The 44,211-nt window shown below is 68.5% G+C and carries 39 protein-coding genes; 18 read left to right on the top strand and 21 right to left on the bottom strand.

The genetic code is table 11. The annotated features are described in order from the left end of the window. Positions 1 to 218: ATP-binding protein (locus tag BCL67_RS11520; protein WP_181255987.1), on the top strand; the 218-nt coding region annotated here is incomplete at its 5' end. Positions 219 to 282: 64 nt separating this feature from the next. On the opposite strand, the gene BCL67_RS11515 is transcribed toward BCL67_RS11520, so the two are convergent. The 3 genes from BCL67_RS11515 to BCL67_RS11505 are packed head-to-tail and all read right to left on the bottom strand — an operon-like array spanning position 283 to position 3,997. Continuing rightward, the gene (locus BCL67_RS11515; protein ID WP_106123573.1) at positions 283 to 1,281 is read right to left on the bottom strand and encodes an ATP-binding protein; all 999 of its coding nucleotides are present in this window, start codon (positions 1,279 to 1,281) and stop codon (positions 283 to 285) included. Beyond that, positions 1,281 to 3,263 carry a leucine zipper domain-containing protein gene (locus BCL67_RS11510; protein WP_106123572.1) on the bottom strand — a complete coding sequence of 661 codons (1,983 nt, stop codon included), beginning with the start codon at positions 3,261 to 3,263 and terminating at the stop codon, positions 1,281 to 1,283. The genes BCL67_RS11515 and BCL67_RS11510 overlap by 1 nt, the downstream gene beginning before the upstream one ends. Next, entirely contained in the window at positions 3,263 to 3,997 is a 735-nt protein-coding gene (locus BCL67_RS11505) for a TnsA-like heteromeric transposase endonuclease subunit (RefSeq protein WP_106123571.1), read from the bottom strand. Before BCL67_RS11505 ends, BCL67_RS11510 begins: the two co-directional genes overlap by 1 nt. A 224-nt stretch (positions 3,998 to 4,221) precedes the next feature. On the opposite strand from BCL67_RS11505, the gene clpB reads away from it, so the two are divergent. After that, positions 4,222 to 6,831, top strand: coding sequence for an ATP-dependent chaperone ClpB (gene clpB, locus BCL67_RS11500; protein WP_106123570.1), 2,610 nt, complete (start codon positions 4,222 to 4,224; stop codon positions 6,829 to 6,831). Positions 6,832 to 6,922: 91 nt separating this feature from the next. Here the strand turns inward: clpB and BCL67_RS11495 are convergent, their stop codons facing one another. Further along, positions 6,923 to 7,498: a dihydrofolate reductase family protein gene (locus tag BCL67_RS11495; protein ID WP_106123569.1), complete on the bottom strand. Its 576-nt coding sequence runs from the start codon at positions 7,496 to 7,498 to the stop codon at positions 6,923 to 6,925. A 192-nt stretch (positions 7,499 to 7,690) separates the two neighbouring features. Then, entirely contained in the window at positions 7,691 to 8,296 is a 606-nt protein-coding gene (locus BCL67_RS11490) for a methylated-DNA--[protein]-cysteine S-methyltransferase (RefSeq protein ID WP_106123568.1), read from the bottom strand. A gap of 284 nt (positions 8,297 to 8,580) precedes the next feature. Here BCL67_RS11490 and BCL67_RS11485 point away from each other — a divergent pair, with 284 nt between their 5' ends. From BCL67_RS11485 to BCL67_RS11465, 5 genes are read left to right on the top strand one after another with little or no spacing between them, the layout of a single operon-like run. Continuing rightward, a complete protein-coding gene (locus BCL67_RS11485) occupies positions 8,581 to 8,784 on the top strand; it encodes a DUF3073 domain-containing protein (protein WP_106123583.1) in 204 nt (67 codons plus the stop codon). Positions 8,785 to 8,787: 3 nt separating this feature from the next. Then, positions 8,788 to 9,747: a Sir2 family NAD-dependent protein deacetylase gene (locus BCL67_RS11480; RefSeq protein ID WP_106123567.1), complete on the top strand. Its 960-nt coding sequence runs from the start codon at positions 8,788 to 8,790 to the stop codon at positions 9,745 to 9,747. Positions 9,748 to 9,780: 33 nt separating this feature from the next. Then, on the top strand, positions 9,781 to 11,319 hold the full coding sequence (locus BCL67_RS11475) for an MFS transporter (protein WP_258175003.1): 1,539 nt from the start codon (positions 9,781 to 9,783) through the stop codon (positions 11,317 to 11,319). Positions 11,320 to 11,345: 26 nt separating this feature from the next. Continuing rightward, positions 11,346 to 11,942: a TetR/AcrR family transcriptional regulator gene (locus BCL67_RS11470; RefSeq protein ID WP_106123566.1), complete on the top strand. Its 597-nt coding sequence runs from the start codon at positions 11,346 to 11,348 to the stop codon at positions 11,940 to 11,942. 9 nt (positions 11,943 to 11,951) lie between these two features. Beyond that, positions 11,952 to 12,563: a LysE family translocator gene (locus tag BCL67_RS11465; protein WP_146131143.1), complete on the top strand. Its 612-nt coding sequence runs from the start codon at positions 11,952 to 11,954 to the stop codon at positions 12,561 to 12,563. 40 nt (positions 12,564 to 12,603) lie between these two features. Here the strand turns inward: BCL67_RS11465 and BCL67_RS11460 are convergent, their stop codons facing one another. From BCL67_RS11460 to BCL67_RS11445, 4 genes are read right to left on the bottom strand one after another with little or no spacing between them, the layout of a single operon-like run. Continuing rightward, positions 12,604 to 14,202, bottom strand: coding sequence for an ATP-binding cassette domain-containing protein (locus tag BCL67_RS11460; RefSeq protein WP_106123564.1), 1,599 nt, complete (start codon positions 14,200 to 14,202; stop codon positions 12,604 to 12,606). Further along, positions 14,195 to 14,977, bottom strand: coding sequence for a CbiQ family ECF transporter T component (locus BCL67_RS11455; RefSeq protein WP_106123563.1), 783 nt, complete (start codon positions 14,975 to 14,977; stop codon positions 14,195 to 14,197). The genes BCL67_RS11460 and BCL67_RS11455 overlap by 8 nt, the downstream gene beginning before the upstream one ends. After that, complete coding sequence (locus BCL67_RS11450) at positions 14,955 to 15,899, bottom strand: ECF transporter S component (protein WP_258175001.1); 945 nt, start codon at positions 15,897 to 15,899, stop codon at positions 14,955 to 14,957. Before BCL67_RS11450 ends, BCL67_RS11455 begins: the two co-directional genes overlap by 23 nt. Further along, a complete protein-coding gene (locus BCL67_RS11445) occupies positions 15,886 to 17,058 on the bottom strand; it encodes a nucleoside hydrolase (protein WP_106123562.1) in 1,173 nt (390 codons plus the stop codon). The genes BCL67_RS11450 and BCL67_RS11445 overlap by 14 nt, the downstream gene beginning before the upstream one ends. Before the next feature lie 148 nt (positions 17,059 to 17,206). On the opposite strand from BCL67_RS11445, the gene BCL67_RS11440 reads away from it, so the two are divergent. From BCL67_RS11440 to BCL67_RS11425, 4 genes are all read left to right on the top strand, one after another. Then, positions 17,207 to 18,253, top strand: a complete 1,047-nt coding sequence (locus BCL67_RS11440; RefSeq protein WP_258174999.1) for an iron ABC transporter substrate-binding protein — start codon at positions 17,207 to 17,209, stop codon at positions 18,251 to 18,253. Between the two features lie 69 nt (positions 18,254 to 18,322). Continuing rightward, on the top strand, positions 18,323 to 19,858 hold the full coding sequence (locus BCL67_RS11435; protein ID WP_106123560.1) for an ABC transporter permease: 1,536 nt from the start codon (positions 18,323 to 18,325) through the stop codon (positions 19,856 to 19,858). Then, positions 19,855 to 21,072, top strand: coding sequence for an ABC transporter ATP-binding protein (locus tag BCL67_RS11430; RefSeq protein WP_219886500.1), 1,218 nt, complete (start codon positions 19,855 to 19,857; stop codon positions 21,070 to 21,072). The genes BCL67_RS11435 and BCL67_RS11430 overlap by 4 nt, the downstream gene beginning before the upstream one ends. A gap of 75 nt (positions 21,073 to 21,147) precedes the next feature. Beyond that, positions 21,148 to 23,052 carry a heavy metal translocating P-type ATPase gene (locus BCL67_RS11425; protein WP_106123559.1) on the top strand — a complete coding sequence of 635 codons (1,905 nt, stop codon included), beginning with the start codon at positions 21,148 to 21,150 and terminating at the stop codon, positions 23,050 to 23,052. A 40-nt stretch (positions 23,053 to 23,092) separates the two neighbouring features. On the opposite strand, the gene BCL67_RS11420 is transcribed toward BCL67_RS11425, so the two are convergent. Beyond that, the gene (locus BCL67_RS11420; protein WP_106123580.1) at positions 23,093 to 23,830 is read right to left on the bottom strand and encodes a Crp/Fnr family transcriptional regulator; all 738 of its coding nucleotides are present in this window, start codon (positions 23,828 to 23,830) and stop codon (positions 23,093 to 23,095) included. A 198-nt stretch (positions 23,831 to 24,028) separates the two neighbouring features. Here BCL67_RS11420 and BCL67_RS11415 point away from each other — a divergent pair, with 198 nt between their 5' ends. From BCL67_RS11415 to BCL67_RS11405, 3 genes are all read left to right on the top strand, one after another. Continuing rightward, positions 24,029 to 24,262 (top strand): heavy-metal-associated domain-containing protein, encoded by a 234-nt coding sequence (locus tag BCL67_RS11415; protein ID WP_106123558.1) that lies wholly within the window; start codon positions 24,029 to 24,031, stop codon positions 24,260 to 24,262. Between the two features lie 94 nt (positions 24,263 to 24,356). Beyond that, on the top strand, positions 24,357 to 26,357 hold the full coding sequence (locus BCL67_RS11410; RefSeq protein WP_106123557.1) for a heavy metal translocating P-type ATPase: 2,001 nt from the start codon (positions 24,357 to 24,359) through the stop codon (positions 26,355 to 26,357). Between the two features lie 113 nt (positions 26,358 to 26,470). Beyond that, entirely contained in the window at positions 26,471 to 26,896 is a 426-nt protein-coding gene (locus BCL67_RS11405; protein WP_106123556.1) for a cupin domain-containing protein, read from the top strand. A 28-nt stretch (positions 26,897 to 26,924) separates the two neighbouring features. On the opposite strand, the gene purM is transcribed toward BCL67_RS11405, so the two are convergent. The 7 genes from purM to BCL67_RS11370 all read right to left on the bottom strand — a co-directional run bounded on the left by purM (position 26,925) and on the right by BCL67_RS11370 (position 34,202). After that, positions 26,925 to 28,112, bottom strand: a complete 1,188-nt coding sequence (gene purM / locus BCL67_RS11400) for a phosphoribosylformylglycinamidine cyclo-ligase (protein ID WP_106123555.1) — start codon at positions 28,110 to 28,112, stop codon at positions 26,925 to 26,927. After that, positions 28,109 to 29,671 carry an amidophosphoribosyltransferase gene (gene purF / locus BCL67_RS11395; protein ID WP_106123554.1) on the bottom strand — a complete coding sequence of 521 codons (1,563 nt, stop codon included), beginning with the start codon at positions 29,669 to 29,671 and terminating at the stop codon, positions 28,109 to 28,111. Before purF ends, purM begins: the two co-directional genes overlap by 4 nt. After that, the gene (locus BCL67_RS11390) at positions 29,658 to 29,981 is read right to left on the bottom strand and encodes a hypothetical protein (RefSeq protein WP_106123553.1); all 324 of its coding nucleotides are present in this window, start codon (positions 29,979 to 29,981) and stop codon (positions 29,658 to 29,660) included. Before BCL67_RS11390 ends, purF begins: the two co-directional genes overlap by 14 nt. A gap of 90 nt (positions 29,982 to 30,071) precedes the next feature. Further along, entirely contained in the window at positions 30,072 to 30,428 is a 357-nt protein-coding gene (locus tag BCL67_RS11385) for a sterol carrier family protein (RefSeq protein WP_181255986.1), read from the bottom strand. A gap of 13 nt (positions 30,429 to 30,441) precedes the next feature. Then, complete coding sequence (locus BCL67_RS11380) at positions 30,442 to 31,818, bottom strand: NAD-dependent succinate-semialdehyde dehydrogenase (protein ID WP_106123551.1); 1,377 nt, start codon at positions 31,816 to 31,818, stop codon at positions 30,442 to 30,444. 175 nt (positions 31,819 to 31,993) lie between these two features. Continuing rightward, positions 31,994 to 32,959, bottom strand: a complete 966-nt coding sequence (locus BCL67_RS11375; protein WP_106123550.1) for a DNA topoisomerase IB — start codon at positions 32,957 to 32,959, stop codon at positions 31,994 to 31,996. A 142-nt stretch (positions 32,960 to 33,101) separates the two neighbouring features. After that, positions 33,102 to 34,202 carry an asparaginase gene (locus tag BCL67_RS11370; RefSeq protein ID WP_106123549.1) on the bottom strand — a complete coding sequence of 367 codons (1,101 nt, stop codon included), beginning with the start codon at positions 34,200 to 34,202 and terminating at the stop codon, positions 33,102 to 33,104. 98 nt (positions 34,203 to 34,300) lie between these two features. On the opposite strand from BCL67_RS11370, the gene purD reads away from it, so the two are divergent. After that, a complete protein-coding gene (gene purD, locus BCL67_RS11365) occupies positions 34,301 to 36,559 on the top strand; it encodes a phosphoribosylamine--glycine ligase (RefSeq protein WP_106123548.1) in 2,259 nt (752 codons plus the stop codon). Between the two features lie 102 nt (positions 36,560 to 36,661). Here purD and BCL67_RS11360 read toward each other — a convergent pair whose 3' ends face one another. Then, the gene (locus tag BCL67_RS11360; RefSeq protein WP_106123547.1) at positions 36,662 to 37,837 is read right to left on the bottom strand and encodes a MarP family serine protease; all 1,176 of its coding nucleotides are present in this window, start codon (positions 37,835 to 37,837) and stop codon (positions 36,662 to 36,664) included. Positions 37,838 to 38,067: 230 nt separating this feature from the next. On the opposite strand from BCL67_RS11360, the gene BCL67_RS11355 reads away from it, so the two are divergent. Further along, positions 38,068 to 38,745, top strand: coding sequence for a Crp/Fnr family transcriptional regulator (locus BCL67_RS11355; protein WP_036477681.1), 678 nt, complete (start codon positions 38,068 to 38,070; stop codon positions 38,743 to 38,745). Between the two features lie 138 nt (positions 38,746 to 38,883). Here BCL67_RS11355 and BCL67_RS11350 read toward each other — a convergent pair whose 3' ends face one another. The 3 genes from BCL67_RS11350 to BCL67_RS15515 are packed head-to-tail and all read right to left on the bottom strand — an operon-like array spanning position 38,884 to position 40,856. Continuing rightward, positions 38,884 to 40,215 (bottom strand): carboxylate--amine ligase, encoded by a 1,332-nt coding sequence (locus BCL67_RS11350; protein ID WP_258174997.1) that lies wholly within the window; start codon positions 40,213 to 40,215, stop codon positions 38,884 to 38,886. Continuing rightward, positions 40,205 to 40,678 carry a RidA family protein gene (locus BCL67_RS11345; RefSeq protein ID WP_219886499.1) on the bottom strand — a complete coding sequence of 158 codons (474 nt, stop codon included), beginning with the start codon at positions 40,676 to 40,678 and terminating at the stop codon, positions 40,205 to 40,207. Before BCL67_RS11345 ends, BCL67_RS11350 begins: the two co-directional genes overlap by 11 nt. 10 nt (positions 40,679 to 40,688) lie before the next feature. After that, a complete protein-coding gene (locus tag BCL67_RS15515) occupies positions 40,689 to 40,856 on the bottom strand; it encodes a hypothetical protein (RefSeq protein ID WP_166645872.1) in 168 nt (55 codons plus the stop codon). A 104-nt stretch (positions 40,857 to 40,960) separates the two neighbouring features. Here BCL67_RS15515 and BCL67_RS11340 point away from each other — a divergent pair, with 104 nt between their 5' ends. Further along, positions 40,961 to 43,252, top strand: a complete 2,292-nt coding sequence (locus BCL67_RS11340; RefSeq protein ID WP_258174995.1) for a transglycosylase domain-containing protein — start codon at positions 40,961 to 40,963, stop codon at positions 43,250 to 43,252. A gap of 23 nt (positions 43,253 to 43,275) precedes the next feature. Further along, a complete protein-coding gene (locus tag BCL67_RS11335; RefSeq protein WP_258174993.1) occupies positions 43,276 to 44,208 on the top strand; it encodes a metallophosphoesterase in 933 nt (310 codons plus the stop codon). The last annotated feature ends 3 nt before the right edge of the window (positions 44,209 to 44,211 follow it).

The raw sequence follows: 44,211 nt of genomic DNA, 5'->3' as shown, positions 1-44,211 counted from the left end.
CCGATGAGTCCATGCGCAGCATGTTGTTGGAGCTCTTAGAGCGCCGCTACGACACCGCTTCGACGGTGTTCTGCACCCAGTACGCTAAGAAGGATTGGCACCAGCGACTCGGATCCGGGGTTCATGCTGACGCGATCATGGACCGCATCGTGCACAACACCGTCTGGGTCGATACAGGCAGCCACAACATGCGGGAGCACTCCACCATGAACCAGTAGTGAGCAGATGCCGGTGGGAGCCGGTGGCTTCCACAGCGACGGCCGCTGGCCCCCACCGGCAATATCACTGGCCCCCCGAGGCAATATTGGGTGGCTCCCAAACCTCCGAATACTCAGTCAGTGAGCCGATGTTGCCTTGTGTTCGGATGAAGAGTTCTTTGGCGAGTTGTACCAACATGTGTGGTTTCTTCTTAAGCAGAAGAATGTGGTCCCCAAAAACCCCCAGCAGGTCGCACCAGGCTCTCATCCCATCGGTCGTCAAGTTGGTGAACGGAGACACAGGGACTCGGGTGGCACGACGGGAGGTCTGGGCATACGCGGCATCTTCACCCAGGAGGCCTTCGTCGAAGAATCGTTTGGATCTGAGGTTTACGCCGACGTAGATGAATGTCGCAGGCATCTCATTCGCGAGCCCTTTGAGATGGTTGCTCACTTCTTGCCCTCGCTGGCGCCGGAAGTCGACGAAGTGGAGGTCATCGATCACGATGAGCCTGGTTTGGCAGGTGCGAACACAGTCGACGGCCAAGGCCGCCAGACCAGACGTGGTTGCCTTGTGCACAGCGGGGTGGCCGTAGAAGCTGAGAATTTTTTGGTTGAGGCTCTTCAACGTGACTGATGATTCCAGCGGTATGAACGCGACCGGGATTCTCTGGCTACCGTCAACCGTCTGATTGCCGTACTCCTCGAGATTGTCGAGGTGAAAGTTGCGGGCATAGTGGGTGGCGATGGTCGTTTTTCCCAGGGCGGGGGCGGCATCGATGACTGCTGAACCTCGTAGGCGGTTGCTGTCGCGGTGGTTCGAGGCCATGACTTGGTCCAAGATGTCGAAGGCGTGATTCAGCTGAGCGGTTCTCATCGGAGGTGGGTTGGCGTTCCAGACCGCTCGTACCTTTTCGTAGTCATGGCGTTCCTCCTTGTTGAGCTGTGCATAACTCTCCGCCGTGACAACAGGCGGTGCCGGCCGTGGTCCTGACTTGCAGAAATCGAACCACCCGGCTTTTGAGGCCATGTTGAAGTCTCTAGCGCCGTTGTCGCCGAGCCAGCGTGAGAATTCGTTTCTCATCAGTCGAGCACCTCCGTGGTCCCCTCAGGATTCGCCGCAACGTACTTTGAGAAGACATCATCGAGATCGTCTTCCACTGGTTCTTGTTCCCGCCGACGGTCCAGGTGCGCAAATAGGTCGACGACCTCAGGTGAAGCGTTGGGCTTCGACTTATTGGCCTTCTTCCTTGGGTGGTCGGTTGAGCTGGCAGCGAGGCGACGCGCGAGATTCCGTTCCCGCTTCTCCGTGATGACACCTTTGCTGTGTCGCTGCAACAGCTCTGCGATCGCGCCTCCGGGGTCCACGTGACGATTTGCCTTAACGCTCAATTGGCGAGTGTATTTCGCCGCTTCAGCGCTGAAGGGCGCGTCCAGACCGGGTGCATGTTCCCAATCGAGTCCGTGCCATGTTCGCGTGACGGGGTCCTGGAAGAAGATTTTGCGCACGTCGTCCAGGTCCACCATGAACGGCCAGTGTCCTGGATGTGCGCCCCCGTACGTGGACTTCGTGCCCCGATAGAGGTTCAAGCTCGGCCCGTCGTAGCGCCGCCCATCGATTTCGACACCGTAATGCTGGATGGTCCGCCACGCTACGTCGAGGAACTCCATGCGCAGATCTTGGCTGGCGGGGAGTCTAAGTACACCGGCGTTGGCGACTCCGCGAGCAAACATTTCCGCAGGCGATAGTTGAACCTCAGGGAGGTGGGGATCGCAGAGTCCGCGATGGGCAGTGTGATGGTAGATGCCTACCCATTCTCGAATTATCGTTTCGAGCTCCGATACGTAGTAGAAGGCCCCGTTCTCCACATTCTTCCCTCGTGAGTAGACATCGGGTCCTTTGTAAGCGGGCAGATGTTCCAGGAGTTGCTGGCGGAGGGTTCGGAAGAATCTCTCGACCGTTGGCTTGTCGGTCGGTTTGTGGGGGATTGCTGGTTGGATGTTGATTCCGAGCCGCTGGCATACGCCTTTAGTCCGTGCTGCCAGATAAATTTTGCCGTGGTCGACAACAACTGTGTCGGGCAAGGCGCCGGTGGATTGAGTTATGAGGTTGTCCGGAACCCCTGCGTAAGGTGGTGGCGCGTCGCCGGTCACGGGGCCCCATCGCTGTGGCGTGACGACTTGGTAGAGCACCGACGCAACGTCTTGGGCCGTTGTCGACTCGACGCGCAGCACAAGGCCGAGGATGCATCGGGAGTACAAATCCATCGCCACGGTGAGTTCCGTGTTCAGCCACCGGCCGGTAACCGGCTCCATAGCGAACACGTCCAGTCGGGTTGTATCCAGAACGACGTACTGGCCAGGTCTGTCAGCCCTCAGCCGGCCGAACATGCCCTGAGGTCGCTGCGCCACGGATCGTCGTTGTTTAGCCGCCCCGAAGGTGTAGCGCCCTGCGTCTAATTCCTGAATGCGCCGATATGCTACCGACCGTGAGGGTGCGACTCCCTGAGGGTTCTGGTCACCGAAGAGTGCATTGGTCTTTTCCAGTACTGCCTTCATCGTCGGGTTTGACCGATCGCGATAGCTCTCGAGCACCTCGATGCACGCGGTATCCCATTGCGGGTCGACTGAGTGGCGTCGAGGACGAATTAGTCGAGAGTCAACTAGGCCCACGAGTCCCTCCGCCGCGTATCTCTGGCCACGTCGATAGGCAGTCCGGAGCGAAATTCCAAGCTCGTCCGCCACAGCTCGGTAGAGGTCGTTCGTTGGTGTCTGAGTCGCATCAAAAATGAGCTCGTCAAATACATGTGCCTGTCGTTCGAGCTCTGTGCGCTGGGTTGAGCTCAGAGCACCGAGGATTACGGCGTGTAGCTCTGAGTCGTCGCGCGGGGTCTCGGAATCATCGAGTGGTTCAGCGACATCCACGAGGGAAGTCCCATGAACCCTTTTCAGGTGGTCTCCCGAGCGGAGAGTCACACTGGTTCCGTCGTGCTCGACGACAGTCCAGGCGCTCCCGTCGTGCCAAATCCGGGACCCCACTGAGAGATCGAGGTATTGAGGTTCCATCACGTCGCCTGATGTCTGGGGCTGAGTATTGTCCGGGCGCTGAGGGGGACTCGAAGGTCGGCTTCTACTTCGCCGAACCAAATGCAGCTAAGGACTGCGACGCGCCACATGTTTTCTTCGCAAGACGCAGGTCTGCGCGCTATAGCGTCACCCAGGGCGACGCTACGGCTGAGAAGAGCGACTCGGGCCTCTTGAACGTGTTCTGGGGGTATGCGTTCTCGGTGTCTTCCGATCGCGAGGGCGCGGACGTTGCGGAGTTCAACAGGGTCACCTCCGGTGAACACCTCATAATTCCAACCCTTCGTCCGGCAAAGACTCCGGGTTCGGTCGAACTGCGCTTTGACCGCGGGTTTGCTGATGAAACCCTCTGGCTTCACATCAATGACCGTGACGGTATTGTCCGCTTCGACGAGCATGATGTCGGGTACGTGTTTGAACGCGTCGAGACCATTTCCGCTTTTGACCTCGAAAGGTTGGGTTGCGATCCGCTCAACTGTGGGGTCGAAATCTGCGAGCCATAGGCGGTCGAGCTCAAGCAAGCTCTCGTAGACCAGCATCCGACGATGTGTCGAGGCCCAAAACAGGCCTGGGTAGCTTCGTTGCCGCCGGAAGCTGGGCGGGATGCGAACAGGGAGGCCATCGACGATGTCGTGGGCGCGTGCCAGATCCCAAGTCGTGGTGACCTCGTCACCGGCGACATTGCAATACCGCAAGGAATCCTCGCGAGTGCTCACATGCTAAGTCTGCCCCACTGTCAAATAGATGAGACTACTGACACGCCGCTGTCAAATAGATGACACTACTGCCAACTTAGCGGGATCCTACAGCCGCCCGATTGCTGATGCGCCCCACGCGGCGGAAGGAATACTTCCTCCCAACTCAAAGTTGAGTAATGTACACTCAAGTTTATTCGGCGCCGTCGTGCAACCGGCGTCCTCACGCACTGGGAGGGGCAGACATGGACGTTAAACTCACGACCAAATCGCAGGAGGTCGTCTCCGCGGCCGCAATGAACGCCAACACCGCGAGCAACCCGCAGGTGGAACCGGCGCATATCCTCAAGGCCCTGATGGATCAGCGCGAGTCCATGGCCGTCGCGCTGCTCAAGGCCGCCGGGGCTGATCCCGACGCCGTGAGCACCCGTGCCTCCGCCATCATCAAGTCTCTGCCCGCCACCAGCGGGGATTCCGTCGCGGCCCCGCAGTTCTCGCCCGCCGGGCTCAACGTCATCAAGGGCGCCCAGGCCCAGGCCGAGGACTACGGCGACGACTTCGTCTCCACCGAGCACCTGCTGATCGGCGCCGCCACCGACGGCGGCCCGGTCGGACGTGCACTCGCCGACGCCGGTGCCACCCTGCAGGCGCTCAAGGCTGAGCTGCCCGGGCTGCGCGGGGACCGCAAGGTCACCACCCCGGACCCGGAGAACACCTTCCAAGCCCTGGAGAAGTACGGCACGGACATGACCGAGATCGCCCGGTCCGGCAAGCTCGACCCGGTGATCGGGCGCGACTCCGAGATCCGCCGGGTCGTCCAGGTGCTCTCCCGCCGCACCAAGAACAATCCGGTCCTGATCGGTGAGCCCGGGGTCGGCAAGACCGCCGTCGTCGAAGGCCTGGCCCAGCGCATGGTCGCCGGGGACGTCCCCGAGTCCCTGCGTGAGAAGACGCTGATCTCCCTGGACCTGGGCGCGATGATCGCCGGCGCGAAGTACCGCGGTGAGTTCGAGGAGCGGCTGAAGGCCGTGCTCGAGGAGATCAAGGCCGCCGAGGGCCGGATCGTGACCTTCATCGATGAGATCCACACCGTGGTCGGGGCCGGCGCCTCGCAGGGCTCCATGGACGCGTCCAACATGCTCAAGCCGATGCTCGCCCGCGGGGAGCTGCGCCTGATCGGGGCGACCACCCTGGACGAGTACCGGGAGAACATCGAAGCCGACGCCGCCCTGGAGCGCCGGTTCCAGCAGGTCTACGTCGGTGAGCCCTCGGTGCCGAACGCGATCGCGATCCTGCGCGGCATCAAGGAGCGCTACGAGGCCCACCACAAGGTCGGCATCGCCGACAACGCGCTGGTCGCCGCCGTGACCCTCTCGGATCGCTACATCAGCGGCCGTCAGCTCCCGGACAAGGCCATCGACCTGATCGACGAGGCCGCCTCGAGGCTGCGCATGGAGATCGACTCCGCCCCGGTGGAGATCGACGAGCTGCGCCGCGTGGTGGACCGGATGACCATGGAGGAGCTCGCGCTGCAGAACGAGACCGACGCCGGCTCCGCCGAACGACTCATCACCCTGCGCGAGGACCTCGCCGACCGCAAGGAGGAGCTCGCCGAGCTCACCGCCCGTTGGGAGGCCGAGAAGGGCGAGCTCAACCGCGCCGGTGAACTGCGCGTGAAGCTCGATGAGCTGAAGTCCGCCGCCGAACGCGCCCAGCGCGACGGTGATCTCGCCGAGGCCTCCCGCATGCTCTACGGGGAGATCCCGCAGGTCGAGAAGGACCTGGCGGCGGCTGAGGAGGAGGACGCCTCCACCCCGGCCCCGGAGAAGAAGATGGTCGCCGACGAGGTCGACGCGGACGGGATCGCCGGGGTGATCTCGGCATGGACCGGAATCCCCGCCGGGCGGCTGCTCCAGGGCGAGACCGCGAAGCTGCTCCAGATGGAGGAGCTCATCGGCTCCCGGCTGATCGGACAGACCAAGGCGGTCAGTGCGGTCTCCGACGCGGTCCGCCGTGCCCGCACCGGGGTCTCCGACCCGGACCGGCCCACGGGCTCCTTCCTGTTCCTGGGCCCCACCGGCGTGGGCAAGACCGAGCTGGCCAAGGCGCTCGCGGAGTTCCTCTTCGACGACGAGCGCTCCATGATCCGGATCGACATGTCCGAGTACTCCGAGAAGCACTCCGTGGCCCGGCTGGTCGGGGCGCCCCCAGGGTATGTGGGCTTCGACCAGGGCGGACAGCTCACGGAAGCGGTCCGACGTCGGCCCTATTCGGTGGTGCTGCTCGATGAGGTGGAGAAGGCCCATCCGGAGGTCTTCGACATCCTGCTTCAGGTCCTCGACGACGGCCGGCTCACCGATGGGCAGGGCCGCACCGTGGACTTCCGCAACACGGTGCTGATCCTGACCTCCAACATGGGCTCGCAGTTCCTGGTGGATCAGACGTTGGAGCCCTCGATCAAGCACCAGCGGGTGATGGACGTGGTCCATGCCTCGTTCAAGCCCGAGTTCCTCAACCGGCTCGACGACATCGTGATGTTCGATCCGCTGAGCATGGAACAGCTCAGCGGGATCGTGGAGCTGCAGATCGGGCTGCTGCAGGAGCGGATGGCGGCGCGTCGTCTGACCCTGGAGGTCACCGAGGCCGCGCGGGACTGGCTGGCCTTCACCGGCTATGACCCCGCCTACGGCGCCCGGCCGCTGCGCCGACTGGTGCAGCGCGAGATCGGCGACCAGCTGGCCCGCGCGCTGCTCTCCGGCGAGGTCGAGGACGGCGACACGGTCCTGGTGGACCGGCAGGAGCTCTCGCTGGAGGGTGAGTCCGTGCACGGTCTGACCGTGACCAAGAAGCCCTGACCTGCTGCCCGTCCTGGGTGGTTGCGGTCTCCGGTCGGTACGTCACCGCCGGAGACCGCAACCACCCAGGAAGCCCGGGCTGCATCCGGCATCAGTGCCGGACGTCGTAGACGGCCTTGATGACCCCGTTGGCGTAGTGGTCCGACTCGCGCAGGCTCAGCTTCGTCGCGTCGCGGTTCTCCATGGTGAAGAGCCGTTTCCCGGTCCCCAGCAGCACCGGGAAGATCAGCAGGTTGTATCGGTCGATCAGGCCGGCAGCCATCAGACTCCGCGCCAGTTCGGCGCTGCCGTGGATGAAGATCGCGCCGCCGTCGTCGTCCTTGAGTGCGGCGATGTCCTCGGTGGATCGCAACAGGCTGATCGGTCCCCAGTTCTCGACCAGGGCGTTCTCGCTCAGGCTCGTCGAGACCACGTACTTCGGCAGGTCCTTGTAGCCCGCGTGGTCCTCGGACTCGGCCCAGATCGGAGCGAAGGCCTCGTAGCTGCGCCGGCCGAACATCAGCGCCGTCGTCTCCTCCAGCTCCTCGCCCTTGAGCGCGAACGCCTCCGGCAGAAACTCCGTGCCCAGCACCCACCCGCCGCTGGGGTGCCCCTCGCTGCTGCCGCCGGGGGAGTCGATGATCCCGTCGAGCGTCATGAATCCGGTCCACACCAATTCCCTGCTCATGCATCCTCCTCTGCCGAAAAGGCCGAGTCTGCATCAGGGGTCGGTGGGGTGTCACGACTCAAGGGCCAGAAGCCGCGTCGAGCCTCCCGGTCCATTCTCCGAGCCAGTCTTCTAGGTCAGTTGCGTTCTCCGGTCCCTACGTCACGACCGGAATCTGCAACCACCCGGGAAGGATGCCACCCGGGAAGAGGGTCAGCGGGTCAGGAGCAGGCCCTCGCGGACCAGGAGTGCTCGTTTGGTCTCGATGCCGCCGAAGCCGTAGCCGCCCAGGGCCCCGTCGGAGCGGATCACGCGGTGACACGGGACCGCGAAGGCGACCAGGTTGTTCGCACACGCGCTGGCCGCGGCCCGGTGCGCCAGCGGCCGGCCGGCCATCTGGGCGAGCTCCGCGTAGGACACGGTCTCTCCGGCCGGGATCTCACGCATCGCCGCCCAGACCTCCTGGCGGTAGGCCGAACCGGGCTGCACCACGGTCAGCTCATCCAGCGCGGTGTGATGGCCTGCGGCGTAGGCGGCCACCGCCTCGGGCACCGTGCCCCGCTCTGCGGGCAGCGGCTTCATCTCGCGAGCCGCAGTGGCCGGCGCCAGGACCTCCAGCTGGTCCATCAGCTGCTCCAGGACCCGCCCGATCGCGGCGACCTCCGGCTCGTCCCCGGCGGCCTGGGCCAGCGAGGCGGCCCGGATGGCCTCATCCTCGGGGGAGTAGATGACCACGATCGCGCCGAGCCCCTCCAGGGAGGCCGAGCACCAGCGCAGCTCGGGCAGATGGGACTCCGGAAGGGGCGGTGCGTCAGTCATAATCCGAATTCTCCACCGCCTGCCGAGAGAGGTCCAGCCCTGCCTGGAGCCCGGGTTGATGGTGTGGAACAGACTGCGCCGTCGCGGCGTTGTACCGGGTGGCTGACCTGCTTCGAAGAGGCGTAAAACGTGTGATCGTGCTGACCCTGAGCATCGATCGGGCGACGACGCAGCGCCAGTCATGTTAACCTAGGGATCACGAACTACTTCATATACAGCTAATCCCGCGATAGCCCATGCCCGGCATCGCACAGGGACACGAGAAGACAGAGGGGGTCTCGCTTATGGGGCGTGGCCGTCAGAAGGCGAAAGCTACGAAGCAGGCTCGGGAGATCAAGTACTACACTCCGGACACCGACCTGACTGCTCTTGAGAGAGAGCTCGCCAAAACCCGTGGTGAACGAGAGTCGTCCAGCCGCCCAGTGCGCCCGGACACCGAAGAGCGCAGCAGCGGCTTTGACCCGTACGAGGATAAGTACGGGCGCTGACCCGTGGAAGAGCCCACCCAGTCGGCCTTCACCAAGCCTGTCGAGAATGCCCATAAGGCAGCTCTCCGCTCGATAGCCCGAGTGGTGGAGGACACCGCCGAGCCTCAGTCCGACGAGATCGCGCGCGAAGGCATCCGAGCGATGCTCGAGCGGGGCGACGTCCTCGCGGTCACCGGCGCCGGCGTCTCCACCGACTCCGGCATCCCGGACTATCGCGGACCCCAGGGCTCGCTGCATCGGCACCGACCGATGACCTACCAGGAGTTCCAGCACGACGCCGCCTCGCGCCGTCGCTACTGGGCCCGAGGCTTCGTCGGCTGGCGGCAGATGCACCGGGCCGAGCCCAACGAGGCCCACCGGCTGCTCGCCGACTGGCAGTCATCCGGCATGCTCAGCGGCCTGATCACGCAGAACGTCGATGGACTCCACCGCGCCGCCGGGGCAGACCCGGTGATCCACCTGCACGGCGACATGGACTCCGTGATCTGCCTGAACTGCGGCAACCGCGAGACCCGATCCTCCCTGGACGCCCGGCTGCAGGAGGCGAACCCCGGATACGCCGAGGCCGCCTTCGCCGCCGCGGAGAACGTGAACCCCGACGGCGACGTCACCCTGGACCAGTCCTGGATCGAGAAGTTCCACATGGTCACCTGCCTGGTCTGCGGCTCGGAGAAGCTCAAGCCCGACGTCGTGTACTTCGGCGAGTCGGTGCCGGCCGAGCGCAAGGCCGCGGTCGAGAAGCTTGTCGCCGCCTCCTCCGCGCTGCTGGTGGTCGGCAGCTCCATGGCGGTGATGAGCGGGTTCAAGATCGCGCTGACCATGCATCAGTCGAACCGTCAGATCGGCGTGATCAACGGCGGACCCTCCCGCGCAGACGCCAAGGCGGACTGGCGCTGGCGCACCCGGATCACTCCGGCGCTGCAGTCGCTGGACGCGCTGCTGGGTGAGCAAGCTCACCAGTAACTGTACCGTACGTATAGTATAGTTACTCGGGTGATGACCCTTCCTTCCGTGCACGCTGATCAGCGACGCGCCCTGAGCGCGTGGCAGCGCTGGACCATGCTCGCCATCGTCTCCTCGGCGCTGTTCCTGATCGCCCTGGACAACACGATCCTCTACACCGCCCTGCCCACGCTGACCGCGGAGCTCGGCGCGTCCTCCTCGCAGCAGCTGTGGATCATCAATGCCTATCCGTTGGTGATCGCCGGGCTGCTGCCCGGCTCCGGCGCGCTGGGGGACCGGTTCGGACACAAACGGATCTTCCAGGTGGGCCTGGGCATCTTCGGCGTGGCCTCGATCCTGGCCGCCTTCTCCGGCAGCTCCGAGATGCTCATCGCCTCCCGTGCGCTGCTCGCCGTGGGCGCCGCCGCGATGATGCCCGCCACCCTGGCGCTGATCCGGCTCACCTTCTCGGTGGAGCGCGAGCGCAATATGGCCATCGCCATCTGGGCCGCCGTGGCCACCGTGGGCATGGCGCTGGGCCCGATCGTCTCCGGCGTGCTGCTGGAGTTCTTCTGGTGGGGCTCGGTGTTCCTGGTCAACGTGCCGATCGTCGCGGGCGCCCTGGTGCTGATGCTGGTGGTCGGCCCGGCGAACATCGCCAACCCGGGGCGGCACTGGGACTGGCTCTCCTCCGCGCAGGTGATGATCGGACTGACCGCCGCCGTGCTGGCGATCAAGACCATCGCCGAGACCCCGGTGGACTGGGTGCGCTTCGTCGTCTCCGTCGTCGTCGCCGCGGTCATGCTCACCTTCTTCGCCCGACGTCAGATCCGGCTCACCCGCACCGCCGAGCCGCTGGTTGACTTCACGATCTTCCGCAACCGCGGGTTCAGCGGCGGCGTGATCGCCGCGGGCGCCAGCATCTTCGCCATCGTCGGGGTCCAGCTGGGCACCACCCAGCGCTTCCAGCTGGTGGAGGGCTTTTCCCCGCTCGACGCCGGACTGATCGTCTCCGCCCTGGCGCTGGGCTCGCTGCCCTTCGCGCTGTTCGGCGGCGCGATCCTGCACCGCGCCGGGCTGCTCACGCTGATCGGCGGGGGCATGGCGCTGGCCGCCGTCGGCGCCCTGGGCTCGATCTACGCGGTGCTGGACGACTCGCTGGTGCTGCTGGTGACCAGCTTCGGCGTGCTCGGCGCCGGACTGGGTGCCTCCATGTCGGTCGCCTCCACCGCGATCATGGGCAACGTCCCGCCGCGCCGCGCCGGGATGGCTGCCTCCATCGAGGAGGTCTCCTACGAGTTCGGCGGACTGGTCGGGGTGGCGCTGCTGGGCAGCCTGCTCACCTTCGTCTACACCCGGGTGCTGGTGCTGCCCGCCGGCGCTGAGCAGTATGCCGGCCAGGCCCCGGCTGCGGTGCTCGAGTCCGGGGACGCCCCCGCGATGGCCGCCGCCGCGGAGGCCTTCGACGTCGCCTACCTGGGCGTGCTCATCGGCGTCGCCGTGGTGATGGTGCTCGCCGCCGTCGCGTCCTCCTGGATGCTGCGCCGCTACACCCCGGGCACCGAGTCCCAGGCCTACCCCGAAAACCACTGAGAACCACTGAGCGGAGCTCCCTCACTGTGCGACCCTCCAAACGCCGCGAGATCCTCGATGCGGCCACCCGTGTGGTCCAGCGCGAAGGCGTGACCACGCTGACCTACGAATCAGTCGCCGCCGAGGCCGGGATGACCAAGGGCGGGCTGCTCTATCACTTCCCGTCCCGGGAGGAGCTGCTGCTCGGGCTGCACCGGCACGTGGCCCAGAACTGGGAGCTGGCGCTGGAGTCCCAGGCCGGCGGCACCGCGCAGGAGCTCAGCCGCGAGGCTCGCTTCCGGGCCTTCGTGCAGCTCTCACAGAACCCCGAGCGCGCGGAGCTGCTGCTGATGCTCGAGGCCTCCGAGGACCCGGTGGCCAACGCCGCCTGGGATGAGGTCTTCGCCCGGTGGGCGCCGCAGCCTCCGGAGGTTCCGCAGCGCTCAGAAGGCCAAGACCCCCAGGCACCCGACGACGACGCCGCGGAGGCCGCCGCGGTCCAGCGCTTCATCGCGCGGCTCGCCGCTGACGGACTGTGGTTCTACGAGGCGCTCTCGACCGAGCGGCTGGACCCTCGGCTGCGCGAACGGGTCACCGAGGAGATCATCGCGCTGGCGCAGAGCGCCGCCGTGCCAGCAGAGTAGTCTCGTCCAGTGGCGATTCTCTCTCTGATGCTCTTCGTGGTGGCCGGCGCCGGCACCCCGGGGCCGAACAACACCATCGTGATGGCCTCCGGAGCCGCCTACGGGTTCAAGCGGACGCTGCCGGCGATCCTGGGAGTCAACGTCGGCTTCCCGACCATGGTGCTGCTGGTCGGGATCGGGCTGGGCCAGGCGCTGGAACAGTGGCCCGTGATCCTCGACATCCTGCGCCCCATCGGCATCCTCTACCTGCTCTGGCTCGCCTTCAAGATCGCCAGCGGCCCCACCACGCTGACCCCCAAGCCGGGAGCCAAGCCGCCGGGGTTCGTGCAGATGGCGCTGTTCCAGTTCGTGAACCCCAAGGCCTGGACCCTCTCGGTGGCCGCGCTGAGCACCTTCACCGGCTTCTGGGACTCCTTCATGCTCGAGGTCGCCGTGATCGCGCTGGTCGCCTGCAGCTTCGGGGCTCCCTTCACGATCGCGTGGACCCTGCTCGGCGTGGGCGCCGGCCGGATCATCTCGCAGCCCAAGCACATGCTGATCTTCAACCTGGTCATGGCCGGACTGCTCGTGGCCTCGGTGGTGCCGGCGATGGTCGACACCTGGGAGTCGCTGCCTATTTAGTCTTGCCAGCATCGGGTGCGCCGGGGACAGGCAAGACCAGTCAGGCTTCTGGCTGCAGATGCCCCGCATCCAGGCGCAGCTGCCGATCGCTGATCTCCGCGGCCCAGCGCTGATCGTGGGTGGCCACGAGCACCGCGCCCCCGGCGGAGGTGAACCCGCGGACCAGGGTGCTCAGCCGGGTCATCGCCGCTGAGTCACGGCCCAGTGTGGGCTCGTCGAGCAGCAGCACTGCGGGTCTCAGCAGCAGCGCCGAGGCGATCACACAGTCCTTGCGCTGCGCGGGCACCAGGTCATAGGGGTGCTCCTCGGCCTCCGCGCTGAGACCGGCCAGCTCCATCACCTCCTGCACCTGCTCCTCGCGGCGTGCCAGTGCGGGCGCGCGGTCCTCGCGGCGCAGCCGACGTCCCCCCGGGCCCAGCGGGACCGCACGCATCAGCTCCGCACGCACCGTCGAGGCGGAGAGCTGATCCCCGGGATCCTGCCCCACCCACGCCAGGTGCCCGGCCCGGCGATGCGCCGGCACCTCGGCGAGGGCGACCCCACCGGGCCCGGTGATCCTAGCCCCAGGTTCCGCGGGGACGAGCCCCGCCAAAGCGCTGAGCAGCGTCGACTTCCCCGACCCGTTGGCGCCCAGCAGCGCGGTGACCTCGCTTGCATACAGGTCCAGCGCCAGGTTCTGCAGCACCGGGGTGGTCTCGCGCTGCACCGAGAGCTCGCGGACGCTCAGCAGCACCTGCCTGCCGTGCTGTGCGGCTTCTGGGAAGGGCTCGTCTCGCCGGGCCGGTGCGCGCCGGGCATCCCAGATCCCGTGCTGATCAAGCTGTGCATCATCCAGCCGCAGCTGATCTGCCTGCACCTGATCGCACTGGCCTGCGCCGTCCGCCTCGGGTGACAGCCCTCCCGCCTCCGCTGACAGTCCGGCCGCTCCAGCAGCGGCCGGTCCAGCCGTGACCTGACGGCCCCGGTCCAGGAACAGCACCTGGTCGCAGGCGGCGGTGAGGTCGTCGTGCTGATGTCCGGTGAGCAGGACGGCGCCGCCGGCGTCGCGGAACGCGCGCAGGGACCGGGCCAGGCGTCGTCGTGCGCTGGCGTCCAGCGCCTGGGAGGGCTGATCCAGCACAAGCACGTCCGGTCGCAGGGTGAGCAGCCCGGCCAGAGCGGTGAGCTGGCGCTCCCCGCCGGAGAGTGTGGCGAGCGGGCGCTCGGCCAGACCGGCGATGCCCAGCGCCTGCAGGCTGGCCTCGGCGCGCTCGAAGCAGTCGGCGAGCGGCAGCCCGGAGAGTCGCCCGGGCAGCGCGGCCTCGTCGTGGACGGTCCGGGTCAGGCCGGTGAGCTGGGCCTCCGGGTCATCGCCGAGCATCCCGACGCCGCCGTGGCCGTCTTCGCCGGGCAGCTCGCGGACCCCGGTGCTGTGTCCGTGTTCGCCCAGCAGCCCGGCGGCGGCGCGGGCCAGGGTGGAGGTGCCGGCGCCCTGCGGGCCGAGCACCGCGACCGCGTCCCCGGCGCGCAGCACCAGGTCGACGCCGGCCAGGGCGAGCGTCTCCGCGCCGCGGTACTGGAAGCTGAAGTCGGTCAGACGCAGCTGGGCCGGCGGCAGGGGTGCGGGCAGGGACTCGGGCGACGGCGTGGGATCAGGCATCGAGGACTCCGAGCAGGTCGGTGGCAGAAGGCAGCGGCAGCAGCCCGACCAGCGAGGCTCCCACGAGAAGACAGGATCCGACGACGGCGCCCCAGCGCAGCGCGGACTGACCCGCACCCGCGGGGTAGAACCGGGCCGGGGTGGGTCGTGGCGCGAGGCCGAACCCACGCTGGGTCAGGGCATCGTGGCGCTGGTCCAGCTGCGTGATGGCGGTGACCAGCAGGCCGCCGAGCACCCCGGTGAGCAGCCGCAGCCGGACCAGCAGGCGGTCGGTGTCCCAGCCGCGGGCGGCGCGGGCGGCCAGCGCCGCGCGGACCCGGTGCTGGGCCAGCGGGATGAGGCTCATCGCGGCGGCGCACACGTAGGCCAGGGACAGCGGCAGGCGCAGGGTCAGCAGGCCGTCGAAGGCGCGCGAGGGATCGGAGCCGAAGGCGAACAGCGCGCAGACCGCCACCATCGCGGCGACGCGGAGCCAGAGCTGGATCGCCAGCGCGAGGCCCTCCACGGTGACCGCGGCGGGCCCGAACTCGGCAAGGACCTGGACCTGTTCGCCGGGATAGAAGAGGCCCTGGATGATCCCGACCATGACCAGCATCGGTCCGGCGAGCAGCATCAGGGTCAGTGCCCAGCGGCGGAAGCGGACTCGTGGGGAGACCGCCGCCCCGACCACCGTGCTCAGCAGCACGGCGGCCGGGATCAGCGGGGAGGGAACTCCGTAGACGAGCAGCAGCGCGCAGCCGAGCAGAACCAGCTCAGTGGCCGGATGCAGCCGCATGCGCAGGTCCCGCGTCTGTCCGGTTCCGGCGCTTCACCCGGGAGTGCTCGGTGAAGGGGAACCTGCTGCGCAGCCGGTTCGGCAGCGCGGCGAGCACCAGGAAGGCCAGGGCGAAGATGATGGCCTTGTCGGCGATGTCGCTGCCCAGCCCCTGGATGGTCGCAGCCCCGAGCATGGATGCTCCGGCGCCCTGCAGGGCGGCGACGACGCTGCCGGTGCCCACGCCGAGTCCGCCGCCGAAGATGAAGGCGGCCACCGGGGTGGCGATCAGGCCGGTGGGGATGCCGGCCACGGCGCCGGCGATGACGGCCCACCAGATGCGGCGGAAGCCACCGATCCGAGCGATCCAGCCGGCGGCGGCACCGATGAAGGCGGAGCCCGCGGTGAAGGCGATGACGGTGGGGTTGATCGTCACACCCCAGATGACGTTGGTGAGGATTCCGGTCAGCGCGCCGGCGGCGGGGCCGGCGATGACACCGATGATCACGGTGCCCAGGGAATCGAGGTAGAGCGGGATCGCGGTCATGGTGCCTACGATCTGTCCGGTGGTGATGTTCAGCGCGATCATCACCGGCATCAGCGCGAGCACGCTGCGCGGGATCCGCGGGAGCGTGCCGGCGGCGATCAGCGCGGCGCCGAGCAGGTAGCCGACCATCACGCCGAGCGTGGTGTGGCCCAGATCAGCGCCCAGGGTGGCGGGCTGGGTGGTCAGCACCCAGAGATAGGTGCCGACGATGACGGCGGCTCCGGCGGTGAGCGCCAGGATGGACCACAGCGGGGGAGCGGGCCGGAGGTGGTTGCCGGCGCGGTCGCTCCCGGCGGTCTGTGAGGTGCGGGTTCCAGCAGTGCGGTTCTTCGGGGTTTCTCCGGGATCCGCCGCGGTGACGGACCCCTGCCCAGAGTGCGGGTCAGTGTGAGCCATGATGGTGTGGTCCTCTTCTTAGGGTGATGGTCAGGTGATCCAGGAACGCCTCGGCGTCCAGGCTGCGGATGACCTCGACATTAGGTGCGCGGCCCCAGCGGCCGAGCCAGTCGGCCACAGTCTCGCCACGGGTCAGCGTGCCGATGAGTTCGACGTCGACCGCTGCCTTCTCGGTCATGAGCGCCCAGGGAATTATCCCGTCTGCGGCGCGTGCAGACGAATCCCGCCCGGGCTCCGCCGCCGGAGCAGTGTCTTCGTCAGGTTGCTGGCTCTCAGGCTGGGGCAGGTGCTCAGCCTGGGCGTGAGCCTCGTTCTCATTCCGGGCCCAGACCACCGCCGCGGCGGTGACATAGGGGTCGTGGACATGGGCGAGATAGCCGTGGCCGTCGGCCTCGTGGAACTCGAAGTAGAACCGCAGCGCCTCCGCGAGCTGGGTCAGCCATGCTGACCACGGCTCCGAGTCGGGGCGATCCAGGATCTGCTGCAGCCGCTGCGGCGTCAGCGCCACCGCCTCGGTGGCCTCGATGGGGCCGATCACCGGCAGATGGGTCGCTTCGCCGAAGGCATCGAGCACGGCCTTCGTGGCCTCGGGGTCATAGCTGACGTTCCACTCGGTGGTGGGCCGGGTGTTGCCCCGGTAGTTGAAGGCCCCGCCCATGATGAAGAGCCGCTTGAGCAGCTTCGGAAGCCGTGGCTCCAGCTGCAGCGCCAGGGCGAGGTTGGTGGCGGGTCCGGTGAGCACTCCGATCAGCTCCCCAGGGTGGGCGTGGGCGGCCCGGACCCAGGCCTGCGCGGCGGGAAGCTCATCGGCCGTGAATCCTCCGGTGACCCCGTCCGTGATCTCGTCGGCGACCCCGCCCGTGGCCGCGCCGGCGGGCAGCCGGGCATAGCCGGCCCCGGTGTCGCCGTGGGTCTCTTCGGCATATTCGGACACCCCGGCCAGCGGGTGCTCTGCCCCGGCGTGCACACGCAGGTCGGTGCGTCCGGCCAGCTGCAGCCAGCCCAGCGTGTTCGCCAGCACCTGGGCGGTGGAGACATTGCCGCCGCTCGCCGCAATGCCGGTGATCTCGACGTCGTCCTGGCAGAACAGCCAGCCCAGCGCGAGCGCATCATCGATGCCGGGGTCACAGTCGAGGAAGAGAGGGATCACCCGTCCCATTGTGCCGGGTACGCCTGGGGACCGCCGCTACACATAGAGCCTTATTCAATTAAGGCACACCGGCCTTGCGTATCTTAGGGTAGACTGGATCAGACCAGTCAGGCTCCGCATCGGCGGGCCTCCGATGCGAGACGAAGGAACATCACCTATGCGCAGAACTTCCCTGGCGGTCACTCTGGGCGCGATCGTCGCGCTGACCGCGACCTCCTGTGGCGACACCACCGAGCCGGAGTCGAACGGCGAGGAGACCACCGCCGAGGCGCAGAGCCTGGTGCTCTACTCAGGTCGCAATGAAGAGCTGATCCAGCCGCTGATCGACACCTTCTCCGAGGAGACGGGCATCGAGGTCGATGTCCGGTACGGCGACACCGCCGAGCTGGCCGCCCAGCTGCTGGAGGAGGGCGAGGGCTCACCGGCCGACGTCTTCCTCGCCCAGGACGCCGGAGCGCTCGGTGCCGTGGCCGCCGAGGGTCTCTTCGCCGGGCTCGACGCCGAGCTGCTCGAGCAGGTGCCCGAGGCCTACCGCGACGCCGAGGACCAGTGGGTGGGCCTCTCCGGACGCGTCCGCACCCTGATCTACAACACCGACACCGTCGATGAGGCTGACCTTCCCGAGAGCGTGGATGAGCTGACCCAGTCCGAGTACGCCGGTCGCGTCGGCGTCGCCCCCACCAACGCCTCCTTCCAGTCCTTCGTCACCGCGCACCGCGAGCTCGAGGGCGAGGAGGAGACCCAGACCTTCCTGGACGACCTCGCCGCCAACGACCCGCAGATCCGCGAGGGCAACGGTGAGATCGTCACCGACGTCGCCGACGGCGTCATCGACATGGGCCTGGTGAACCACTACTACCTCTACGGCCGCGCCAACGAGCTCGGCGAGGAGCCCGCCGAACTGAACGTGGCGAACCACCTCTTCAGCAACGGCGACGTCGGATCACTGGTCAACGTGGCCGGCATCGGCGTGCTGAACTCCGAGAACGAGGCCACCGCAGCGCTGGCGGAGTTCATGCTCAGCACCGAGGGCCAGACCTACTTTGCTGAAGAGACCGCAGAGTACCCGATGATCGAGGGCGTTGACGGGCCGGAGGGCATGCCCAGCCTCGAGGAGCTCGACGCCCCAGACATCGATCTGAACCAGCTCGAGGACTTGGAGACCTCCGTGGAGATGATCGTCGAATCGGGTCTGGTGGGCTGACCCATCTCCCCGCAGCTCCAGGCTCCAGCGCGCACCGCCGCACGCTCCGTCTCCGCAGGGAACGGACGCGTGGCGGTGCCGCTGTGGCTTCGGGCGGCTGCGGTGATCGCCACGCTGGTGGCGCTGCTGCCGCTGTTCTATCTCCTGATCCGGCTGGCCCAGTTCCCGCTCCCGGACTTCCTGGACACGGTGTTCAGCGCGCGCAGCGCCCGGCTGGCCTACACCTCGCTGACCCTCACCGGCACGGTCACGGTGTTCTGTCTGGTCCTCGGCGTGGGCCTCGCGTTCCTGGTCACCCGCACCCAGCTGCCGGGGCGGCTGATCCTCGGCGTCGCCGCGGCGCTGCCGCTGGCGGTCCCCAGCTACGTCGCGGCCTTCGGCTGGCAGTCGATGAACGCCCTGGTGAACCCGGGCACCAGCTTTGAAGGCTTCCTCGCCGCCGCGATCGTGATCACCTCGGTGACCTACCCGTACATCTATCTCCCGGTGGTCGCCGCGCTGGTCTCTGTGGACCCCGCCCAGGAGGAGGCCGCTCGCGCGCTGGGCCGCGGCCCGGTGGACACCTTCTTCAGCGTGACCGTCCGGCAGGCCGCCCCTGCGATCACCGCGGGGACCCTGCTCTGCGCCATCTACGTCATCGCGGACTTCGGCGCCGTCTCGATCCTGCGCGTGGACACCTTCACCCGGGCCGTGTTCACCAGCTTCTCCATGGGCTTCGACCGGCTCGGCGGGGTCGCGCTGTCCTCGGTGCTGCTGGTCTTCACGCTCTGCCTGCTGATCCTCGAAGGCCGGGTTCGCCGCACCGGCACCCGCTACTCCACCATGTCCGGGGAGGGACGCGCCCGTCCGGCCCGCTTCCGGATGGGCGGCTGGACCTTCCCGATCCTGGCGCTGGCCTGGACCCCGGTGCTCATCGCGCTGTTGGTCCCGCTCTCGGCGCTGCTGGTCTGGAGCCTGCGCGGAGTCTCCCGACCGGGCTCGCTGGCCGAGATCGGCTCGGCCCTGCTGAGCTCGCTCTGGGCGGCGGGCCTCGCGGCGCTGGCCACCACCGCGATCGCGATCCCGCTGGCCCTGTGGCTGGCGCGACGCCCCTCACGCCTGGCCCGGCTGCTGGAGCGCACCGCGTACCTGGCGCACTCGCTGCCCGGCGTCGTCATCGGACTCTCGGTGGTGATGCTCGGGATCGCCGTGCTCCCCGCGCTGTATCAGACCATGTGGATGCTGACCCTGGCCTACTGCGCGCTGATGCTGCCGCTGGCCCTGGGACCGGTGCTGGCCTCCGCGCTCTCGGCGCCCCCGGAGCTCGAAGAGGCCGCCCAGTCCCTGGGCAGCAGCCCCGGCATGGGCTACCTGCGGGTGACGCTGCCGCTGATGCTTCCCGGCATCCTCTCCGGCGCGCTGCTTGTGCTGCTGACCACGATCAAGGAGCTTCCGGCCACGCTGATGCTGCGCCCCACCGGCTTCGACACCCTGGCCACCCGGCTCTGGACCTACACCGGCGGCGAGTCCTACGCCGCAGCCGCCCCCTTCGCCGCGCTGCTGGTGCTCGTCGCCGCAGTCCCCGCCTGGATGATGATCTCGAGACTGCTCAAGGAGGTCCGATGAACCGCAACGACGCTGCCATCACGACTGGAGACACCACGATGCTTGACGTCTCAGGGATCGCGGTGCGCTTCGGCGACCAGCGGGTCCTCCACGACATCGACCTGCGCGTGGACGCCGGGACGACGACGGCGATCGTCGGGCCCTCCGGCTCGGGCAAGACCTCGTTGCTGCGCGTCATCGCGGGATTCCTGATGCCAGAACACGGTCAGGTCCGGCTCCACGGCCAGGATGTGACCACAGTCGCCCCGCACCGTCGCAGCATCGGACTGGTGGCCCAGGACGGAGCACTGTTCCCGCACCTCGACGTCGCGGGCAACATCGCGTTCGGGCTGCCGCGCGGCACCTCCCGGCGGGAGCGGAACCGGCGGGTCGCAGAGCTGCTCGAGCTGGTCAGCCTCACTGCCGACCACGCGTCCCGACGCCCGGACCAGCTCTCGGGCGGACAGCGCCAGCGGGTGGCGCTGGCCCGTGCCCTGGCGCGTCAGCCGGAGATGATCCTGCTCGATGAACCCTTCTCCGCCCTGGACGCGGGGCTGCGCGAAAGCACCCGCCAGGCGATCCGCGACATCCTGCGGGCCACCGGGACCACGACGATCCTGGTCACCCACGATCAGGACGAGGCGCTGTCCTTCGCCGATCAGGTGGCGGTGCTCAAGGACGGGCGGCTGCGCCAGATCGGAGCGCCCGAAGAGGTGTACACCCGCCCCTGCGACGTGGAGACCGCCCAGTTCCTCGGAGACGCCGTGCTGCTGCCCGGACAGCTCTCAGCGCAGGTCGCCGACCCGCTCACCGGCAGGACCGGTGCCGTGTGGGATGCGTCGACCCCGCTGGGCAGCGTGAACGTCGAGCTGGTCTGCCCGAACCTGGCCGTCGCCCACCGGACGACGAATGGGGCCACCGGCCAGGTCATGCTGCGGCCCGAACAGATCACGCTCAGCGAGCAGGGCGCGGCAGGGTCGGTGCTGAGTTCGCAGTACTTCGGTCACGACACCACTGCGCTGGTCCAGCTCGACGGTGCGGACGCTCCGCTGCGGCTGCGCCAGCTCAATGCGGTGCCGCTGATGCCGGGCACCCGGGTCCACCTCGCCGTCCAGGGCGCAGGAGTCTTCTACCCGACCTTCACCGACTGCCAGGCCTGCTCGGCAGGACCCACACCGCTGAGCATCACCTCCCGCCCCGCCGGGGACGCCCTCGTGGGTGCCCACGCCGATTAGCTCTCGGGCGCCGGCTGTATTGGGGCCAGCGGCGCCTTGCTATACAGCCGGGTGATTCCGGCGTATCAATGAGGCATGCGGAAGACCTTCATCGGCATGCGGCGCTACCCGATGGTCCTGGCGACCCTGGCCGTCGGGCTGCTCGGCGGCGCGCTCGAACTCAGCGGTCAGGGGTCGGCGGCACGCTGGGTGATCTCCGGATTCGCCGTGGTCGTCGCGCTGCAGCAGAGCCGCCGGATGGTCCAGGATCTGCGCGCCGGAACCTACGGCATCGACCTGCTGGCGGTGACCGCCATCGGGTCCACCGTGGCGGTGGGCGAGTATTGGGCCGCCCTGGTGGTCTGTCTGATGCTCTCCGGCGGCGAGGCGCTGGAGGACTACGCGGCCGGCCGGGCCCGCCGCGAGCTGACCGGGCTGCTGGAGAACGCTCCGCACACGGCGCACGTCCTGCGCGGAGTTGAGGGTCCGGTGGATGTCCCGGTGGAGCAGGTCGGCGTGGGGGACCGGCTGCTGGTGCGGCCCTTCGAGGTGGTCCCCGTGGACTGTGTGCTCTCCTCCGCCGCGGCGACTTTTGATGAATCCTCACTCACCGGAGAGTCTCTGCCGGTGGAACGGACCCGCGGGGACGAGCTGCTCTCCGGCGCGGTCAACGGCGGCGAGGCCATCGAGGTCCGCGCCACCGCCGACGCCTCCACCTCCCAGTACCAGCGGATCATCCAGCTGGTCCGGGAGGCTCAGGAGTCCAAGGCACCCTTCGTCCGGCTCGCCGATCGCGTGGCGGTGCCCTTCACACTGGGTTCGCTCGCACTGGCCGCCGGCGCCTGGGCCCTCTCCGGAGACCCGACCCGGGCGGCAGAGGTGCTGGTGGTCGCCACGCCCTGCCCGCTCATCATCGCGGCACCGGTGGCGTTCATGGGCGGAATGTCCCGTGCAGCCAGCAACGGCATCATCGTCAAGAGCAGCGGCACGCTCGAGAAGCTCGCTGCAGTGCGGACCGTGGCCTTCGACAAGACCGGCACGCTCACCTACGGGCAGCCGAAGGTGACCACGGTCCACGCCCGGAGCATGGAGCCGGCGAGGATGCTCGCCCTCGCGGCAGCCGTGGAGCAGTATTCATCGCATCCGCTGGCAGACGCCGTGGTCAGCGCGGCAGGGGCATCGGCGGAGGGCGTGCCGGGCGCGCAGGAGGTCACGGAGGTCCCCGCCAACGGAGTGCGCGGCGCGGTGGAAGGTCACGCCGTCGTCGTCGGCAGCAGCCGCTTCCTCGCCCGGGAGACCGGGGCCACGCCCGATTCCCCGCCCCGAGGTCACAGCGGAGTGCACGTGGCGGTGGACGGCCGCTATGCCGGCTACATCGCCCTGGCCGACGAGCTGCGCGTGGAGTCCCGTGCCACGATGGCCTCGCTGCACCGGGGCGGAGTGAGCACCACCATGATGCTCAGCGGCGACGGCGAGCACGTCGCCCGGCACATCGCGCAGCAGGCAGGGATCGACGACGTGCGAGCAGAGCTGCTGCCCGAGGACAAGGTCGCCGCAGTGCGTGCCGCAGAAGCCAGGCCGGTGATGATGGTCGGTGACGGGGTCAATGACGCACCGGTGCTGGCGGCCGCCGACGTCGGGGTGGCCATGGGTGCGCGCGGCTCCAGCGCCGCCAGCGAGTCCGCCGATGTCGTCATCACCGTGGACGACCTCGCGCGCAGCGCCCGGGCTGTGCACATCGGGAAGCGGACGATGCGCGTGGCGTGGCAGGCGATCTGGATCGGCGTCGGAATGTCGGTGCTGCTGATGCTCATCGCTGCGGCGGGCCTGCTGCCAGCCATCATCGGCGCCTGGCTGCAGGAGGTCGTCGACCTCGCCTGCATCCTGTGGGCGCTGCGGGCGATGCGTCCGAGCCGGATGGAGCGCGAGGAGGCGCGGCGGATGACCCGGGAGGTCGAGGCGTCCCGCAGCCAGCTCCCGCGCAGCCTGTCCTTCAGATGACCTGCGCAGATGACCTGGTGCAGATGACCTGCGCGGGGCGTCACGCGCGGATCACGACCTCTTCCAGGCCGGAGATGTCCCGCAGGGTGATGACGTCAGCATTGACGGTGATCAGCCCGTCATCGGAGAGGCGTGCCAGGGCCCGGCTCAGCGACTCCGGGGTCGTGCCGAGCATCGACGCGATGTCCTTCTTGCTCAGCGGCAGGCGGACTCGGGAGTCTCCGTCCTGAAGGTCCTCTCTGGTCCCGGCCTGGGAGGATCGGCGCAGCAGGGGCTGCTCGAGCAGGAAGTCCGCGACCCGGACGTCGACGTCGAGCGTGCTCAGCGCCAGCCGACGCTCAGCCTCGGCCAGCCGCTGCCCGAGGTTGCGCAGCATCTGCACCCCGATGCTGGGATGTTCGGCCATCAGGTCGGCGAGGGCGTCATGAGAGAACACGCACAGCCGAGCATCAGCCAGCGCTTCGGCCTCCTCGAGCGTGCTGCCCCCGGTGAGGAAGCCGTGCTCTCCCAGGGACTGCCCAGGCCCGACCACCCGCACCAGGCGGCGGTGCCCGCTGGGCAGGGAGCGGCTGAGCTTGATCTGCCCGCTGTGCACCACGGACAGCTGGTGCGTCCGCTCCCCGGAGCCGTGCACCAGCTCCCCGGCCGCGAGCACCATGGGGCGGGCCAGGGACCCGACCAGGTCCTGCTGGTCCTGGGTCAGCCCGGAGAAGAGCGGGACCCGGCGCACACAGCTGACCTCGTCCCGATGGAGTGCTCGCAGCGGAAGAGTACGCATGATCACCGATTCTCCCCGGTCCTGCCGCGAGGTCAAAGCTGCGCGACCCTTCGGGCGCCGGCGATGCAGACGACACGCCCAGGCTCACGCCCATCCTCATCTACTTGACGCACGTCAAGGCCCCGTCAGTCCCCGATGGATACTGTGAAGGTGTACCAGTGAAGACAGAGACGATCACAGACGAGGAAAGGGCACACCATGTCGACTGCCACCACCACCCACACCACGTTCCGCGCCGAGGGCTTCTCCTGCCCCTCCTGCGTGGCCAAGATCGAGAAGCAGGTCAAGAAGCTCAAGGGCGTCGAGAACGTGGAGGTCCACTTCGCCACCGCGCGCGTCGAGGTCGACCATGACGCGTCGGTCACCTCGACCGACGACATCGTCGCCGCCATCGCCAAGGCCGGTTACAAGGCCGCTCCCTCCGCCTTCTGAGCGGACCCGGCCCGCGATCGAAGGATCGCGGGCTGACCGCGGCGCAGTTCCGGCTCTCGCGCACAGCCACAGATTTCTCAGAAAGGTCGCCTTCGTGAACAGGCTGCAGCAATGGGTCCTCAGCAGCTGGACCGTCCCGGTCATCTCCGGGGTGCTCATCCTCCTCTCCTTCGGGGTGGGGCGCCTGGGCGGGGATGCCTGGAACCCGGTCATAGGGCCGCAGTGGTGGATCGACGCCGGTGCCCACGCCCACGGATCGGGCGACGTCTTCGTGCTGGCCGACCTCTTCATGCTCGCGGCCGCGGTGGTCGCGGGCTACGGGATCGTCCTCAAGGCGGTCCGGGCGCTGATGATCAAGGTCATCGGCATCGACCTGCTGGTGGCCATCGCAGCCATCGGCGCGATCCTGATCGGCAACTTCTGGGAGGCCGCGGCGGTCACCTTCCTGTTCGCCATCGGACACGCCCTCGAGGCGGCCACCATGAACAAGACGCGTTCAGCGCTGGCCGAACTGGTCGCGGTCGCACCTGACACGGCGATCGTGATGCGCGAGGGCGCGCAGGTCGAAGTCCCGGCCCACCTTGTGCGCATGGGTGAGATCGTGCTGGTGAAGAATGGGGCCAAGGTCCCGGTGGACGGCCACGTCGTCTCCGGCACCGGCGCCATCGACGAGGCCTCCATCACCGGAGAGTCCATCCCGGTGGAGAAGGGCAAGTCCGACCAGGTCTTCGCGGGGACGGTCTCTCGAGGCGGCTTCCTCCAGGTGCTGGCCACCGGCATCGGCGCTGACACCACGCTGGCCCGGATCATCCACCGCGTGGAGGAGGCCCAGGACGCCAAGGCCAGGACCCAGGCGTTCATCGACCGCTTCTCCGGCTGGTACACCCCGGCGGTCATCGTGCTGGCCGTGCTGACCTGGCTGATCACCCAGGACGTGGTCCTGGCCCTGACCCTGCTGGTCATCGGCTGCCCCGGCGCCCTGGTGATCTCCATCCCGGTCGCGATCGTGGCAGGCATCGGCCGGGCGGCCCGCAACGGCATCCTCATCAAGGGAGGCGAGTACCTGGAGACCTCCGCGAAGATCTCGGTGGTCGCCGTGGACAAGACCGGAACCCTCACCCAGGGCAGGCCGCAGCTGACCGACATGGTGGTCCTTGACCCTGCGCTGGACCGCACCGAGGTCCTGCGCTGGGCCGCGGCCGCCGAGGCCGGCTCTGAGCACCCGCTCGCGAAACCCATCCTGGACTCCGCCGTCGAGGCCGGCGTCGGACCGAAGGGCACCCCGGGTGCGGTCACCCCCGTGCCTGGCAAGGGCATCGCCTCGGATCTCGACGGACAACGGGTGCTGATCGGCAACCTGCCGCTGCTGGACCAGTACGGCGTGCGCGACGACGTCGGCGCCGGCCCCGCGGCAGAGAAGCTCGCCGCGGCGGGCAGGACCCCGATGATCGTGGCAGTCGACGCCAAGGTCATCGGCGTGATCGCCGTGGCCGACGAGCTTCGCGAAGACGCCCCGGCCATGGTCGCCCGGCTGCATGATGCCGGGGTGGAGAAGGTCGTCATGCTCACCGGTGACACCCGTCTGGTGGCCGAAGCCGTGGGAGCCCGGACGGGGATCGACGAGATCCATGCCTCGCTCCTGCCGGAGGACAAGCTCGAGGCGGTGGCGCAGCTGCAGCGTGAGGGCCACACTGTGGCAATGGTCGGCGACGGGGTCAACGACGCCCCGGCCCTGGCCACGGCGGACATCGGTGTGGCCATGGGTGCCGCTGGTTCAGCGGTCGCCGTGGAGACCGCAGACATCGCGCTGATGGGCGACAATCTGATGAAGCTGCCTGAGTCCATCAGTCTGGCCAAGCGCACGGTGGCCGTGATGAAGCAGAACATCTTCATCGCCCTGGCCACCGTCGTGCTGCTGCTCGCCGGCGTCTTCGCAGGCGGGGTGACCATGTCGATCGGCATGCTGGTCCACGAGGCCTCCGTGCTGGTGGTGATCCTCAACGCCATGCGGCTCATGCGCAACGACCGGAACTCCACGGCCATGGCCAAAGAGCTGCGGAGCCCTGCCAGGGCCCGCGCAGCCGTGGACGCCTGAGCGCGACGGGCAGGTGAGCACGGCTGGCAGGGCGCTTGAGCGCCGCGGAGACGATGAGAGCTCCACGAAACCATCACCGGAGAACACGAGACGAATCGAGAAGGGAAGGCACCATGACTGAGAAGCACTTTGCCCTGGGGGGCAACGTCGAGCACTTCACCATTGCGGACATCGCCAAGGAGAACTCGAACTTCCGCAAGACGATCTGGACCGGGGAGCATGCACAGATCGTCCTGATGACGGTCCCCGCGGGCGGAGAGATCGGCGACGAGGTCCACGAGAACACGGATCAGATCCTGACCTTCATCTCCGGCAGCGGAGAGGCCGACCTCAACGGCGAGTCTCATCCGATCGAGACGGGGGATCAGTGCGCGGTGCCAGCCGGCGCGCAGCACAACTTCCGCAACACCGGCGATGAGCCGCTGGTGCTCTACACGGTCTACTCGCCGCCGGAGCACGCCGCGGATGCCCAGTACGCGACCAAGGCAGAGGCCGACGCGGCCGAGGCCTCGGGCGAGGATGCCCCGCCGCAGGCCTGAGCCTCAGCAGCTCGGCCTCCGGGAGTTCTCAGGAGCTGTAGCGACCGGTCAGCAGCACGCCGCCGCCGTCGACTCCCTTGGCGCCCTGGACGAAGTCCAGGCCGGCGTCGGCGACCCGGGTCTCCTCTGGGCTGTAGGCGCTGACCTCACCCATCACCCAGGCGGTCTGGCCGGAGGCGGCGAGGTGGGCCAGGGCGTCGTCGGCCTTCTCGGCGGAGACCACGGCGATCATGCCCACCCCGAGGTTCAGCGTGCGCTCCAGATCTGCCTGCGGCACCGAGCCGAGCCGGGCGATCAGCGAGAACACCGCGGGCCAGGACCAGGTGGAGCGGTCCACGGTGGCCATCAGCCCGGCGGGCAGCACGCGTGCCAGGTTGGCCGCGAGTCCGCCGCCGGTGACGTGGCTGAACCCGCGCACCGGGGCCTCCGGAGAGATCTCGGTCTCGGCGGGGTCGCCGTTGAGCGCGGTGACCAGGTCCAGGCAGGGCCTGGTGTAGAGCCGGGTGGGTTCCAGCAGCTCCTGGCCCAGGGTGCGGCCGAACTCCTCGACCTCGCGCTCGTAGCCCCAGCCGGCGGAGGAGACCACGCGGCGGACCAGCGAGTAGCCGTTGGAGTGGATGCCGGAGGAGGCCATGCCGATGATCACGTCGCGGGTGCGGACCCGCTCCGGGCCCAGCACGGCGGAGGCGTCGACGACGCCGGTGGCTGCGCCGGCGACGTCGTACTCGTCCTCTGCCAGCAGTCCGGGGTGCTCGGCGGTCTCCCCTCCGACCAGCGCGGTGCCGGTCTCGGCGGCGGCCTTGGCGATGCCGGAGACCACCGCGGCGATGCGGGCGGGCTCCACCTTGCCGGTGGCGATGTAGTCGGTCATGAACAGCGGCTTGGCACCCATGACCACGATGTCGTCGACGACCATCCCGACCAGGTCGAAGCCGATGGTGTCGTGGATGTCCATGGCCTGGGCGATGGCCACCTTGGTGCCGACTCCGTCGGTGGAGGTGGCCAGCAGCGGCCGGGGCAGGCGCTTGAGCTCGGAGGCGTCATAGAGTCCGGCGAAGCCGCCCACGCCGCCGATGACCTGGGGCGTGTGGGTGGCCTCGATGTGTGCCTTCATCAGCTCGACGGCGCGGTCGCCGGCCTCGACGTCGACTCCGGCGGAGGCATAGGTGATCGGAGCGCCGGAGCTGGCTGCGGCGCTGGTGTTCTCGGTTGTCACTTCTTGGCCTCCGCGAGGGGGATCTCGTCGAGTTCGAATTCGGCATCGGGTCCTGGGTCGCAGCCACCGCCGGCGTTCTGCGAATCGGCTGACTCTGCGGGCGTCTCCAGCAGCATCTTTCCGCGGCGGCTCTCCGGGGGCAGCTTGATCGGGTAGACCCCGGAGAAGCAGGCGGTGCACAGGGTGGAGCGCGGCTGCGCGGTGGCGGCGATCATCCCGTCCTCGGAGATGTAGGCCAGCGAGTCGGCGCCCACCGCCTGGGTGATCTCGTCCATGGTGGCGCCGTTGGCGATCAGCTCGGCCCGGGAGGCGAAGTCGATCCCGTAGAAGCAGGGCCACTTCACCGGCGGGGAGGAGATCTTCACGTGGATCTCGGCGGCGCCGGCCTCCTTGAGCATCCGCACGATGGCGCGCTGGGTGTTGCCGCGCACGATCGAGTCATCCACGACCACCACCCGCTTGCCGCGGACCACGTGGTCCTGGACGTTGAGCTTGAGCCGGATGCCGAGCTGGCGCAGCGTCTGAGAGGGCTCGATGAAGGTCCGTCCGACGTAGGCGTTCTTGATGAACCCCTGCGCGAAGGGAAGCCCGGAGGCCTCGGCGTAGCCCACCGCCGCCGGGGTCCCGGATTCGGGGACCGGGATGACGATGTCGGCGTCATGGGTGTCCTCGCGGGCCAGCTGACGGCCCATCTCGACGCGGGACTCATAGACCGAGCGGCCGTTGATGTTGGCGTCCGGGCGGGCCAGGTAGACGTATTCGAAGACGCAGCGCGAGGGGGTGGCCGCGGCGAAGCGGTGCGAGCGCACGCCGTCGGAGTCGATGGCGATCAGCTCGCCGGGCTCGATCTCTCGGATCACCGAGGCGCCCACGGTGGCCAGCGCCGACTGCTCGGAGGCCACCACCCAGCCGCTGGCCAGGCGGCCCAGCACCAGGGGACGGACCCCGTGCGGGTCGCGGGCGGCGTAGAGCGTGTTCTCGTTCATGAACACCAGGCAGAACGCGCCCTCGAGCGTGGGCAGCAGGGCCATCGCCTGATCTTCGAGGCTGTCTCCGGGCTGTTCCTTCAGCAGCGCGGTCACCAGCGCGGTGTCGGTGGTGTTGCCCTGGTTGAGCTCGCCGAAGTCGGCGCGTCCGTGGCGTTCGATGATGCGGTCGCGCAGGTCCGCGGAGTTGGTCAGGTTGCCGTTGTGGCCCAGGGCGACGGTGCCGTGCGGGGTGTCTCCGAGGGTGGGCTGGGCGTTGGACCACTGGCTGGCGCCGGTGGTGGAGTAGCGGCAGTGGCCGACGGCGATGTGCCCGGTCAGCGAGTTCAGCGTGGACTCGTCGAAGACCTGGGAGACCAGGCCGAGGTCCTTGTACACCCGGATGCTCTTGCCGTCGGAGGCGGCGATCCCGGCAGACTCCTGGCCGCGGTGCTGCAGAGCGTAGAGCCCGTAGTAGGCCAGCTTCGAGACTTCCTCCCCGGGGGCCCAGACGCCGAAGACCCCGCACTCGTCCTGCGGCAGCGGGTCCTCGTCGAGGAGATTGAAGTTCAGTCGACCATCATTCCTGGTCATGCGCAGGTGTCCTCTCTGCAGAGTCGATCTTCTGCAGGTCATAAGTGCGGGTGCGCTTCCGAGAGCGCCAGTCGATGAAGAGCCAGGTCACGGCGCCCAGGGCGAGCCCAGGCATCGCGAAGGCGACGGTGAGATATCCCAGCGAGCCGCGCAGCGAATAGTCCTCGGCGGGACCGGTGACCAGCACGACGACGACGGCGGCCACCACGGCCGCGAGCACACCTGCGATGAGGAAGGGGCTCAGCCGGGGGGTGGGACGAACGGTCACCTGCCGACGCTCCGGCTCGCCCGTCTGCTCGCGTGAAGACATATCCACCATGCTACCGGCCCAGCCTGGGTGCCGGACACGTGGGAGCTGGTGATCAGGATTGGCGCGGGCAGGGCAGGCGCCGGGCGCGGGTCACCGTTGGAGCGGGAGCAGCGCCGAGAGGTCCGCGCGGGTGCCCGAGGCGGAGATCCGGCCGGCGGCGCGCGCGGTCTCCCAGTCGGTGACTCCGGTGGCGAGCTCCAGCCAGTCCTGCGGGGCGAGCTCCACCACGTTGGGGGGAGTGCCGCGGGAGTGGGAGGGCCCCTCGATGCACTGGGTCACCCCGAAGGGCGGGACCCGGACCTCCACGGAGTTGCCCGGGGCGACCTCGGCGAGCTCCTCGAGGTAGTACCGCACAGCAGCGGCCACGGTCCGCCGGTCGGAGTCTCCTGACTCCCACCCGCGGACCGCGGCCCTGCCGTCGTCGGCGGTGATGCGACGTCGTGCCATGTTCAGCGACTCATCATCCGGCGATCTTGACCAGACGGCGGTTGACGAACTCCGCCATGCCGTAGGGGCCGAGCTCCCGGCCGACGCCGGAGCGCTTCACGCCGCCGAAGGGCAGCTCGGCGGAGGTGCCGGCGGGCTCGTTGATGAAGATCATGCCGGTGTGGATCTGCTCGCCCACACGCTGGCCGTGCTCGACGTCGGTGGCGAACACCGAGGCGGAGAGCCCGTACTGGGTGTCGTTGGCCAGCTTCACGGCCTCGTCCTCATCGGCGACCTTGTAGACCATGGCCACCGGTCCGAAGAGCTCCTCGCCGTAGGCGCGCATCTCGGGGGTAATCCCGGTCAGCAGGGTGGGCTGGTACCAGGCGCCGCCACGCTGATCGAAGTCGCCGCCCAGGTGCAGGGTGGCGCCCTTCTCCACGGCGTCCTGGACCTGCTCGTGCAGGTCCTCGGCGGCCTGGACCGAGGACATCGGGCCGATGAAGGCCTCCTCGGAGAGCGGGTCGAGCAGCTCGATCTCTGAGAGCGCCTGCTGGAACTGTTCGAGGAACTCGTCGTAGAACTCTGCCGGGACGATCACGCGCTTGGCGGCGTTGCAGGCCTGTCCGGCGTTGGCCATCCGGCCCTGCACCGCGCCCTTGACCGCGGCGGGGAGGATCTCGCGATCCAGCACCAGCAGCGGGTCATTGCCGCCGAGCTCCAGCACGACCTTCTTGAGGTTCTCGCCCGCGGCCGCGGCGACCTTGGTGCCGGCCCGCTCGGAACCGGTCAGCGAGATGCCGGCGACGCGGGGGTCGGGGATCACGATGTCGGCGATCTGCCCGCTGGAGGCGTACACGTTGGTGTAGGCGTGCTCCGGGAAGCCGGCGTCGCGGAAGATCTGCTCCATCGCGGCGGCCGACTCGGGGCACTGGGAGGCGTGCTTGAGCATGATCGTGTTGCCGATCATCAGGTTCGGCACCGCGAAGCGGGCCACCTGGTAGTACGGGAAGTTCCAGGGCATGATCCCCAGCAGCACGCCGAACGGGCGGCTCTGCATCACGGCGCTGCCGTCGGGGGCGTCGGTGATCGGCTCATCCGCGAGGAACTCGGCGCCGTGGTCGGCGTAGTAGTGGAAGATCGAGATCACGATGTCGAGCTCGGAGCGGGCCTGCTTCATCGGCTTGCCCATCTCGCGGGTGATGATCGTGGCCAGCTCGTCCTTGCGCTCTTCGTAGATCGCTGCCGCGCGGCGGAGCAGATCGGCGCGCTCGGAGAGCTCGGTCTGTGACCAGCTGGTGAAGGTCTCAGCGGCGTGATCGAGCGTCGCGCTCAGCTGATCGTCGGTGAGGGTGGCGAACTCCGCCTCGACCTCGCCGGTGGCTGGGTTGGTGACTTTGTAGTCGGCCATGGAAATCTCTGCCTCGCTTATCAGTGGTCGAAAAGGACCTGTCCGCCCAAGCGGACGACTCCTCGACGCTATGACCCGATGCGGTCTCGCACAAGCTGATCCGGCCCCGAGCCGGGCAGTTCACCGATGCGCGAAACCGGGCCGATGTGTGGAATAAAAACCGCGGTTGGTGCTGTCACCTGGTGAGCAGCAACGAACGCAGCGCTGATTCCGGTGCGCGAGAGGTGTCGAGCAGCTGCCCGCTGCGGTACCGGGCGAACACCCGAGGGTCGATGTAGGAGCTGCGCGCCACCGCGGGGGTGTTGCCGAGTCCCTTGGCGACGGCGGCGGTGGCCTCTCGTTCGGCCCGGTCCCGGTCTCGCTTGGTGCTGCCGACCCCGATCTCCGCCAGGGTCTGCGCGGCGATGATCGTGCCACGCAGGGTGCGGAAGTCTTTGGCGGTGAACTCGCCGCCGGTGAGCTCCCGGACGTAGCGGTTGACCAGCTGAGGGGACACGGCCATCCGTCGTCGTCCTTCCTGCCAGGCCAGCAGCGGGGCACGTTTTCCTGCCGCGGCCAGCGCCGAGATCGAGAGGAGAAGGTCGGGATCCTCCACCACGATGGACTGACGCTGGCCGGACTTTCCGGGGAAGCTGAAGGCGATCCGGGTCTCCTCGATACTGACGTGGCGGCACTGCAGCGTGGTCAGCCCACGGCTGCCGGTGCGGGCCAGGTGCCGCTTGGAGCCCACCCGCAGCGCGGAGACGTCCAGGAGTCGGAAGGAGGTGGCCAGCACCCGATCCCGGTCCACGGTCTCGGCACGCAGCGCCAGGGTGACCTTGGCGCGCGCTCGGGGCAGCGCCGAGGCCAGGGTGAGCGCCTTCGCGTATTTGCCGCGATCTCGGCGCGAGGTCCAGTCGGGATGGTAGAGGTACTGCCGGCGCCCGGAGACGTCGGTGCCCACGGCTTGGACGTGACCGTGCGGCAGCGCGCAGATCCAGACCTCGGTCCAGGCCGGCGGGATCACCAGGGACTCGATCCGTTCGAGGTCAGCGGGGTCCAGCGGGTCCCCGGAGCTGGTGCGGTAGCTGAAGGCCGACTCCTCCACCACGCGTTCGATCCCGGGATCCTTCCCGGGCATCACCCGTTTCAGCCGTGGCACGTGCGGCCCCTCCTTCGTCAGGCGTCCTCGTGGGCTGCCCGTGGAGCGGGGCGACGAACGCGGTCCTCATTGGACGGCATTAACCTGAATGTCAGCTACAAAAGGCGTGGGCAGCATGAGCCGCCGGAGGCGGTGGTGGGGGTCAGAGCCGGTCGAGCAGCGCCGGTGCCAGCCGGATGCTGCCCACCTGCTCGGCGCCCAGCCCACCGGTGATCGGCTTCACGATCTTGCGCAGCACCGGCCCCAGGGCCTCGACGTCGATCACGCCGCGGGCCGCCAGCAGGCTCAGCGCGACCAGGTTCGTGGCGCGGGAGGAGCCGTCGAGCACCTTGACCGCGACGGCGGTGCCGTCCGGGGCGCCTACCACCAGGACGCCCTCGGCGCCGAGCTTCGCGGTCAGGCCGAGATCCTCGAGCACCACGGTGTTGGCCTCGCCGCGTCCGTGCACCGCCCAGGGGTAGTCCAGCATCGCCTGGTTCACGGTGAAGGCATGGACCTCGGCGTCGCGCCGCGAGGTCGCGGCGGCCAGCTTCGAGAAGCCGCGCGCCAGCTCGGTGAGCGAGAGCGCCGGGGCCGGTGCCCCGCAGCCGTCGACGCCGACCACGGTCGGCTCCTCGCCGCAGTATTCCGTGATCACGTCCATGATCACCTTCTGCAGCGGGTGTGAGTGCTCCAGGTAGGTGTTGAGCCGCCAGCCATTGGTGCGGGTGGCGGCGAGGAACGCCGCGTGCTTGCCGGAGCAGTTGAAGGCCAGGGGGGTCTCGGTCTTGCCGGCCTCCAGGTGCACGCGCAGGTCATGGTGGCGAGCCGGCCACGCCGCCGGACATTTCAATGCCGACTCATCGAGCCCCTCGGCGGCGAGCACGCTCGCGGCGAGCTCCTGGTGCTTGCGCGAGCCCACATGGGATCCGCAGGCCAGGGCGACGGCCTCGGGGGAGATCAGCGCACCGGAGCGCAGCGAGGCGATGGCCTGGAACGGCTTCAGCGTGGAGCGCGGGAACATCAGCCGCTCGGGAGCACCGATGGACTCCAGCACCGCGCCGTCGGGCCCCACCAGCACCGCGGATCCGATGTGTCGGGACTCCACGACGCCGGCACGGGTCACCACCGCCAGCTCCGCAGATTCCGCGACCGAGGCCACCTGCAGCTCTTCTCGGCCGGTGGAACCGGCGGAGGCTTCGGCAGGTGAGCCGGGGAGGGGCAGCACCGAGGGTGCTTCAGCAGGGCGGCGCGCAGCAGTCATGGGCTCAGTCTACGGAAGTGGCGACGCCGCGCGCCGGGATGGCGCAGCTGCCGCCTCGGCGGAGCTGGGGGCGCGCGCCGTTCGATAGGCTGAGCGGCGTGAAGGTACTTGTAGTCGGCCCCGGAGGCCGCGAGCACGCCATCGTCCGAGCACTGCTGCGTGATGCAGCAGTCACCACCGTCGAGGCCGCGCCGGGCAACGCCGGCATCGCGGCGCAGGTCCGGTGCCACCGCGTCGACGCGCAGGACCCGGCCGCGGTCTCCGCGCTCGCCGTGGCCGGCGGCTTCGACCTGGTGGTCATCGGTCCCGAGGCGCCGCTGGCCGCAGGCGTCGCAGACGCGGTCCGGGAGGCCGGGATCCCGGCCTTCGGGCCCTCCGCGGCCGCAGCCCGGCTGGAGGCCTCCAAGGCCTTCGCCAAGGAGATCATGGCGGCCGCCCAGGTCCCCACGGCCGGAGCGGTGCATGTCAGCGATCTCGCCGGCGCGCAGGCCGCCGTCGAGCGCTTCGGTGCGCCCTATGTGATCAAGGACGACGGGCTCGCCGCCGGCAAGGGCGTGGTGGTCACCGAGGACCGCGCCGAGGCGCTCGCCCACGCCCAGGCCTGCTTCGCCGCCGGCGGCACCGTGGTCATCGAGGAGTTCCTCGACGGACCCGAGGTCTCACTCTTCGTGCTCTCCGACGGGGCCAACCTGGTGCCGCTGTCCCCGGCGCAGGACTTCAAACGCATCTTCAACGACGACGCCGGCCCCAACACCGGCGGCATGGGCGCCTACACCCCGCTGGACTGGTTGACCGGCTACACCGAGACCGATGCCGCGGGCACCGAGCGTGACTTCGTGCAGATCGTGGTGGACACCGTCGCCGCCCCGACCCTGGCCGAGATGTCGCGCCGCGGCACCCCCTTCGTCGGGGTGCTCTACTGCGGTCTGGCGGTCACCTCCCGCGGCGTGCGGGTCATCGAGTTCAACGCCCGCTTCGGCGACCCCGAGACCCAGGCCGTGCTCGAACGCCTGGCCACCCCGCTGGGCCAGCTGCTGCTGGACTGCTCCACCGGATCGCTCGGCCCGGCGCGCACCCTGGAGTGGGCGCAGGGGTACGCCGCCGACGTCGTGATGGCCGCCGAGAACTATCCGGAGTCCCCGCGCAGGGGCGACGTGATCACCGGGACCGCCGAGGCCGAGAGCCTCGAGGGCGTGGCAGTGCTGCACGCCGGCACCGCCGCGGACGGGCAGGGCCGGCTGACCACCAGCGGCGGGCGGGTGCTCGCCGTCGTCGGCACCGGCGTCTCGCTGGCCGAGGCCGTGGAGCGCGCCTACGCCGGGGTGCAGGAGATCTCCTGGCCCGGCGAGCAGCACCGCACCGACATCGCCGCCAAGGCGCTCGCCGGAGAGATCCGGCTCAGCCCCGAGACGCGGCCCGACGCCGACACGCAGGTCAGCGGCGACGCTCAGCCCCGCGGCGCGACCGTCGAGGAGCTGCCCGGCTGGGTGCACGCCTCCTCAGGGAAGGTCCGCGAGCTCTACCGGCCCGCCCCGGGATCTCCCTGGGACGGTCAGGACGTGGTCCTGATGGTCGCCAGCGACCGGATCAGCGCCTATGACCATGTGCTGGGCAGCCCCATCCCGGACAAGGGCATCATCCTGACCCAGCTCAGCCTGTGGTGGTTCGACCAGCTCGAGGCGGCGGGGATCTCGCATCACGTGGTCTCGGTGGAGGTGCCCGAGGCGGTGGCCGGTCGCGCGATGATCTGCCGCAACCTGCAGATGGTGGAGGCCGAGTGCATCGCCCGCGGCTACCTCACCGGGTCCGGGCTGGCTGAGTACCGGGAGTCCGGCACTGTGACCGGACTGGTGCTGCCGGAGGGACTCACCGACGGCTCGCAGCTGCCCGAGCCGATCTTCACCCCCTCCTCGAAGGCCGCTCAGGGCGACCACGACGAGAACATCAGCTTCGAGACGCTCGCCGAGAACGTCGGCGCGGAGCTGGCGGTCCGGCTGCGCGAGGCGACGCTGCGGATCTACGTCCTGGCCGAGGAGATCTGCCGCGACGCCGGAGTGATCCTGGCCGACACGAAGCTCGAGTTCGGCTTCGACCCGGCCGGCGCGCTCACCGTGGCCGATGAGGTCCTCACGCCGGACTCCTCGCGCTTCTGGCCCGCCGAGAGCTGGGCGCCCGGTGCGGCACAGCCCTCCTTCGACAAGCAGTTCGTCCGCGACTGGCTGACCTCGGCCGAATCCGGCTGGGACCGGAACTCAGGCCAGGCGCCGCCGGCGCTGCCGCAGGAGGTCGTCGAGGCCACCCGCCAGCGCTACCTGGACGCCTACCAGCGCCTCACCGGCACCGAGCTGCTCCTCTAGCCACGCGGCCCATCCCGCCCGTTCCGGTCAAAAAATCGTAGAGCTGTTGTGAAATCGTCGAGCTCTAGCCCGACGATTTCCTGCAGCTCTACGATTTTTTGACTAGCGGTCGGTGCACTGGCCGGTGGAGACGGTCTCGGAGTAGCGGTCCGGGTCGGTGAGCACGTCTCCGGCCTGGTCCGCGGTGATCGCGAAGCCGACGTTGCTGCCCTCCACCGCGCGGGCGAAGACGACGCCGGCCACATCCCCGGATGCATCGATCAGCGGTCCGCCGGAGTTGCCCTGCCGGACGTCCGCGCTGAGCTGGAAGATCTCCAGCGAGCTCGGGGAGCTGCCGTAGATGTTGTTGACCTGGGAGACGTCGCGCGCCTGGACCACTGCGCTGCCTGCGGAGAACGGTCCGCCGGCGGGGTAGCCCATCACGTAGCCGGAATCCCCGACGTCGACCCCGTCGCTGACCTCCAGCGGCGCGACATCCAGGCCGTCCACGGCGATCAGCGCCAGGTCCGAGGCCGGGTCGAAGTGCACGGCGCGGCCGGTGAGCACCTCGCCGTCGGGCATCTCCACCGCGGGCTCGGCCACCCCGGCGATGACGTGGGCGTTGGTCAGCACCCGGGTGGGGGAGACGGCGAAGCCCGACCCGGACTGGGACTGTCCGCACTGTTCGGCGACCCCGGTGATCCGGCCCACCGAGGCGGCGGACTCCAGGCCGGCGTCGTTGAGGTCCTGGTCCTCCGGCAGCTCTGCGGGTTCGGGGACCAGCTGGGCGATCTCCGGGATGTCGGAGTCCAGCACCGCCGAGCGGACCTGGGCGAACCAGGACTCGGCCTGTTCGGGCACGGCGGAATCGATCGTGCTCAGCACGGTGGACTGCTTCATCGTCTGGTTCACCGTCGGGAAGCCCATGGCGGAGATCGAGAAGGACAGCAGTGCGATGACGAACATCGCGACCACCACGTTGACCACGCCGCCCACCAGGGAGCTCAGGCCCCGAACCGCGCGGGAGTTGAACATCCGCTGGACCTCGGCCCCGGCGGCGGAGCCGAGACCGTGCCCGGCGGCCACCAGCACGATGGCGGCGGCGATCACCGCGACCACCCGCCACAGCGGGTCAGGCACCCAGGAGGCGACCAGCGGGATCGCGAAGAACGCGGCCGTGGCGCCGACCAGGAACCCGAACACTCCGCCCAGGGTGGCCCAGACGCCCTTGCGCAGACCGGCGAGGAGGAAGCCGAGGAGCACCACCACCAGGATCACGTCGAGTGCGATGCTTCCCATGGGTGGCGGGCTCCTTAAGGCTCATGGTGGTCCGTCGTGCGGCATGACGCGGCGGTCGGCGCCGCCTTGCGAGGCTGCTGCACCGCGTGCACGGACGGCGAAATTGCTCCACAAAGAATGACATAGAATCCTCTGCCGCTTGCTGAACGTTTCCGCACGTCGGGGCGAACTGGTAACTTCTAATCAACGAGACTCTGTTATCTCACACATCCAGGAAGAACGGATCGCCCATGGATCTTGAAGTACTGCGCCGCGCACCGCTGTTCGCCACGCTCGACGACGACGTCTTCAGCGCCCTCATCAAAGAGCTGAACGAGGTTGATCTCTCCCGCGGGTCATCCGTCTTCCACGAGGGCGACCAGGGTGATCAGCTGTACTTCATCATCTCCGGGAAGATCAAGCTGGGCCGCACCACCCCCGACGGTCGAGAGAACCTGCTGGCCGTGCTCGGTCCGGGCGAGATCTTCGGCGAGATGGCCCTGTTCAACCCTGCGCCACGGACCGCCACGGCCACCGCCGTGTCCGAGACCCGGCTGGCCGGCCTGCGCCACGACAGCCTGCGCAACGTGATCACCACCAACCCCGAGGTCTCGGTCCAGCTGCTCCAGGCCCTGGCCAAGCGGCTGACCCGCACCAACGAGTCCCTCGCGGACCTGGTCTTCTCCGACGTCCCCGGTCGCGTCGCGAAGGCGCTGCTGGACTTGGCTGACCGCTTCGGCCGCCCGGCCCCCGACGGCGTGCTCGTGGCCCACGAGCTCACCCAGGAGGAGCTGGCCCAGCTGGTCGGCGCCTCCCGCGAGACCGTGAACAAGGCCCTGGCCGAGTTCGTCCAGCGCGGCTGGCTGCGCCTCGAGGCGCGCGCCGTCGTGATCCTGGACATCCAGCGGATCCGCCAGCGCTCCCGCTGAGCTGACCCCGCTGGTCTCGACCAGCACTGAGTCCAGGGATCTGAGTCCAGACATAGAAGGAGCGCCCGGCAGTCTGCCGGGCGCTCCTTCTATGTCTGCGCAGCCTCCAGCGCCGGCAGCTCTCCGCGCCGTCGTCAGCTATTCGCCGGTGACGGCCGAGGGCGGGTAGAACCTCAGGAACTTCCGGACCAGCGAGGCCTGCGCGGCGAGCAGCAGGGCGACCCGGCGCGGGCTGCGGTCGGCCGCGTAGAAGAACGGGTTCCGCGCACCCCCCGAGCGGAGGATTCGCGTGATCCGACGTCGTCGTTCCGGGTCAGAGACATAGCGTCCGGCCAACCAGCCCGGCAGCACGGTGTAGACCGTCTCCTGCTGGTCCTCCACGCGAGATGTCCCGCCGTCGGCCGAGAGCTCGCCGCGGATGAAGTCCTGCACGTAGTACTCCACCGGGTTGTTGCCCGCCCCGGTGATGTAGTAGCTGGAGCGGCCCAGCCTCGGGTTGAGCTCGAAGAACTTGGTCCTGCCGTCGCGCGGGTCGTATTTCAGGTCGAAGTTCGCGTAGCCCACCCAGTTCAGCTCGGTGAGCAGCTTCTGCGCCTGATCCACGGCCTCGGAGTTCTTCGTGGTGAGGATCACCGAGGGGTTGCCCAGCGCAGCGGGGGAGTGGTCCTCCACCACGGTCTCGCCCCAGGAGGCGAAACGGATCCGCGAGTTCTGATCGGCGTAGCAGGTGAGGACCCGCATGTTCTGGTCGTCGCCCGGGACCTCCTCCTGCACCACGAAGCTCGCGCGGTACCCGGCGGCATGGACCTTGCCGAAGAGCTCGGCCAGTTCCTCGGGGGTCTGCACCCGGTGCACCTTGTGCTTGCCCTCGAACTCGGTCCAGTACCAGGCGGTCACATCGGCAGGCTTCGCCCAGACCGGGAAGCTGAGATCCAGCGGAAGCTGGGTGTCCAGAGCGGCGCCGAAGTCCACCACCCGGGTGACCGGGTGATCCACGCCGAGCTTCTCGGCCAGCGCGGTGAAGTTGTCCTTGACGGTGGCGGCATCGAACCGGGCCCGGTCGACATAGGGCACGACGACGTCGTCGCCCAGGTCTTCCGGGTGGGCCTCACGCAGCTCGATGATCGCCTGCACGGTGGAGTCGATCGCGCCCAGCAGCAGGATCGGGATCCCCTGATCGCGCAGCCGGCGCACCGGGGCGAGGTTCAGCCCGGTGCGCACATGCTCCATCACCGTGCCGTTCTCGATCTCCAGGTGCGTGATGATCTTCGAATGCTTGATCATCCACATCTGGTGCTTCGAGAGCACCAGCGAGGTGATGCCGTAGGCCTCGTGGAAGGCCCGAGCTGCGCCGTAGGCTCCGGCGTCGCCGCCGACGATCACCGGGGCGAAGCCGACCTCGGCCCAGCGGCGCTCCTGCTGCTGCCACCGTGGGTTCTGGGTCAGGACCGCAGGTGCCTCAGCGGACATGGGCGATGAGGTCGACTTCCACGGGGGTGTCCAGCGGCAGCACCGGCACGCCCACAGCGCTGCGCGCGTGCGCTCCGGCGTCGCCGAAGGCCGCGCCGAGCAGCTCCGAGGCGCCGTTGAGCACCTTGGGCTGACCGGTGAAGCTCGGCACCGAGGCGACGAAGCCGCCGACCTTCGCGATCCGGGTGATGCGATCCAGGTCGCCCACGGCCGCCTTCAGCGCACCGATGCAGTTGAGCGCGCACTGGCGCGCGAGCTCATAGGCCTGCTCCTCGGTGACCTCCGCGCCGACCTTGCCGGTCAGCGGCAGCGCTCCATCGACGAAGGGCAGCTGTCCGGAGACGTAGACCACGCCGTCGGCGATGACCGCTGGCTGATACGACGCGACCGGGGGGACCACCTCGGGGACGCTCAGGCCGAGTTCGGCCAGGCGCGCTTCAACTGCAGAGATCTGTTCAGCCATAGCGTCTGGCTCAGTTCCGCGGGCGCTTGAGGTAGGCGACGGGGGCGTTGCCCTCGGGGCCGGGCAGCACGGTGACCAGCTCCCAGCCGTCCTCGCCCCACTGGTCGAGGATCCCCTTGGTGTTGTGGATGATCAGCGGAATCGTGGCGTATTCCCATTGGGTCTCAGATGCACTCATAGCCTCAGACTAACGGACGCCCGTCGGGACCAAGAAGAGCCCGCCCCGATGCGCGCGACGTCACCTCCCGCGACCGGTTTGTGCTTGACGGTAAGATGAAGCCCATGGCGTCACGTAAATCCCCCCTGTTTGATACTGCCACCACGGTCGGCAAGATCATGTCCTTCCTGGGCGTGAGTGCTCTGTGCGGCCTGCTGGCAGCAGGGCTGATCTTCCCGCTCGCGGCCTCCGGCGGCGCTGCTGCGGCCGCCGGCACGGAGATCCTTGAGGACATCCCCGCCGAGCTGGCTGAGGAGCCGCTCAGCGTGCCGTCCCACATCTACGCCTCCGACGGCACCGAGCTGGCGACCTTCTACGCGGAGAACCGGCAGCCGGTGGCTCTGGAGGACATCTCCCAGGAGATGATCGACGCCATCATCGCCATCGAGGACGAGCGATTCTACGAGCACGGCGGGGTCGATCCCCGAGGCCTCTCCCGCGCGCTGGTGCACAACGCCACCTCCGACTCCCAGCAGGGCGCCTCCACGATCACTCAGCAGTACGTGAACAACATGCTGATCAACGCGGTGGTGCTCACCGGTGAGGGGCGACTGACCATCTCCGGCACCGGCCAGAAGACCTATGCCGACAAGCTGCGAGAGATGAAGCTCGCCGTCGCCGTCGAGCAGGAGATGACCAAGGACGAGATCCTTGAGGGCTACCTGAACATCGTTCTCCTGGGAGGCCAGACCTACGGTGTGGAGGCCGCCGCCCAGTACTACTGGGGCATTCCCGCCTCGGAGCTGAACGCGGCACAGTCCGCGGTCCTGGCCGGCATGGTGCAGTCCCCCAACGGCTACAACCCCGAGGTCAACCCGGAGGCGTCCCAGGGCCGCCGGGACGTGGTGCTCGGCGCCATGCTCAGCGAGGGTGTGATCTCTCAGGGGGAGTATGACGAGGCGATCGCCTCCGGACTCGGCCTGGACATCAACCGCGAAGAGGTCGGCTGCATCTCCGCCACCAAGGGCGAATACTTCTGCGACTACGTGCGCCGCGAGATCCTCGCCAGTGACACCTTCGGCCCCGACGAGGATGCCCGCGCAGAGCTGCTGGACCGCGGCGGGCTGCGCATCACCACGACCCTCGACCCCGACGCGCAGGTTGCCGCCGAGGAAGAGGTCGAGGCCACGGTCCCACGCAACGACAGCTCCGAGGCCGGCGCCGCGATCACTTCGGTGGAGCCCGGCACCGGCAACATTCTGGCCATGGCTCAGAACCGGACCTACGGTCCGGGCAGCGAAGGGTCGATCGGTGAGACCACGATCAACTACAACGTGGACCTCGCCGACGGCGGGACCTACGGCTTCCAGGCCGGTTCCTCGCTGAAGCCGTTCGTGGTCGCCGCCCATATCGAGGAAGGTGGAGCCACCGACGACGTGGTGGACGCCTCCGTCGCGGAGTGGGCCAACACGGAGCGCTGGGAGGCATCCTGCCTGGAGCGGGGATACACCACCTCAGACGACTCCTACGAGGTCGACAACGTCGAAGAGGACACGAACCGGCGCATGACGATCGACTACGGCGTCTACTTCTCGGTCAACACCGCAACCCTGGCCACGGCGTCCGATATGGACCTCTGCGCCATCACCGACGTGACTGACCGGCTGAACGTCCATACCGCGAGTGACGGCGAAGGCATCAGCCCGGCGAACCCCTCCTTCGTGCTCGGGTCCGACGGAGTCTCCCCGCTGACCCAGGCGGCCGCCTACGCGGCCTTCGCCGACGACGGCAACTACTGCCAGCCCCGCGCCATCCTCGAAGTCACCGACACCCACGGCAACGAATACAACGTCCCCGGGGAGAGCTGCGAACAGGTCATCGACGAGGACGTGGTCGCACAGGTGAACGACATCACGATCAATATCGCCGAAGGCACGATCGCCGCCGGCGATCCGCCGTTCCCGATGGCGGGCAAGACCGGCACCAACAACTTCGAGTCCTCGACCTGGTTCGTCGGGTTCTCCTCGGGCGTCTCCACGGCCAGCTGGGTCGGCAACACCGAAGAGATCACCTCCGGCTACGGGAACAACCGTCGGGCGATCAACGGCGAGACCTACGAGGACTTCTTCGGCTCCACGCTCGCAGCCCCGATGTGGCTGGCATATATGGAACAGGTCGGCGGGGACTACGACACCTCCGACTTCCGTGAGGCCGACGACTCACCGTTCGAGGACCGGCGCGACCTGGCCCGCTATCGCGACGGCGGCACCGTGTCCCGCGGGGGAGACTCCAGCGAGAACGAGTCGGACGACGACTCTGAGAACGACGGCGACAACAACGGCGGCAACGACGGCGGCGGCAACGGTGGCAACAACACCGGTGGCGGCAGCAACGGCGGCGGCGGAGACGACAACTGAGCGCCACCGCCTCCCTGAAGGTGGTGGGTCTGGGCGTCAATGACTTCCGGATCCGCCACGTCGCTGTGCCGCTGCGGGTCGGAGCGGGGCTTCGCATCCTGCACATCTCCGACATCCACTACGTCCCGGGACAGCGGAAGAAGTTCGCCTGGCTGCAGTCGCTGGCCGAGCTGAAGCCCGACCTGGTCATCAATACCGGAGACAACCTCTCCCACCCCGACGCCGTGGGCGAGGTGCTCGAGGCCCTGGAGCCGCTGCGGCAGTTCCCCGGCGTGTTCGTCGGGGGATCCAATGACTACTTCGCTCCCACCTGGAGGAACCCGCTGCGCTATTTCCGCGGTCCGTCCAAGCTGGACGCGGAGCCTGAAAGTCTGGACTGGCAGCGCCTGTTCAGCGGCTTCGAGTCCAGCGGCTGGAAGAACCTCAACAACCGCACCGCTTCGCTGACCGTCGCCGGGCAGCAGCTCAGCTTCTCCGGGATGGATGATCCGCACATCGGCCGCGACGACTTCCAGGGCTGGCCCGCATCCGGCGGCACGGAGCAGACTCCAGGCTCGGCGCAGGCTCACAGCGCAGAGGCCGAGCCGCTGCGCATCGGAGTCGCCCACGCGCCGGTCTCCGCCGCGCTGGACACGCTCGCCGGCAACGGCGCCGAGCTGATCCTCGCAGGCCACACCCACGGCGGGCAGGTCTGCCTGCCCGGCGGCCGCGCCCTGGTCACCAACTGCGACCTGCCGCGCTCCCAGGCCAAGGGCCTCAGCTCGGTCCAGGTTCCCAGTCAACAGCTGCCGGGTGGGCAGGGGCCGGGCAGAGAAGTCCCAGGCCGGCGAGCCGAGCCTGCCCGCGAGGTTCCGCTGCACGTCTCGGCAGGCATCGGCACCTCGCGCACCGCGCCGGTCAGGCTGTTCTGCCCTCCGGAGGCCACACTCATTGAAGTTCAGCACAAAACGACCTAGGTT

The sequence above is a fragment of the Nesterenkonia sandarakina genome, assembly GCF_003003175.1.
In the GTDB taxonomy this organism is placed as follows: domain Bacteria; phylum Actinomycetota; class Actinomycetes; order Actinomycetales; family Micrococcaceae; genus Nesterenkonia; species Nesterenkonia sandarakina_A.
This window is presented reverse-complemented; position numbering and strand designations above follow the sequence as displayed.

Bases quoted from the DNA above. Each gene is read 5' to 3' on its own strand.
- BCL67_RS11495 (WP_106123569.1), bottom strand. From the start codon at position 7,498: ATGAGCAGGGAATTGGTGTGGACCGGATTCATGACGCTCGACGGGATC.
- BCL67_RS11340 (WP_258174995.1), top strand. From the start codon at position 40,961: ATGGCGTCACGTAAATCCCCCCTGTTTGATACTGCCACCACGGTCGGC.
- BCL67_RS11350 (WP_258174997.1), bottom strand. From the start codon at position 40,215: ATGTCCGCTGAGGCACCTGCGGTCCTGACCCAGAACCCACGGTGGCAG.
- BCL67_RS11385 (WP_181255986.1), bottom strand. From the start codon at position 30,428: ATGGCACGACGTCGCATCACCGCCGACGACGGCAGGGCCGCGGTCCGC.
- BCL67_RS11420 (WP_106123580.1), bottom strand. From the start codon at position 23,830: ATGCGTACTCTTCCGCTGCGAGCACTCCATCGGGACGAGGTCAGCTGT.
- BCL67_RS11515 (WP_106123573.1), bottom strand. From the start codon at position 1,281: ATGAGAAACGAATTCTCACGCTGGCTCGGCGACAACGGCGCTAGAGAC.
- BCL67_RS11430 (WP_219886500.1), top strand. From the start codon at position 19,855: ATGAACCGCAACGACGCTGCCATCACGACTGGAGACACCACGATGCTT.
- BCL67_RS11460 (WP_106123564.1), bottom strand. From the start codon at position 14,202: ATGCCTGATCCCACGCCGTCGCCCGAGTCCCTGCCCGCACCCCTGCCG.
- BCL67_RS11425 (WP_106123559.1), top strand. From the start codon at position 21,148: ATGCGGAAGACCTTCATCGGCATGCGGCGCTACCCGATGGTCCTGGCG.
- BCL67_RS11415 (WP_106123558.1), top strand. From the start codon at position 24,029: ATGTCGACTGCCACCACCACCCACACCACGTTCCGCGCCGAGGGCTTC.
- BCL67_RS11355 (WP_036477681.1), top strand. From the start codon at position 38,068: ATGGATCTTGAAGTACTGCGCCGCGCACCGCTGTTCGCCACGCTCGAC.
- clpB (WP_106123570.1), top strand. From the start codon at position 4,222: ATGGACGTTAAACTCACGACCAAATCGCAGGAGGTCGTCTCCGCGGCC.
- BCL67_RS11445 (WP_106123562.1), bottom strand. From the start codon at position 17,058: ATGGGACGGGTGATCCCTCTCTTCCTCGACTGTGACCCCGGCATCGAT.
- BCL67_RS11475 (WP_258175003.1), top strand. From the start codon at position 9,781: ATGACCCTTCCTTCCGTGCACGCTGATCAGCGACGCGCCCTGAGCGCG.
- BCL67_RS11510 (WP_106123572.1), bottom strand. From the start codon at position 3,263: ATGGAACCTCAATACCTCGATCTCTCAGTGGGGTCCCGGATTTGGCAC.
- BCL67_RS11360 (WP_106123547.1), bottom strand. From the start codon at position 37,837: ATGGGAAGCATCGCACTCGACGTGATCCTGGTGGTGGTGCTCCTCGGC.
- BCL67_RS11345 (WP_219886499.1), bottom strand. From the start codon at position 40,678: ATGGCTGAACAGATCTCTGCAGTTGAAGCGCGCCTGGCCGAACTCGGC.
- BCL67_RS11485 (WP_106123583.1), top strand. From the start codon at position 8,581: ATGGGGCGTGGCCGTCAGAAGGCGAAAGCTACGAAGCAGGCTCGGGAG.
- purF (WP_106123554.1), bottom strand. From the start codon at position 29,671: ATGACCAGGAATGATGGTCGACTGAACTTCAATCTCCTCGACGAGGAC.
- BCL67_RS11455 (WP_106123563.1), bottom strand. From the start codon at position 14,977: ATGCGGCTGCATCCGGCCACTGAGCTGGTTCTGCTCGGCTGCGCGCTG.
- BCL67_RS11490 (WP_106123568.1), bottom strand. From the start codon at position 8,296: ATGACTGACGCACCGCCCCTTCCGGAGTCCCATCTGCCCGAGCTGCGC.
- BCL67_RS15515 (WP_166645872.1), bottom strand. From the start codon at position 40,856: ATGAGTGCATCTGAGACCCAATGGGAATACGCCACGATTCCGCTGATC.
- BCL67_RS11390 (WP_106123553.1), bottom strand. From the start codon at position 29,981: ATGTCTTCACGCGAGCAGACGGGCGAGCCGGAGCGTCGGCAGGTGACC.
- BCL67_RS11440 (WP_258174999.1), top strand. From the start codon at position 17,207: ATGCGCAGAACTTCCCTGGCGGTCACTCTGGGCGCGATCGTCGCGCTG.
- BCL67_RS11380 (WP_106123551.1), bottom strand. From the start codon at position 31,818: ATGGCCGACTACAAAGTCACCAACCCAGCCACCGGCGAGGTCGAGGCG.
- BCL67_RS11405 (WP_106123556.1), top strand. From the start codon at position 26,471: ATGACTGAGAAGCACTTTGCCCTGGGGGGCAACGTCGAGCACTTCACC.
- BCL67_RS11450 (WP_258175001.1), bottom strand. From the start codon at position 15,899: ATGGCTCACACTGACCCGCACTCTGGGCAGGGGTCCGTCACCGCGGCG.
- BCL67_RS11370 (WP_106123549.1), bottom strand. From the start codon at position 34,202: ATGACTGCTGCGCGCCGCCCTGCTGAAGCACCCTCGGTGCTGCCCCTC.